The organism is Phenylobacterium sp. (genome assembly GCF_004799515.1).
Lineage (GTDB): Bacteria > Pseudomonadota > Alphaproteobacteria > Caulobacterales > Caulobacteraceae > Phenylobacterium.
On the sequence record NZ_SSMX01000037.1, the window covers coordinates 1 to 55,379 of the forward strand.

Consider the following 55,379-nt stretch of genomic DNA (forward strand, 5'->3'; position numbering starts at 1 on the left):
TGGAGATCACGTTGATCGCGCCGCCGATCGAGTTGCGGCCGTAGAGGGTGCCTTGCGGGCCGCGCAGCACTTCCACCCGGTCGGTGAAGATCGGCGTCTTGCCGGCCGGCACCGTCGAGGAGCTGTAGACGCCGTCATCGTAGAGGGCGACGGCGTTGGCGATCGGGTGGGAGTTGGTCAGGCGGCCGACGCCGCGGATCGAGTTGCGGTCATTGCTCGCCGAATAGTTCAGGCCGGGCGTGAAGTTGGTCATGTCCTGGATGGAGTTGATCCCCACCAGGTCGCGGTTCGCCGAGGTGAAGGCCGAGATGGCGACCGGCACGTCCTGCAGGCTCTGGGTCCGCTTCTCGGCGGTGACCACCAGCTCCTCGATGGTGGCGCCCGATTCGGCGGCGGCTGCGCCAGCCGCAGCGGTGGGCTTGGTCTGGGCGTGGGCGGACGTTCCCAGCGCGATGGCGAACAGCATGGCGCTAGACGCCAGTAGGCGGACCTTGTTGTGCAACTGAACCTCCCCAGTGGCCCCGAGGGGCGACGGATTTAAGTGAGAGACCGATTTTTTCTTCCCACTGGCTCAGCCGTACGGATGCGTCAATCTCCTTTGGCCATTTTTACAACCAATTTTCGAAAACGTGGTTTGGTGAAAACAGTAATCATTTCTGGGTTTTCAGCGTAAATTAAAATATCGGTATGATTTCAAAAACACGGTTTGGCGAGTACTTGCAACCCTAGGATGGGGGTCCCTAGAGGCTCTCCGTCACCAGGACAACCTTGCCGACGTGGTCGTTGGCCTCCAGGTGGGCGTGCGCCTTGGCCGCCTCAATTAGCGGGAAGGTGGAATCCACCAGGGGGCGCAGCTTGCCGGCCTCGATCCAGGGCCAAACCCGTTCCTCCACGGCGGCGGCCAGCCGGGCCTTCTCGTCGGGGTTCCGCGGCCGCAGCGTCGAGCCGGTGACCACGCCGCGCTTCTGCATCAGCCGGCCGATCGGCAATACAGCCTCGCCGCCGCCCAGGCTGGCGATGAACACAATCCGACCATCCATCTTCAGGGCGTCGAGATTGCGGCTGAAATAGTCCCCGCCGACCATGTCCAGCACCACGTCGACGCCGCCTTCGCGCTTGGCGACTTCGGCGAAATCCTCGGTCCTGGCGTCCACGGCGATGTCGGCGCCCAATTCGCGCGCGGCCTTGGCCTTGGCGGCGCCGCGGGCGGTGGCGATCACCTTGGCCCCGTAGGCCTTGGCCATCTGGATCGCCGTTGTGCCGATGCCTGAGGTCGCGCCGTGCAGCATAAGGGTCTCGCCCATCTTCAGCCCGCCGTGCTCGAAGACATTGGCGAACACCGTGAACACCGTCTCTGGCAGGGCCGCGGCCTGGACGAGGTCGAGGCCCTTGGGGATCGGCAGGGCGTGGCGGGCGTCGCAGACGGCGTATTCCGCGTAACCGCCGCCGCCCAGCAGGGCGCAAACGCGGTCGCCGGCCTTCCAGCGCCCGGCGCCTTCGACCACCTCGCCGGCCACCTCCAGGCCCAGCGTCTCCGGCGACCCCGGCGGCGGCGGATAGAAGCCCATGCGCTGCAGGAGGTCGGGCCGGTTGATCCCGGCGGCGTGGACCTTGATCAGGATTTGGCCGGCCTTGGGCGCCGGCCGCTCGATCTGCACAGGTTTCAGCGCCTCGGCAGGCCCCTTGCCGCCCTCGATGGCGATAGCGGTCATCATCTGCGGCATGGGCCGGCTCCGGTCTGGTTCGAGGCGCCTTGGGTGCGCAAACTTGCGCTTTGGCGGCGTGCGCGGTCAGATAGCGCCCGATCGGGGAGCCGGAAAGGGAGACCCCTCATGGAAGAACCTGCGGAAGTCCGGATCGGACGCGGCCAGCGCCTCGTTGAGGCCACCCGCGAGGATCTGGAACTCTATGGCGTCGCCGAGCTGGAAGAGCGCATCGAGACGCTGCAGGCGGAGATCGCCCGCGTCCAGGCCCAGCTCGACCGCAAACGGGCCGGGCGTGAGGCCGCGGACGCCCTGTTCGGGGTTCGTAACGCCTAGCGCGGGACGACCGTCGGCTTAAAATGGTCCAGATCGCGCGGCAAAGTTCACCGCCTGAGGGAATCTCGGGCGAATGGAGCGGGTTGGGACACTTCGAGCGCCGTTTTGGGCTGGCATGCGGGTTGCACTGACAGTTTTCCGCGACCGTGTGGCGGGTTTGAGTGTAGGTTGAGCACCGGATGAGCGATTTGAACGCCCCTTCGACGCCCTGGCGGGCCGAAGTTATCCAGGACTTCGCCCGCTCGGAGTTGTTCCAGCGGACCTTCCAGGAGGGCATGGACCTCGTGGAGGAAACCGCCGGCTACCTGGACGGGGCCGGACGCCAAGCTTCCAAGCTTCTGTCGCGCAATGCGGCCCTGGCCTATGCGGCCGAAAGCATGCGGCTGACCACGCGCCTTATGCAGGTGGCCTCGTGGCTCCTGGTGCAGCGGGCGGTGCGCGAGGGCGACATGCCGCCGCATGCGGCCTGCGAGGAGCGCTACCGCCTGGGCGGCGCCGAGGTCTCGCGCCATGCCGGCGACACCGAAGGCCTGCCCGCCGAGCTCAACACCCTGCTGGACCGTTCCGAGCGGCTCTACGAGCGCGTCCGCCACCTCGATCGGCGTATGTACATCGAAGGCGCCGCCGACGAGGGGCCGCATCCGGTGCTGTCGCAGCACGACCGGCTGAAGACCGCCTTCGGCGGCTGATCGCGGCGCTTGGCGCCGGGTTCGCCTGATCCCGACATGCAAAACGCCGCGGAGATCGCTCTCCGCGGCGTTTTGGTGGGTCGAGACCCAAGACCACCTATTTGCGGGTGAAACCCGCGAACTTGGCGTTGAAGCGCGAGACGCGGCCGCCGCGGTCCAGCATCTGGTGGCCGCCGCCGGTCCAGGCCGGGTGGGTCTTCGGATCGATGTCCAGGTTCAGGGTCGCGCCTTCCTTCCCGTAGGTGGAACGGGTCTGGTAGGTCGTGCCGTCCGTCATCACCACGGTGATGAAGTGATAGTCCGGATGGGTGTCTTGTTTCATCGGATGAGCGCCTGACGTAAAGGAGCGTCGAAAAGGTTTGAGGCCGCCTTGTGGGGCGGCCTTCAACGAAGCGCGGCGTATAGAGAAACGTCGCCCAGATTGCAAGGTGCGAGCGCGTATGAGCGAGCCTGGGGTGGACGCGCCGGCGGAGGGCCGGCCGAGCACGGGCCAGGCGCTTGCCCAGACCCTCTCCGAAGCGGCGGAGCGGCGGCCACGCAGCCGCAACGTCCAAGCGTTGGGCCGCCTGATCCCCTATGCCGCAGGCCACCGGCTCGACGCGGCCGCGGCGGGCCTGTTCCTGGTCACCGCCTCGGCCGCGAGCCTGGGCCTGACCGGCGCGGCGCGGCTGGTGGTGGATCACCTCACCGGGGCGGGCGCCCATCCGACGGCGCGCTCCATCGCGCCCTGGTTCTGGGTGCTGAGCGGCGTGGCGCTGGCCTTGGCGCTCTCCTCGGCGCTGCGCTACTTCTTCGTCACCAAGCTGGGCGAGCGGATCGTGGCCGACCTGCGCAAGGGGGCCTACGCCCACATCCTGACGCTGGACCCGTCCTTCTTCCTGAAGACCCGCACCGGCGAGGTGCTGTCGCGGCTGACCACCGACATCCAGATCGTCGAGAACCTGCTCACCACCTCGATCTCGGTCTCCCTACGCAATGTGCTGATGCTGATCGGCGGCCTCGGCTACATGGTGATCGTGAGCCCGCGCCTGACCGGCCTGGTGCTGATCACCTTCCCGGTGGTGATCGCGCCGCTCTTCCTGTTCGGCCGCCAGGTGCGCCGGCTGACCGCCTCCACCCAGGACCAGTTCGCCTCGGCCGTCGGCACAGCCGGCGAGACCCTCGACGCCCTGGAGATCGTCCAGGCTTTCGGGCGCGAGGCGGCCGGCGCGGCGCGGTTCGGCGACGCCGTGGAGGCCTCGTTCCGCACGTCCCTGCGGCGGATGAGCGCCCGGGCCCTGATGACCGGGGCGGCCATCGCCCTGGTGTTCGGCGGCGTGGTCTGGATCTTCTGGCTGGGGGTCAGCGCGGCGCTGGCCGGCCAGATGAGCTGGGGCACCCTGATCCAGTTCGTGCTGCTGGCCGTGCTGTCGGCAGGCTCGGTGGGGGCGCTGGGCGAGACCTGGGGCGACGTCCAGAAGGCGGCCGGGGCCATGGAGCGGGTCTCCGAGATCCTTTCCGCCAAGCCCGGCATCGCCGCGCCCTCGCATCCCATCGCCCTGCCGGCGCCGGCGCGCGGCGAGGTGGCGCTGCAGAACGTCACCTTCGCCTATCCGGGCCGGCCGGACCTGCCAGCGGTGCGCGGGCTGACGCTCAACGTCAGGTCCGGCGAGCGGGTGGCCCTGGTCGGTCCCTCCGGCGCGGGCAAGAGCACGGTCTTCCGCCTCCTGCTGCGCTTCTACGACCCGCAGGCCGGCCGCGTGCTGCTGGACGGGGTCGACATCCGCGACGCCGACCCGGTGGCGGTGCGCCAGCGCATGGCGCTCGTGGCCCAGGAGTCGCCGCTGTTCTCCGGCTCGGCCCTGGACAACGTCCGCTTCGGCCGCGAGGACGCCAGCCGCGAAGAGATCGAGGACGCTGTCCGCGCCGCCCAGGCCGAGGGCTTCCTGGCCGCCCTGCCGCAGGGGATCGACACGCCCGTGGGCGAACGCGCCCGCAGCCTCTCGGGCGGCCAGCGCCAGCGGCTGGCCATCGCGCGCGCCCTGGTGCGCCAGGCGCCGATCCTGCTGCTCGACGAGGCCACCAGCGCGCTCGACGCCGAGAACGAGCGGCTGGTGCAGCGCGCCCTCGACGAGGCCATGGTCGGCCGCACCACCCTGGTGATCGCCCACCGCCTGGCCACCGTGCTGAAGGCCGACCGCATCGTGGTCATGGACGAGGGCCGGGTGGTCGAGGAGGGCACGCACCACGACCTGGTGGCCAAGAACGGCCTCTACGCGCGGCTGGCGGCCCTGCAGTTCGGCGAGGCGGCCTAAGGGCGGAGTTACCGCGCCGCGACCCGCAGGCGCTCCAGCAGGAGCGGGTGGATGTCCTGGTTGCCGACGCAGACCGAGCCCTTGGCCAGAACCTCTTCGCCGCCCTCGGCGTCGGTGACCTTGCCGCCGGCCTCGGTGACCAGCAGCACGCCCGCCGCCAGGTCCCAGGGGTGCAGGTCGCGCTCCCAATAGCCGTCGAAGCGGCCGGCCGCGACCCAGGCCATGTCCAGCGCCGCCGCGCCGAACCGCCGCACGCCCGCCACCCGCTGGCTGATCTGGTGCAGCTCCTTCAGGAAGGTCGCGTGCTGGCCGTGGCCCATGAAGGGGATGCCGGTGGCCAGCACCGCCTCCTCCAGCCGGGTGCGCGCGGCGACCCGCAGGCGCTTGTCGTTGACGAAGGCGCCCTTGCCCTTCTCGGCCCAGAACAGCTCGTTGGTGACGGGGTTGAAGGTCACCGCGGCCACCACCGCCCCTTCGCGCTGCAGGGCGATGTTGATGGCGAAGTGCGGGATGGCGTGCAGGAAGTTGGTGGTGCCGTCCAGCGGATCGACGATCCAGGTGTGGGTCTTGTCCGTGCCCTCGATCATCCCGCGCTCCTCGCCCAGGAAGCCGTAGCCGGGGCGGGCCTTGGAGAGCATCTCGAAGAGGGTCTGCTCGGCCTTCAGGTCGGCGGCGGAGACGAAGTCGGCGGGCGCCTTCTTGGCGACCTGCAGCTCGGCCAGCTCGCCGAAGTCGCGGTTCAGGCCACGCGCCGCCTTGCGCGCGGCGTCGCTCATGACCTTCAGGAGGGCGGACTGGGTGCTCACGGTTTCGAAAGATCTCGGACGGGCTAGAGGGCGCGGAACCTAGAGGGCGCGCTCGCTGACGCCAAGCGCCATCTCGGCGTTAAAGGCCGCAACCGCCGCAGCTGGGCCTTCGGCATAGCTCCAGACGCCCGCGGAAACCGCCAGGAAGTCCGCGCCCGCGGCGGCGATCTGGCGGGCGGTGGCGACGGTGATCCCGCCGATGGCGACGCAGGGGACGACCATGTCCTGCTGCCAGCCGGTGAGCAGTTCGGGGTCGGCGCGGGTGGGTGCGTCCTTGGTCGCGGTGGGGAAGAAGGCGCCGAAGGCCACGTAGTCGGCCCCGCCCTCGGCGGCCTCCATGGCCAGGTGCAGGCTGTCGTGGCAGGTGACGCCGACCATGCCGTCCTTCCCCACGATCCGGCGGGCCTCGGCGAGGGGCGTGTCGTCTTGGCCCACATGGACCCCGTCGCAGCCCAGCCGCGCGGCCAGGTCCGGCCGGTCGTTGAGGATTACCGCCGCGCCGCGCGCCTGGGCGATGAGCATGAGCGCATCGACGGCGGCGGCCAAGATGTCGTCGCCCACGTCCTTCAGCCGCACCTGCAGGGCGGCCACGTCGCCGGCGTCGAGCGCGTGCGCCAGGGTGCGGCCGAAGCTCGCCAGGTCGTCGAGCCTGGGCGGGGTGATCAGATAGAGGCGGCAAAGCGGGTCGGCCATGCGCTGCTGTTAGGTCAGCGCAGCAGCGCCCTCAAGGCGTAAGCCACGATCGCCGTGGCCGCCGCGCCGCTCACCGCCAAGCCCGCGAACCAGGAAAGCCGCTTCCAGAGCGGGGCCAGCGGGGCGCCGGGCTCCGGCGGCGGCTCAATGATAGCCCGCATCGGGAGTGACCTTGCCGCGGAAGATCCAATAGACCCACAGGCTGTAGCCGATGATCGCCGGCAGCAGCACCGCGCCGCCGACCAGCAGCAGGCCCAGCGCATTGTCGGCGTTGGCGGCCTGGCGGAAGGTCAGGCTGTAGGGGACGATGTCGGGGAAGAAGCCGGCGGCCAGCCCCAGGTACCCCGACAGGAAGACCACCACCGCCCCGGCGAACGGCCAGCCGTGCGAGCCGCGCTTGAGGCCGAGCGCCGCCATGACGAGGCCCGCCGCGCCCAGGACCGGGATCGGCGACAGCCGCGCGAAGGTCGCGAACGCCAGCGCATGGCCGTCCCAGCCCCAGCGCGCGGCGATCTGCGGATGGACGAAGAGGGTGGCCGCGCTCACCGCCGCCAGCAGCAGGGCGACCATCGACAGCGCCCGCCGGGCCCAGCGCCGGGCGCGGCCATGCAGCTCGCTCTCTGTGCGCCACACCAGCCAGCTGGCGCCCAGCAGCGCGTAGCCCGCCACCAGGCCCGCCGCGACCAAGAGGCTGTAGGGCGTCAGCCAGTCGAAGGCGGCGCCGGCGAAATGCTGGTCACGCAGGGTCACGCCCTGGATGAAGCCGCCCAGCACCAGGCCTTGCGCCACTGTCGCGGTCAGCGAGCCGCCGGCGAAGGCCGCGGTCCAGAACCGCTTGCCCGCCGCGCGCGCCCGCAGGCGGAACTCGAAGGCCACGCCGCGCAGGATCAGCGCCAGCAGCATCAGGATGATCGGGATGTAGAGCGCCGGCAGGATGGCGGCGTAGGCGGCCGGGAAGGCGGCGAACAGGCCGCCGCCGCCCAGCACCAGCCAGGTCTCGTTGCCGTCCCAGACCGGCGCCACGGTGTTCATCATCACGTCGCGCTCGGCGGACGAGCCGGCGAACGGGAAGAGGATGCCTATCCCCAGGTCGAAGCCGTCCAGCATCACGTACATCAGGACCGCCAGCGCCAGGATCGCGGCCCAGATCAGCGGCAGGTCGAGGCTCATGGCGCGTCTCCCGAGGAGTCTCGCGAAGCAGGGCCGCGCGGTGGGGCGGCGGGCTCCTCCGGCGCGGCGGCCAGGGCGTAGCCCGGCGGGCGCATGGCGGTCGGCGGCGGAGCCGTGGCGGCCGGCCGCGGCCCCTCGTCGATCAGCCGCAGGATATAGAGCACGCCGACGCTGAAGATCAGGGCGTAGACGGCCATGAAGCAGATGAGCGAGACGGAGACCTCGCCCTGGCTCACCGGCGAGACAGCGTCGGCGGTGCGCAGGACGCCGTAGATCACATAGGGCTGGCGGCCGACCTCGGCGACGATCCAGCCCGACACCACCGCCACGAACCCCGCCGGGCCCATGGCGACGGCGGCGCGCAGGAACCAGCGGGCCTGCGGCAGGTTCCCGCGCCAGGCCAGGAAACCGCCCCAGAAGCCGAGGCCGATCATGGCCACGCCCAGGCCGACCATCACCCGGAAGGCCCAGAAGACCACGGCCACCGGCGGCCGGTCCTGCGGCGCGAAGGCCTTGAGGCCAGTGATAGTGGCGTTGGCGTCGCCGGCGGTGATCAGGCTGCCCAGCTTGGGGATCGACAGCTCCCACCGGTTGGCGGCGGCCGCCCGGTCCGGCCAGGCGGCGATGTGGAAGGCCTGGCCGGCCTTGGTGTCCCAGAAGGCCTCGATGGCGGCGAGCTTGGCGGGCTGGACTTGCAAGACTTGCTTGCCCGAGGCGTCGCCGGCCAGGAGCTGCAGGGGCGCCACGATGGCGAACATGCCGATGGCCATCTTCAGCGCCAGGCAGCTCTCCTCCTCATCGGGATCCTTCAGGAGCCGCCAGGCCGAGGCCGCACCCACCACCAGCGAGGTGGTGAGATAAGCCGCCAGCACCATGTGCGTCAGCCGCAGCGGGAAGGTCGGCGAGAAGATCACCTGGCCCCAGTCCGTGGCCCTGAGCGCGCCGCTGGCCAGCCGAACGTAGCCGGTCGGGTGCTGCATCCAGCTGTTGGCCGAGATGATCCAGAAGGCCGAGACCAAGGTGCCGAAGGCCACGAGCGCGCTGGCCGCGAAATGCAGCCGCGGCCCCACCTTGCGCCACCCGAACAGCATGACGCCCAGGAAGCTGGCCTCCAGGAAGAAGGCGGTCAGCACCTCGAAGGCCAGGAGCGGCCCGATCACCGGCGCGGCGGCGGCGGAATAGACGCTCCAGTTGGTGCCGATCTCGTAGGACATGACCACGCCAGTCACCACGCCCATGCCGAACGAGATGGCGAAGACCTTCACCCAGAAGAGGTAGAGCGTCTTGAAGGCCTCGTTCTTCGTGGCCAGCCACAGCCCCTCCAGCACCGCCAGGAAGCTGGCCAGCCCGATGGAGAAGCTCGGGAAGATGATGTGGAAGGCGATGGTGAAGGCGAACTGCAGCCGCGACAGCAGAAGCGCGTCGAAATGCATGGTCCGTCCCTCGGCCGCGCGCGCGGCGTCCCCGCCTACAACGCACAGCCCAGCTCTCCTGTCATGCGACAGTCCGTCGCGGAGCTTGTGAGCGGAACGCCCGCAAATATGCGAATGACTTGCAGAAGCGTTCGCGGTCGGCTACCTGGGAGCCACAAGTCGGAGACGCCGCGCGCGCCATGTACGTCTGCAACTGCAACGGCCTTCGGGAACGTGACGTGCGCGCCGCCATCGCCGCGGGCGCCGACCGTCCGGCCAAGATCTTCAAGGCCTGCGACAGCGCCGCCCAGTGCGCCCGCTGCGTCTGCGACATGCGCAAGATGCTCGACGAAGAGCGCGAGATGCTGCGCTACGCCGCCGAATAGAGGGTCCGGCGCAAGCGCCAATCACTTGCAAATATAGGCTTTGACTTCACGTCCGGCGAACCTGAGGTTCGCCGCATCGTGACCCCAGGAGACGCGGCATGCAGGGCGACAAGGCGATCATCCGTCTGTTGAACCAGGTGCTCACCAACGAGCTGACCGCGGTCAACCAGTACTTCCTGCACGCGCGGATGTACCAGAACTGGGGCCTGCACCGGCTCGGCAAGGTGACCTACGACGAGTCCATCGGCGAGATGAAACATGCCGACAAGCTCATCAAGCGCATCCTGTTCCTGGAAGGCCTGCCCAACCTGCAGGACCTGCACAAGCTGAAGATCGGCGAGAGCGTCGGCGAAGGCATGCAGGCCGATCTGGAGGTCGAGACCGGTGGACGCGTGACCCTGGTCGACGGGGTCAAGCAGTGCGAGCTCGCCCAGGACTACGTCAGCCGCGAACTGCTGGTCGACATCCTGGAGGACACCGAGGAGCACATCGATTTCCTCGAAACCCAGCTTGCCCTGCTGCGCAGCCTGGGCGAACAGAACTACCTGCAAAGCGCCATGGGCGAGCTTGGGGACGAGACCGGCCACTAGGCCGGAACCGGGCCCGCCCTTCGCGGATTTCGCTCTGACGGGGCGAGAAGAGGTGGGAGGCCGATCCATGCCGTTGCATCCGGTCCGCGGGGCTGTCGACAGCCTCGCCAACAGCCGTGGGCGCTCCGCCCAGCATATCGCCATCGGCGTCGGCCTGACGGTGGGCGCGGTGGCGATCGCCGCCCTGCTGGCCAAGCTGAGCGCGGCCGAGGAGGACGACGGCTACGAGGCCTATTCCGACTATGAAGCCCCGGCCTACGAACAGCCCAAGCCGCCGTCGAAGGTGTTCTCCAACATCTGGCCGCCGCTGTTCATGGCGCTGACCCTGTCGGGCCTGCGCATCTGGAACGCGCCCCGCAGCGCGGCGCGCACCCAGGCCCTGACCCTCTGGGCGGCGGTGCAGGGGCTGAACGCGGTCTGGATGGCGCTGGGGCCCAGGCGCCTGGGGGGCCAGCTCGCCACCGCGGTCGCCTCGCTCGGCACGGCGGCGGCCTACGTCTGGCGCGCGCGCCAGGTCGATGCGCCCGCCGCCAGCATGGTCGCCCCCTACGTCGGCTGGATCGGCTTCGCCAACCTGATGAGCGAGGGCCTGCAGAAGAAGAAGCCCGCGGACCCGGGGGCTTTTCACTAGAACCCGACGCCGCCGCCCTAGCCGTGCGCCTGGCTTCGCCATAGGCTCCCGTTCAACGAACAAGGGGTGGGAGCGAAGCGATGGTTGCGGCAGCTGCGGGCGCCGAGGCGCCGGTGCGTGGGTCGAATATCACGGTGATCGCCGGGGCGTCGGCCGGCACGGTCTTCGAGTGGTACGACTTCTTCCTCTACGGCTCGCTGGCCAGCGTCATCACCGAGCACTTCTTCTCGGGCGTGAACGCCACCACCGGCTACATCTTCGCCCTGCTGGCGTTTGCAGCCGGCTTCGCGGTCAGGCCCTTCGGGGCGATCGTCTTCGGCCGGCTGGGCGACCTCTGGGGCCGCAAGAACACCTTCCTCGTGACCATGGTCCTTATGGGCCTCTCCACCTTCTCGGTGGGCCTCTTGCCCAGCTACGCCGCCTGGGGGGTGATCTCGCCGATCGCCCTGATCAGCCTGCGCCTGATCCAGGGCCTGGCGCTGGGCGGGGAGTATGGCGGGGCGGCGACCTACGTCGCCGAGCACGCGCCCGAGGGCAAGCGCGGCCTCTACACCAGCTGGATCCAGATCACCGCCACCTTCGGCCTGATGCTGAGCCTGGTGGTGATCATCCTGGTCCGCACCCGGCTGGGCGAGGACGCCTTCAAGGCCTGGGCCTGGCGCATCCCGTTCCTGGTCTCGGCCCTGCTGCTGATCGTCTCGCTCTGGATCCGCCTCAAGCTCAACGAGAGCCCGGTGTTCCAGCAGATGGTCGCCGAGGGCAAGACCTCCAAGGCGCCGCTGACCGAGAGCTTCGGCCAGTGGCCGAACCTGAAGCTGGTGATCCTGGCGCTCCTGGGCATGACCGCGGGCCAGGCGGTGGTCTGGTACACCGGCCAGTTCTACGCGCTCACCTTCCTCGAGAAGTTCGTGAAGATCGAAGGGGTGCTGACCAACGAGCTGGTGGCCGTGGCCCTGTTGCTCGGGACGCCGTTCTTCCTGGTGTTCGGCTGGCTGTCCGACAAGATCGGCCGCAAGCCGATCATCCTGGCCGGCTGCCTGCTGGCCGCGCTGACTTACTTCCCGATCTTCAAGGCGATCGTCGCCTCGGCCAACCCGGCGCTCGCGGCGGCCTCGGCGTCTTCGCCGGTGACGGTGGTGGCCGATCCGGCCGATTGCTCGGTCCAGTTCGACCTGATCGGCAAGGCGACCTTCGCCTCGTCCTGCGACATCGCCAAGTCGACCCTGGCCAACGCCGGCGTCAGCTACAGGAACGAGGCCGCGCCGGCGGGAACGGTCGCGACGGTCAAGATCGGGGCAACGGCGGTCCCCAGCTTCAACGGCAAGGCGCTATCGGCGAAGGACCTGAAGACGCAGAAGGCCGCCTGGACCAGGACCTTGGCCGGCGACCTGAAGACTGCGGGCTATCCGGCCAAGGCCGATCCCGCGAAGATCAACTTCCCGCTGACGGTCTTCTGGCTCTGGCTGCTGGCGGTCTATGTCACCATGGTCTACGGCCCGATCGCCGCGGCCCTGGTGGAGATGTTCCCGGCGCGGATCCGCTACACCTCCATGTCGCTGCCGTACCATATCGGCAACGGCTGGTTTGGCGGCTTCCTGACGCCCACCGCCTTCGCCATGGTGGTGGCCAGCGGCAACATCTACTTCGGCCTCTGGTTCCCCGTGACGGTGGCGGCGGCGACCTTCGTGATCGGCCTGCTGTTCGTGAAGGAGATGCGCGGCGCGCCGATCGAGGCCTAGCGGCTCAGCCGCCGGTGTGGTCGGCGCGGTCTTCCTCGGTCTGGTCGTCGTAGCCGTGGTTGGCGGAATAGAAGGCCAGCCACATGAGGAGGCCGGCCAGGCCGCCGGTGGCCACCACGCCGCCGACCACGAAGGGCCAGATTGGCAGGAGGCTTTTCCAGCCGGTCCCCATCTTCGCCGTGGCGAAGAAGGCCCAGCCGGCGAAGGCCAATATGCCGGCGACCGCCAGGAAGGTCAGGACGAAGAGAAGCGCGTGCTTGCGCATGCTCGCCTGTTCTCCGCCGGATGGCGGCTATGAGCCCTATTCGGCGGCGTGCCGGGTCAGGCCGATCTTGGGGGCCAGCTCGCCGGACGCATAGCGCTTGGCCATGACGCTCATCGGCAGCGGGGTGATCTTGCCGGCCCAGCCGGCGGCGCCGAACTCCTCGAAGCGCTGCTGGCAGACCGCACGCATGGCGTCCATGGCGGGCTTCAGATACTTGCGCGGGTCGAACTCGCCCGGGTGCTCGGCGAACACCTTGCGGATCGCGCCGGTCATGGCCATCCGGTTGTCGGTGTCGATGTTGATCTTGCGCACGCCGTGCTTGATGCCGCGCTGGATCTCCTCGACCGGCACGCCCCAGGTCTGGGGCATCTCGCCGCCGTACTTATTGATGACGTCCTGCAGGTCCTGCGGCACCGAGGACGAGCCGTGCATCACCAGGTGGGTGTTGGGCAGGCGGTTGTGGATCTCCTCGATCACGTTCATCGCCAGGACCTCGCCGTCCGGCTTGCGCGTGAACTTGTAGGCGCCGTGGCTGGTGCCCATGGCGATGGCCAGCGCATCGACCTGGGTCGCCTTCACGAACTCCACGGCCTGGTCGGGATCGGTGAGCAGCTGGTCATGGCCGAGCTTGCCCTCGAAGCCGTGCCCGTCCTCCTTCTCGCCCATGCCGGTCTCCAGGCTGCCCAGCACGCCGAGCTCGCCCTCCACCGAGGCGCCGACCCAGTGGGCCATGTCGACCACGCTCTTGGTCACGTGGACGTTGTAGTCATAGTCGGCGGGGGTCTTGCCGTCGGCCTTCAGCGAGCCGTCCATCATCACACTGGTGAAGCCGAACTGGATCGCCGTGGCGCAGGTGGCCTCGCTGTTCCCGTGGTCCTGGTGCATGCAGATCGGGATCTGCGGATACATCTCGGCCAGGGCGTCGATCAGGTGCTTCAGCACGATGTCGTTGGCGTAGGCGCGCGCGCCGCGGCTGGCCTGGATGATCACCGGGGCGTCCACCGCCTGGGCCGCCTCCAGGATCGCCAGACCCTGCTCCATGTTGTTGATGTTGAAGGCGGGCAGGCCGTAGCCATGCTCGGCGGCGTGATCGAGCAGCTGTCGCAGGGTGATACGGGCCATGGTCCTCTTGTCGCTCTCTATTGGGACAGCGCTGCGACACCGGGCAGCGTCTTGCCCTCCATCCATTCAAGAAACGCGCCGCCCGCCGTGGAGACGAAGGTGAAGTCGCCCGTCACGCCGGCGGCGTTCAGGGCGGCCACGGTATCACCGCCGCCGGCTACGGCCACCAGCTTCCCCTCTTTTGCGAGCTTGGCGGCGCACCGGGCGGCTTCCATCGTCCCCTTGTCGAAGGGCGGTATCTCGAAAACGCCCAAGGGGCCGTTCCAGATCAATGTCTTGGAATTTCCCATGGCGCGGCACAGGCGCTCGACGGTTTCGGGGCCGGCGTCGAGGATGCGCTCCTCGTCGTCGATGGAGCCCACGTCGCGCACCCGGGCCGGCGCGCCGGGCGCCAGCTTCTCGGCCACCACGATGTCCAGCGGCAAGAAGAGCTTGCAGTTGTTCTGCCCGGCCAAGCGGATGATCTCGCGCGCGGTATCGGCCAGGTCCTTCTCGCAATAGGACGCACCCACGTCATGGCCCTGGGCGTAGAGGAAGGTGTTGGCCATGCCGCCGCCGATGGCCAGCTTGTCCAGCTTGGTCACCAGGTGCTTCAGGAGGTCGAGCTTGGTGGAGACCTTCGAGCCGCCGACCACGCCCAGCACCGGCCGCTCCGGATTGCCCAGGGCGCGGTCCAGCGCATCCAGCTCCAGCCGCATCTGCTCGCCGGCGTAGGCGGGCAGGCGGTGCGCCAGGGCCTCGGTGGAGGCATGCGCCCGGTGGGCGGCGGAGAAGGCGTCATTGACGTAGAGGTCGCCATTGGCCGCGAGCGCGTCGGCGAACTTGCGGTCGTTCTTCTCCTCGCCCTCGTGGAAGCGGACGTTCTCGAGCAACAGCACGTCGCCGGGCTGCATGGCGTTCACCGCCTCACGCGCCTTCGGGCCGATGCAGTCCGGCGCGAACGCGACAGGGACGCCCAGGACCTTGGACAGCGGCTCGACGATGGGCTTGAGGCTCATGGACGGCACGACCTTGCCCTTGGGCCGGTCGAAGTGGGCGAGCAGGATCACCTTGGCCCCGCCGGCCCGCAGCTTGTCGATGGTGGGCTTGGCCGCCCGCAGCCGGGTGTCGTCGGTGACCTTGCCGTCCTCCATGGGGACGTTGAAGTCCACCCGGACCAGGGCCCGCTTGCCCTGCAGGTCGGCGTCGTCGAGGGTCTTGAAGCCCATGGGTCCGGGGCTCAGAGGAACTTGGCCACGGCGAGGGCGACGTCCGCCATGCGCGTCGAGAAGCCCCATTCGTTGTCGTACCAGGAGAGCACCCGGCCGAGGCCGCCGTCGACCATCTGGGTTTGCGGCAGGGCCACGGTCGAGGAGGCGTCCACGTGGTTGAAGTCGTGCGACACCAGCGGCTCCTTGGTGATCGCCAGGACGCCCTTCAGCGGGCCGGAGGCGGCGGCCTGCTCCATGGCCGCGTTGATCTCCTCCACGGTCACCGCGCGGCCCGGGACGAACTTCAGGTCGACCACCGAGACGTTGGGCGTCGGCACCCGGATCGAGGAGCCGTCCAGCTTGCCCTTCAGCTCAGGGATCACCAGGCCCAGCGCCTTGGCCGCGCCGGTGGAGGTCGGGATCATCGACATGGCCGCGGCGCGGGCGCGGTAAAGGTCCTTGTGCAGGGTGTCCAGCGTCGGCTGGTCGCCGGTGTAGGAGTGGATCGTCGTCATATAGCCGCGCTCGATGCCGCAGAGCTGCTGCAGCACATGGGCCACCGGCGCCAGGCAGTTGGTGGTGCACGAGCCGTTGGAGATCACCAGGTCGTCGGCGGTGAGCGTCTGGTCGTTGACGCCCATGACGATGGTCTTGTCGGCGTTCTCGCCGGGCGCCGAGATGATCACCCGCTTGGCGCCGGCCTCCAGGTGGGCGGCGGCCTTGTCACGCGCGGTGAAGATGCCGGTGCATTCCAGCGCGATGTCGACGCCCAGGGCCTTGTGCGGCAGCTTGGCCGGGTCACGCTCGGCGGTCACCTTGATCGGCGCGCGGCCGGCGATGACGATGGTGTCGCCCTCGACCTTCACCTCGGCCGGGAAGCGGCCGTGCACGCTGTCGTAGCGCAGCAGGTGGGCGTTGGTCTCCACGGGGCCGAGGTCGTTGATCGCCACCACCTCGATGTCCGTGCGGCCATGCTCGACGATCGAACGCAGGACCAGCCTGCCGATGCGGCCGAAGCCATTGATGGCGACGCGGACGGTCATGTGGCGGTTCTCCTGGCGGACCTTTGAAGTGCGGGCGTTTTTTCGGGCGGGGGCCGGCAAGTCAACCCCTGGGCGGTCAAGTTACGCGTCAACCTGTAACGGGGTTCACCTTGCCGGCCGCCTCGACGGCGCGGGCCCGAGCCTCCTCGACGGTGGCGGCGCGGGCGAGGGCGACGCCCATGCGGCGGCGCGCGAAGCTTTCCGGTTTGCCGAACAGGCGCAGGTCGGCGCCGGGGACGGCGAGCGCCTCGGCGACGCCTTCGAAGGCGATCCCCTTGGCCTCCAGCCCGCCGTAGATCACCGCGCTGGCCCCGGGTTCGCGCAGGGAGACATCCACCGGCAGGCCCAGGATGGCGCGGGCGTGCAGGGCGAACTCGCTCTGCCACTGGGTGGCGAGCGTCACGAGGCCGGTGTCGTGCGGCCGGGGGCTCACCTCGGAGAACCAGACCTCGTCGCCCTTCACGAACAACTCGACGCCGAACAGGCCCTGGCCGCCCAAGGCGTCCGTGACCTTGGCGGCGATCTCGCGGGACCGCGCCAGGGCCACGGAGCTCATAGCCTGCGGCTGCCAGCTCTCCACATAGTCGCCCTTCACCTGGCGGTGGCCGATGGGCGCGCAGAAGCTGGTGACGATCCCGCCGGCCTGAAGACTGCGCACGGTGAGCTGGGTGATCTCGAAGTCGAAGTCCACGCGGCCCTCGACGATGACCCGGGCCTGCTCCACGCGCCCGGCCTCCAGGGCATAGCGCCAGGCCGCGGCGACGCCGTCGGGCCCCTCGACGTAGGACTGGCCCTTGCCGGATGAGCTCATCACCGGCTTGACGAAGCAGGGGAAGCCCACGGTCTCGGCGCCCGCCGCCAGCTCCGCCTCGCTGGAGGCGAAGGCATAGGCGCTGGTGGGGAGGGCCAACTCCTCGGCGGCCAGCCGCCGGATGCCTTCGCGGTTCATGGTCAGCTGGGCGGCCCGCGCGGTGGGGATCACGGTCGCCAGGCCCGCCGCCTCGATGGCCGCCAGCTCGTCGGTGGCGATGGCCTCGATCTCCGGCACGATCAAATGCGGCCGCTCGGCCTCCACCAGGGCGCGCAAGGCGTGCGCGTCGGTCATGGCGATGACGTGGCTGCGGTGCGCCACCTGCATGGCCGGGGCGTCCGGATAGCGGTCGACGGCGATCACCTCGCAGCCCAACCGTTGCAGCTCGATGGCCACCTCCTTGCCGAGCTCCCCAGAGCCCAGCAGCATGACCTTCACGGCGGTGGGGCTGAGCGGTGTTCCCAGTCGCATGGCGTTCCCCCTTTTTGATCGTCACCCCCGGCCTCGTGCCGGGGACCCATACGCACCGATCGCGCCAGATTCGCGCTGACGTCGGCGTTTATGGATGGCCCGGGACAAGCCCGGCCATGACGTCCTCAAACCAAAAGCTTCGCCTTGGCGGCCTCGGCCACCGCCTGTGCGGTGATACCGAAGTGCTGGTAGAGCACCTCGGCCGGCGCGCTGGCGCCGAAGCCGGTCATGCCGACGAAGGCCCCGGTCTCGCCGATGAAGCGGTCCCAGCCCTGGCGGATGCCGGCGTCGACGGCGATGCGCACGTCGGTCTCGCCGATGACCTGGGCCTGGTAGTCCTCGGCTTGCGCGTCGAACAGTTCCCAGCAGGGCGTCGAGACCACCCGCGCGCCGATCCCGTCGGCTTCCAGGAGGTCGCGGGCGGCCATGGCGATGGAGAGCTCCGAGCCGCAGGCGAAGAGGGTCACCTGGGCCGGCAGGTCGGCGCCCGCCAGTTGATAGGCCCCGCGCGCCGAGAGGTTCTCGCCGGCGACCGCGGTGCGGACCGCCGGGACCTTCTGGCGGGAAAGCGCCATGACCGACGGAGCCCGGGTCGATTCCAGCGCCAGCTTCCAGCACTCGGCGGCCTCGACCGCATCGGCCGGGCGGAAGACGTTGAGGTTGGGGATGGCCCGCAGGCTGGCCAGGTGCTCGACCGGCTGGTGGGTCGGGCCGTCCTCGCCCACGCCGATCGAGTCGTGGGTCATCACGTGGATCACCCGGATGCCCATCAGGGCCCCCAGGCGGATCGCCGGACGGCTGTAGTCGGAGAACACCAGGAAGGTCCCTGAATAGGGGATCACGCCGCCATGCAGGGCCATGCCGTTCATGGCCGCCGCCATGCCGAACTCGCGCACGCCATAGTGGACGTAGCGGCCGGCGTAGCCGGGCCGGTCGAAGTCGCCCATGCCCTTGACGATGGTGTTGTTGGAGCCGGTCAGGTCCGCGGAGCCGCCGACCATCTCAGGGATCGCCGGGACCAGTTCGGCCAGCGCCGCGCCGGAGTGCTGGCGGGTGGCGGCGGCGGGCTTCTCGGCCTCGGCCTTGGCGATGTGGGCGTCGACGCCGGCGAAGGCGCGGTCGGGGAACACCCCGGCCATGGCGCGGTCGAACTCGGCCTTCTGGGCGGAGGCGGCGAGCCTGGCCTCCCAGGCCTTGCGGAACTTGGCGCCCTTGCGGCCGGCGGCGCGCCAGGGCTTCAGCACCTCGTCCGGCACGGTGAAGGGCCCGGCGGTCCAGCCCATGGCGGCGCGGGCCGCGGCGATCTCCGAATCGAACAGGGTGTAGCCGTGGCTGTGGGGGTCGCCCTCCTTGGGCCCCGCGCCCTTGGAGATCTTGGTCTTGCAGGCGATCAGGGTCGGGCGGTCCTGGCGGGTCGCCCAGCGCATGGCCGCGGCGATCTTCGCGAAGTCGTGACCGTCGACCGCCTTCACCGCCCAGCCGGCCGCCTTGAAGCGCATCAGCTGGTCGCCGGTCTCGGAGATGGTCGCCTCGCCGTCGATGGTGGTGTTGTTGTCGTCGAACAGCACCGTCAACTTGGCCAGCTTGAAGCGGCCGGCCAGGCTGATCGCCTCGTGGCTGACGCCCTCCATCAGGCAGCCGTCGCCGGCGATCACCCAGGTGCGGTGGTCGACCAGCTCGTCGCCGAAGCGGGCGGCCACGTGCCGTTCCGCCATGGCCATGCCGACGGCGGTGGCCAGGCCCTGGCCCAGCGGCCCGGTGGTGGTCTCGACGCCGGGCGTGTGGCCGTACTCCGGGTGTCCGGGCGTGTTGGAGCCGAGCTGCCGGAAGTTCTTGATCTGCTCCATGGTCACGGCCTTCACGCCGGTCAGGTGCAGCAGGGAATAGAGCAGCATCGAGCCGTGGCCGGCCGAGAGCACGAAGCGGTCGCGGTCATGCCAGTCTGGGCGCGCGGCGTCGTACTTCAGGAACTTGGTGAACAGCACCGTGGCGACGTCGGCCATGCCCATCGGCATGCCCTGGTGGCCGGACTTGGCCCGATGGACGGCGTCCATGGACAGCGCGCGAATGGCGTTGGCCATCATCTGGAGAGGCGCGGGCATCGGGCTCCTGAGTCGTCTGTTGGAAAGCGGCGTTAAGAATTGGCGGCGGGGTCGCACGCGCGCGCCTAGGGGTCAAGAATGCCAATGGGGGTCAAGAAAAGGGCATGCTTTCGAAGCACGCCGACGCAGGTCTATAGATAGGACGGCAGGAGGATCGCGATGAGCGGCGGCGACAGCGCCCTGGACTTGGCGGCGCGCAGGCTGGAACAGGCGGTGCATGTGCTCGAACAGCGGCTCGCCCACAGGCTGAAGACGGCCGGTGACGCGGCGGGCGGCCTGTTCGACCAGGACCGCGCCCAGCTGGCGGCCCAGCTCGACGAGGCCCGGGCCCGCGAGAAGGAGTTGGAGGCCGCCGGCGCCGAGGCCTCGGCCGCGCTCGGCCGGGCGATCCAGGAAATCCGCGAGGCCCTGAACGGGTCAGCCCCCTCTTCCGCGATCTCCCCCTCCGCCGCGGAGCACTGACCCCATGGCGCAGATCACCATCGAAGTGAACGGCCGGCCCTACGCGGTCGGTTGCGAGGACGGCCAGGAGGCCCACCTCATCGAACTGGCCAAGATGTTCGACCACCAGGTGCGCCAGGTGGGACAGGACATGGGCCAGCTCGGCGACACCCGCCTGTTCCTGATGGGCGCCCTGCTGCTCGCCGACGAACTGGCCGACGCCCGCGCGCGCCTGGCCGCCAATCAGGCCGAGCTCGCGCGCCTGCAGTCCGAACGCGGCCGCGTCGAGATCCGCGCCGTCCAGGCCCTGGACACCGCCGCCAAGCGCATCGAGAAACTGGCCAGCGAAGAGGCTTAGCTCCAACGCCCTGTCATCCCGGTTTCGCGAAGCGAAGACCGGGACCCATACGTCCTCTCCTGCGCGGAAGAGCGCCAGCGCCGAACGCCGCACGCATATCACCAGATCAAGTGCGTATGGGTCCCGGACAAGCGCTGCGCGCTTTCCGGGATGACGCGGATGGGTGGTGAAAGCCGGCATTCCTTGGAATGCTGGATAGCCCTGTAGCCCACGGTTGATTGCGAGCTTCCGGCTCCCGGCAAGTCACGAGCGGCCCGTGGCCGACCGCTTCGCGGCGCGCCCTTGAGTTGCCCGGAGCCGGAAGCAATTCTGGCCGCCATTTACCTGAGGCGCAGTCTGCGCGACGCCGATCCGGCGCGGAATCTCCACCTAGATGTTCTTCTTTTGTTCTTGACTTAACAGGCCGTTTCTGGCAGGATCGCGCTATGCAACGGGTGGGGTCGCGCGCTGGTCTCGCAAGCCACCTTCTCAAAGGATTGGGGGTGGTATGGGCGGAGGCTGGATCACACAGCGACGTGTTGCTGATCTGGATGATCTCGACGCGTGGATGGCGCAGCGAAACGCGGATATAGCAGCGCGGCCGGACGCCGACGCGGCGGCGCGGGATCTCTGGAACCAAGCCACAATCAACGGGGATGATCTTGCGGCGCCTAAGCCGAGCGATCTGACGACGATCGGGTTGGCGGCTTTAGGTGGCAACGCCGCAGACCCAGACAATTCGGGATCGGATGATGCGACAGCCGGCGATCCGCCGAACCCGCCGGCGGCACAAGCTCTGGTCGTGGGCGCGTCGCAAGACCAAGCCGACGATCACGATCCCAATACGCAGACGCCGCCCTATCGGATCGTCACCGCGGCGCCTGGGGACAGCATTTCGCGGCTCTTAGGCACCAGCCGGCCGGATGCCATCGGACGGTTCGCCAGCCTGAACGGTCTCGATGGTTCGACCTTGAGGGTGGGGCAGGACTACCTTGTTCCAAGCACTTACGGCGACGCGACGCCCGACGAGGTCGCGACGGGAAACCGGTTCCTTCAATCGGATAACGCAAGGCTTGCGACGGCGCAGGCGCAAGCGGCCAACGATGACACCTTTGCGCGGCGCTTAGCTTCAGGCCTGAACGTCTGGAGCGGCGAGGTGCCAGAAGCGGCTCCTGGCGGTTCTGCGTTCGAAGCAGCGCAAACGCCGCCATGGTGGGATCGAAACGATTTACTGAAGGGCATAGGCGGGACCGGGGCGTTCATCTTGGGTTTGCCGGTCGGCGGTCGTGATGCCGCGATCGGGCTGGGTGCTGATATCGGGAATACTTTAGATTTTGGCGCCAGGTTTTTAGATCCTCATGACGCCGAAAACCACGTTCCTGGGGAATCCGCACCGGAGGAATTGGCGAGCATGGGACGGTCGGTTCTCAATGCTGTGCAACAGCGCCTCGCCGATCCTGACATGCTTGTCGCCGATGCCGGCGGCATCCTCCACAACGCGAGAGTCCAACTCGATCCGCTGCCGATATCGGCGACCTTGTCAGATCAAATCGCGCGCAACTATCACGTCGGCGAAAACGCCGGTGCGCTAGCGTTCAACCTGGCTGGGCTTTCAAAGGTAGGCGAACTCGCCAAGGGCGTTCTGGAGGCCCAGGGCGTGGCCGACGCGGCTGATGCAGCCGACTATCTCCGACCGGGCGCCTCTTCAGAACTCGCCGCATATCTTGCGGAAGATTACGACGGTATGGGCATGCACTTCATACCTCGCCGCGCGAAGTTTCCCGAAACCGTTATGGGAATTCCGCTTCCGGATAGTCTAGTCGGCAAACCGATTCTACCCAAGGCCTACATGGACGGGCCATTCAACGTTCAGCGGGGCGAGGGAATGAGCCGTGGCCAGGTTTATGCAAAGCATTTCCGTACTGACGATAATTTCTACGGCGCACGGCTGCCGACAAATCTCGACGGCGGGCGTGGCTGGAGCGGGCGCCGGCTCGGGCTCGAGCGTTACAGTCTCCCTGGGCGGCTTTGGCATGGCGCGCCGTTGCCCTTGAAGGCGGCAGTCGGAGGCGGATCGGCGGGCGCGGCGCTCGGCGTCTACGACAACCAAAATCCCGGCATCCCCCAATGACCATCAAGCCCTGGGCCGGCTTCATCGCGGATTTCCCTGATGATCAGGTCGGGACTGCGAAGGCCATCCACGTCTTCGGTGGGCGCAATGTCGCCGTGGCCACCGGTGAAATCCTTACCGCCTTGGGGTGCAAGGTCTCCGCGCCCTCCTATGCGGGTGAAAAGGGCTGGGCGTTCGACGTTCAGGACAAGGATCGTCATCGGTTCTCGTGCCAGGTCACCTCGTTCCATCCTGCGTTCTGGCTGCTGTTCGACGCACCGGCGGCGCGCGGGCCTAGGGCGAAAGGCGCCGCCGCCGGGATCGAGATCTGGCGGCGGCTGGCGACGGCGCTGGAGGACGATCCCCGATTTCATGATGTCGTCTGGCGTTCCCGCGAGGAGGGACCTCCCGAGCCGGAGACCTTTGGCGCGCCCGAGGTGCGCCGGCGCGTCGCCGGCCTTCCCGCTGAACCGATCGGGAAGGCGTTCTGGCCCGGTTCGCGCGATGGGCGCAGGCCGAACGGGCGTAGGCCAGGCTGGTTGTCCTACGGGATGGCGATCTGGTTCATCGTGTCGGGGATAGCGGTCCTGATCTTCGAACTACTGGCCGATTCGAGGCTCAGCGAGCCCGATGCTCATGACATGATGGGCGGAGGCATCACGACCGCCATTGTGGGCCTAGTCTGGCTCGCCCATCTCTTGAGCCGGCGCTACATCGAAAAGATCGATGCGGGCCGGTACGAGCACGACGATCACCGGCCCGCTTGAGAACCGACCTCGTCCGCACTACCTTCAAAGACGGCGGGTCTGCTGCGGCCCACGTCGAAGGCGACATATTCCAGCGACCTTAATTCACTCATAGGGAGCTGTCCCTGTTCGTGGCCGTGGCTGCGAACACACGGCGCCCACCTGGTCTGCCAGGTCGAGGGAATGAAACAGTCCTTCACGGTTCTCGCGGCGCCGCCACCCTTCCTCCACCGCCATTCTTTTCCGGCGCGCGCGCTTTCGGCGTAGGATCGAGCGGTGATCCGACCGCTCGACAAGAAGGCGCTGCGCCAGGAGATGCGCGTCCTGCGCCGCCGTCTGCTGGACGAAGCGCCGGATGCCGCCCGCCGCGCGGCGCTGAAGCTGCCGGTCTCCCGCTTCGGGCGGTTCAGCATCGTCGGCGCCTATTGCGCCCAGGGGACCGAGCTCGATCCGGGCCCGATCCTGCAGGCGATCCTGGACCTGAACGCCGGCCGGATCCGCGCGGCCCTTCCCGTGGCCGCCGCGAAGGACACGCCGCTGACCTTCCGCGCCTGGGCCCCCGGCGACCCGCTGAAGCCCGACGCCTACGGTATCCCCTCGCCGCTGCCTGCGGCGGCGGAAGTCCTGCCGAACCTGCTGCTGACCCCAGTGCTGGCGTTCGACCGCGCTGGCGGCCGCCTGGGCCAGGGCGGCGGCCACTATGACCGCACGCTTCAGAACCTTCGGCGACAGCGGCCGGTTTTCGTGCTGGGCGTGGCCTTCGCGGGGCAGGAGGTCGAGGCCGTGCCCATGGGAGCCCACGACCAGCGGCTCGACGCCATCGTGACGGAGACGGAATTCATAGAAGTGTCTAGAGAGGGCCGATGAGGCATCGACAATGAGACTGGCCTTCTTTGGCGACGTGGTGGGCCGCGCCGGCCGCGACGGCCTGGCCGAGCACCTGCCGGGCCTGCGCCGCCGCCTGGGCCTGGAGTTCGTGATCGTCAACGCCGAGAACGCCGCGGCGGGCTTCGGCATCACCGAGTCCACGGCCAAGGAGCTATTCGAGGCCGGCGCCGACGCGCTCACGCTGGGTAATCACTCTTGGGACCAGAAGGAGGCGCTGACCTACATCGTGCGCGAGCCGCGCCTGATCCGGCCCCTGAACTACTCAGCCTTCTCCGACGCGCCAGGTCGGGGCGCCCAGCTCTTTGAGACGCCGGGCGGCAAGCAGATCCTGGTGATCAACCTGCTCGGTCGGGTGCATATGGACTCGCTCGACGACCCCTTCGCGGCGGTCGACAAGGAGCTGGAGGCCTGCCCGCTGGGCGCGGTCGCCGACGCCATCGTGGTGGACATCCACGCCGAGGCCACCTCGGAGAAGATGGCCATGGGCCACTTCTGCGACGGGCGCGCCAGCCTGGTGGTCGGCACCCACACCCATGTGCCCACAGCCGACTGCCAAATCCTCACCGGCGGCACCGCCTACCAGACCGACGCCGGGGCCTGCGCCGACTACGACAGCGTGATCGGCAACCAGAAGGAGGAGCCGCTGCGCCGCTTCACCACCCGCATCTCCGGCGGCCGCTACAAGCCCGCGGAGGGCCCGGCCACGGTCTGCGGAGTCTATGTGGAGACCGACAACTCAACCGGCCTGGCCCGCCGCGTCGAGCCCATCCGCCTCGGCGGGCGCCTGAGCGAGACCGTGCCAGCGGTCGAGGCTGTCGCGGTTCGCTAGGGCGTTTTCGGCGGCGGGGCCTTCTGGTCCTTGGGCTGGATCTGCACCAGGCTCTGGCGGGTCAATTGACCGGTCTTCAGGTGGTCCAGCTTGGCGAAGCGGCGGTCCGTCTGGGCCATCCATTCGGCGAGCGTCACCTTGCCGTCGAGGTCGGCGTCGGCCGCGGCGATCGGCTCCGGCTCGTTCAGCAGGGAGTAGCGCGCCGCGCCGTCGCGCCCTGCGCCCTTCGGGGGCTTGGTCGCCTGGTCGGCCAGCATCTGGGCCGGATCGTCGTGGGCGGCGCCCAGGCCGCCGCCGCCCATGCCGCCGCCGCCGCTGTTCCGCCGCCGGCGGGCGGCGGGCTGGTTGGGCGAGTTGGGGCCTTCGTCGAAGGTCATGACGCCGATCTCGGGGACGATGTTGCGCTCGTAGGCCTGCAGCTCGAAGGCGTCGATGACCCCGTCGCCGTTGGCGTCGAGCACCTTGAACGAGCGCAGGGCGTCGGCGCGGAACTCGGCCAGGCTCACCGAGCCGTCGTGGTCGGTGTCGGCCCGGGCCAGCCAGTCGCCGAGGCCGTCGGGCCCGCGGAACGGTTCGCCCGAGGGGCTGATGAACAGGCGCACGCGCGGCCGGTGAGCGGCCGGGCCGGCGTCGGCGTCGTCCGCCATCCCGCCGTGGCCATGGCGCGGCTCCGACGACGCGCAGGCGCAGAGCAGCGCCAACAGCGCTGGCGCAAGAAGGCGTCGGAACATGGAATGGCCCCTCAGTGTCGTCCCTTCGCCAGCTAGAGCCGCGGCTGCGGCCAAAATGCGCCGCGCCGGTTTCGGGCGCGTAACCCTTTCCTATGGTGCGCGGAACGGCTCTACTCGCCAAGCTTCGCCGTTCAGAAGGAGGACGCATGCTCGCCAGATTGATCGTCCGGATGATCTTCGGGGCGCTGGGCCTATGGATCGCCGCCAAGCTGGTGCCGGGCATCCACGTGTCCAGCATGACGGCGCTGATCCTGGCCGCCGCCCTGTTGGGTATCGTCAACGCCCTGGTGCGGCCCATCGTCTTCATCCTGACCCTGCCACTGACCATCATCACGCTCGGCCTGTTCCTGCTGGTGGTGAACGCCGCGATGATCGGTCTGGTCTCCCTGTTCGTGCCGGGCTTTGCGGTGCACGGCCTGATCCCGGGGATCATGGCGGCCATCGTCACCGGGGTTGTGAGCTGGATCGGCGGCATGATCCTGCGCGACGACCGGCGCGAGTACCGCCGCTAGGCTCGCAGTTCAGACGCCGCGCCCGAGGCGATCAGGGCCTCGATCTCGGCCGCGCCATAGCCGGCCTCGGCCAGCACCTGCCGGGTGTGCTCGCCCAGCTTGGGGGCGGGTCCGGCGGGGCCGGTCTCGGTCCCGGGGAAGCGCGCAGGCGCGGCCGGCGCCTTGAAGCTGCCGCCCCAGCCATCGGGGGTGTCGACGAAGCAGCCGGCCTCGTGCGCCTGCGGGTCGTTGACGAAGTCGTCCAGGGTGGTCATCGGCGCGAAGATGATGTCGGTCCTGCGCATCATGGCGACCGCCTCATCCAGGGTCAGGGCCTCGAACACCTCGTCCAGGAGGCCGCGGATCTCGTGGACCACGGCCATGTCGAGGATCGGAAGGGCGCAGCGGGGTTGGTCGATCAAGTCGGCGCGGCCGATGACCCGCATCATCTGCGGGAAGTCATTGGACCCGCGCTGCGCCACATAGATCCACCGGTCGTCCTTGGTGCGGAAGTAGCCGGCGATGGCGCCGGGGCGGCTGTGGCGCGGCTGGGCGGTCAGGGCCTCGCCGTTGCGCAGCTTGATCGACATGTCCCAGCCGAGCGCATAGCAGCCGACCCGCATCAGCGCGGTCTCCACCTGCCGCCCCCGGCCGGTGCGCGCGCGCTCATGCACCGCGGCCAGCACCCCGGACAGGGTCGCCAGCGCCGTCACATGGTCGCCCATGCCCGGGCGCGAGCCGATCGGCTCGCGGTCCGGCGGGTTGATCGCATGCGCCACGCCGCTGCGGTTCCAGAAGCCGGTCAGGTCGAAGGCCGGGATGTCGGCGTCCGGGCCGGTCAGGCCATAGCCGGTGACGTTGGCGTAGATCAGCGCCGGCAGCTCGTCCTTCAGGCTTTCGTAGTCGAGCCGCGCCCGCTTCAGCGCGCCCGGCCGCACATTGGTGATGAAAACGTCGGCGTCCTTCAGGATGGCCAGCAGCGCGGCGCGGCCCGCGGGCTTGCCCACGTCCAGCACCACGCCGCGCTTGCCGCGGTTCTCGTTGGAGAAGATCGGGTTGCCGGGGCTCTCGGCGGTGTCAGGCCAATAGGTCCGCGTGGCGTCGCCGGTCGCGCTCTCGATCTTGATGACCTTAGCGCCCCAGTCGGCCATCACCGCCGCGCAGCCGGGCCCGGCGACCCAGGTGGACCATTCCACGACCTTGAGGTCGGACAGCAGCATCGGACATCTCCCGGGCTCTCATGGCGCGTGGCCCGATATTGGGACCGGCACGGACGCCAGGGAAGCGCGCCGATCAGCTGAAGGCGTTCTTGACGATGAACGCCTCGACCTTTCCCCAGGCCGGCTGGCCGGGCGCCACCAGATCGAAGTGGCCGGTCTTCGGCAGCACCAGCACCGTCACGCGGTCGCCAGAGGCCCGGGCGGCGGCGGCGTAGGCGCTCGCCGCCTCCGGCGACAGCAGGGCGGCGCTGACCAAGAGCTGGCGCGTGTGCAGCGGCAGGCGCTCGCCCGGGTTCCCTTCGTTGTAGCGCCCAGGCTGGGCGGCCGCGTCGCCGCCCATCAGCTGCGCGATCACCGGCGCCTCGCAGGCCTCGCGCAGCGCACCGACGGACAGGCGCAGGTCCGCCGGCCCGTCGATGTCCACGGCGGTCGCAACACGCAGTGGATCCGCGCCGCGGATCGGCGAGCCCTTCGGCAGACCGGGCCGCGCGGCCAGCCACGGCGCGGCCAAGCCGCCGGCGGAGTGACCCAGGACCACGACGCGGCCGAGGTCCAGCGGCTGGGTCCTGGCCAGCACACGCAGGTGGTCGAGGGCCGCGCCCCAGTCCTGGAAGGTGCCCGGCCAGCCGCCGCCGGTGTCACCGAGCTGGCGGTATTCGATGTTCCAGGTCGCGAAGCCCTTGGCGGTGAGCGCAGTCGCCATGGGCGAGGTCATCGCCAGGCTGGCGAAGCCCGAGGTCCAGCAACCGCCGTGCACGATCACCGCCACAGGGAACGGTCCCTTGCCCGGCGGCACGCGCAGCTCGCCCACCTGCAGCTTCCCGGGGCCGTAAGCCGCGCGCAGGGTCGGCGGGCTGGAGGGCAGGGCGGTCACCTGACCGGGGTCCAGCCCCTGGGCGGCGGCCATGGCCGGCGCGCCAGCGATCGCGAGGGCCAGGAATAAGGCGCGCATGGTGATCTCCCTTTCGGGGAAGGCTGGATCAGCGCGGGTCGGCTGACAATGTAAAACAAGATTCGAAATGCGCGGGAATTCCGCGTTTTCTGAGCACCGCGGACGAGCGGATGAGGGGTTGAGCACAGAAAAAGGGCGGGACCTTTCGATCCCGCCCTCGTTCAGTCTCAGCGTCTGGGTCCCGGCTCGGCCTTCGGGCTTCACCCTCCGTTGGCCGGGATGACAGGTCTTAGAAGTCCATGTCGCCCATGCCGCCCATGCCGCCGCCGGGCATGCCGCCCGCGCCGCCGCCGCCCTTCTTGGGGGCTTCGACGATGGCCGCTTCGGTGGTGATCATCAGGCCGGCGACCGAGGCCGCGTCCTGCAGAGCGGTGCGGACCACCTTGGCCGGGTCGATGACGCCGGCCTTGACCATGTCCACGTACTCTTCGGTCTGGGCGTTGAAGCCAAAGGTGGGGGAGGCGTTCTCCATCACCTTGCCGACCACGATCGAGCCTTCGACGCCGGCGTTTTCGGCGATCTGGCGGATCGGGGCCTGCAGGGCGCGGCGCACGATGGCCACGCCGGCTTCCTGGTCGTCATTGTCGCCCTTGAAGCCGTCCAGGACCTTGGAGGCCTTCAAGAGGGCGACGCCGCCGCCGGGGACGATGCCTTCTTCCACGGCCGCGCGGGTCGCGTTGAGGGCGTCGTCGACGCGGTCCTTCTTTTCCTTCACTTCCACTTCGGTCGAGCCGCCGACGCGGACCACCGCAACGCCGCCGGCCAGCTTGGCCAGACGCTCTTGCAGCTTTTCCTTGTCGTAGTCCGAGGTGGTGTCCTCGATCTGCTTCTTGATCTGGGCGATGCGGCCTTCGATGCCGCTCTTCTCGCCCGAGCCGTCCACGATCGTGGTGTCGTCCTTGGTGATGGTGACCTTCTTGGCCTTGCCGAGCATGTCGAGGGTGACGTTCTCGAGCTTGATGCCCAGGTCTTCGCTGATCAGCTGGCCGCCGGTCAGGATGGCGATGTCTTCCAGCATCGCCTTGCGGCGATCGCCGAAGCCCGGCGCCTTGACCGCCGCGACCCGCAGGCCGCCGCGCAGCTTGTTGACCACCAGGGTGGCCAGGGCTTCGCCTTCGACGTCCTCGGCGATGATCAGCAGCGGACGGCCCGACTGGACCACCGCTTCCAGCACCGGCAGCAGGGGCTGCAGCGAGGCCAGCTTCTTTTCGAAGAGCAGGATCAGCGGCTCTTCGAGGTCGGCCTCCATCTTCTCGGCGTTGGTGATGAAGTAGGGCGACAGGTAGCCGCGGTCGAACTGCATGCCTTCGACCACGTCGAGTTCGGTCTCGGCGGTCTTGGCTTCTTCAACCGTGATGACGCCTTCGTTGCCGACCTTTTCCATGGCCTTGGCGATCATGTCGCCGACCTCGGTGTCGCCGTTGGCGGAGATGGTGCCGACCTGGGCGATCTCGGCGTTGGTGGTGACCTTGCGCGAGGAAGCCTTGATCTCCTCGACGACCTTGGCGACCGCTTTGTCGACGCCGCGCTTCAGGTCCATCGGGTTCATGCCGGCGGCCACGGACTTCAGGCCTTCGGTGACGATGGCTTGAGCCAGGACGGTGGCGGTGGTGGTGCCGTCGCCAGCCTTGTCGTTGGTCTTGGAGGCGACTTCACGGATCAGCTGGGCGCCCAGGTTTTCGAACTTGTCGGCCAGTTCGATTTCCTTGGCCACCGAGACGCCGTCCTTGGTGGAGCGCGGGGCGCCGAAGGACTTCTCGATGATCACGTTGCGGCCCTTGGGGCCGAGGGTCACCTTGACCGCATTGGCAAGGGTGTTGACGCCGCGCAGCATCCGGTCGCGCGCGTCGGAAGCGAAATAGACGTCTTTCGCAGCCATGGTTGGAACTCTCTTTTCTGAATGATTTTAAGGGGCGGAGACGTGCGGGCGGTTTAAGCCTCGAGCACGCCCAGGATGTCGCTTTCCTTCATGATCAGCAGGTCTTTGCCATCGAGCTTGACCTCGGTGCCGGACCACTTGCCGAACAGGATGCGGTCACCCTTCTTGACGTCGAGGGGCTGGATCTTACCGCTGTCGTCGCGGGCGCCGGGGCCGACGGAGACGACTTCGCCTTCCTGCGGCTTTTCCTTCGCGGTGTCGGGGATGATGATCCCGCCCTTGGTCTTCTCTTCTTCCTCGACGCGCTTGACGAGGACGCGGTCTCCCAGGGGACGAAACGCCATGATGCTCTTTCTCCGTATCGGTACGGCGGTTGGTTTTGGTGGCGTCAGCGCCCGGATCGGCCCGCGTGTTAGCAGTCGCCGGCCCTGAGTGCTAACGGCGGCTTGCAGGTAGGTGGACGGCTAGCGGGAGTCAAGTCGGCGGCGCGATGAGACAAAGCTTGCGGGAACCGCAGCTTCGCCGTTTCGTTCCGCATACGGTGTTCGAAAGTCGGGTGCGGCCATGGCGCTTCAAGACTTCCTCCAACGGGTCATCCGTGACGGTGACCTGAGCGTGAAACTCCCTTCCGGCGAGGTGCTGAAGCTCGGCGACGGGACAGGTCCTCGGATTGCCGTGCGCATCGCCGACCGCCGCTGGATGACCTGGCTGGCGATCTACCCCTCCATGGCGCTGGGCGAGGCCTATATGGACGGCGGCCTCGTGATGGAAGAGGGCGCGATCTGGGACCTGGTGGACCTGATCGGCCGCAACGCCCGGTACCGGCCGCTGAAGCGGGTGGGCGCCTTGTCGCGCTGGTGGCTGGACCGGCGGCTGCAGGCCAACGCCCGCCTGGCCGCCCGGCGCAACGTCGCCCACCACTACGACCTGTCGGTGGACTTCTACCGGCGCTTCCTGGACCCGGACCTGCAGTACAGCTGCGCCTATTTCGCCCGGCCCGACATGACGCTGGAAGAGGCCCAAGCCGCCAAGAAGCAGCACATCGCCGCTAAGCTCCTGCTGCAGCCCGGACAGACGGTGCTGGACATCGGCTGCGGCTGGGGCGGGTTGGGCCTGAGCCTCGCCCAGGCCGCCGATGTGCAGGTGGACGGCATCACGCTCTCGACCGAACAACTAGGGACGGCGCGCTGGCGGGCGGAAAGCTCTGGCCTGGCGGAGCGGGCGCGGTTTTCGCTCACCGACTACCGCGACGTTCAGGGCCCCTACGACCGGGTCGTCTCGGTGGGGATGTTCGAGCATGTCGGGCGGCCGAACTACCAGACCTACTTCGACCAGATCGCGCGCCTCCTGAAGGACGACGGCGTGGCCCTGGTCCATGCGATCGGCCGCTCGGAAGGCCCGGCGCTCAACCAGCCCTGGATCGAGAAATACATCTTCCCCGGCGGCTACATCCCGGCGCTGTCGGAGGTGATCCCCTGCGTGGAGCGGGCCGGCCTGATCGTCGCCGACATGGAGATCCTGCGTCTCCACTACGCCGAGACCCTGCGCTGCTGGCGCGAGCGGTTCACCGCCCAGCGCGCCGAGGTGGCGCGGATGTACGATGAGCGCTTCTGCCGGATGTGGGAGTTCTACCTCTCGATCAGCGAGCTCGCGTTCCGCCACCGCGGCCACATGGTCTTCCAGCTGCAGCTCACCAAGCGCATCGACGCCGCCCCGATCACCCGCGACTACATGGCCCGTAACGATCCCCGGATCGCCGAGCCGGTTCGCCAGGTGGCCTGAACCGCAAATGGCCTGAGCGACGCACCAAGATTTCTGCTGGAGGCGTCGCAACCTCGTCGCTAGGGTCTCTCCCCGACAACGCAAAAACCAGTCGGGAGATTATCTATGCGCCGCGCCCTCGCGCTTGCCGCCCTCATCGCCGCCTCGGCCGCCGTCGCCGGCGCCGCCAACGCCGAGCATTGGACCAAGTTCGCCGACGGCGAGAACGGCACCGAATGGTCCTATGACGGCGACTACAGCTACAAGGACCAGGCCACCGGCCGCGTGGTGGTCATGCAGGCCATCTCCAAGCCGTCGGCCGGCTTCATGCCCGCGGGCCCGGACAAGGGCGTCGGCTACATCTACGCCCTGGACTGCACCAAGAAGAACCTGATCCTGATCACCGCCTACAAGCCTTCCCAGCCGTTCCAGATGCCGACCACCTGGCGTTCCGACACGCCCAAGCAGGTCGGCGGCGCCGAGGACCAGGCGCTGTTCGCCGCGGTCTGCCCGAAGGCCGATAAGCTGCCGACGAAGTAGGCCGCTTCCGGCCTCAGACCTCCATCGAGATTCGAAGCCGCGACGGCGGCGGGCGATATGCCCGCCGCTGAACTCGTGCGCGGCCGGCGTTTAAACACTTGTTTGAACACCCCGGATGGGCCAAAGATTAGGGCCAGAAGAGCCCCTGGGAGCGACCCCGATGACCATGACCGCCGACCGTCCGCAGTCCAGCTTCGCGCTGAACCCGCAGGATGAGCTCAACGACCTGCGGATGAGCGAAAAGGCCCTGCCGCTGTTGAACCACGTCAAGCGGTTCGTGCAGGAAGTCGTCGAGCCGATGAGCGAGAAGTTCCACGCCCTTGACGAGGGTAAGACGGACATCTGGTCCTACGCCCCCGGCCAGCTCGAACTCCTGGAAGCAGCCAAGGACCAGGCCAAGAAGGAGGGCCTCTGGAACTTCTTCCTGCCCAACGCCGAGACCGGCGAGGGCCTGTCGAACCTCGACTACGCCTACATCGCCGTCGAGCTGGGCAAGAACCGCATGGCGTCGGAGACCATGAACTGCGCCGCGCCCGACACCGGCAACATGGAGGTGCTGGAGCGCGTCGGCACGCCTGCCCAGAAGAAGCAGTGGCTGGAGCCGCTGCTGCGCGGCGAGATCCGCTCGGCCTTCGCCATGACCGAGGTCAACGCCGCCTCGTCAGACGCCAAGAACATCAACACCCGCGCCACCCTGGTCGGCGACGAGTACGTGATCAACGGCGAGAAACACTACATCTCCGGCGCCGGCGACCCGCGCTGCAAGATCATGATCACCATGGTGCAGACCAGCCCCGACGGCCCGCCGAACCTTCGCCAGTCGCAGATCCTGGTGCCCACCGACGCGCCCGGGGTGAAGATCGTCGGGCCCATGTGCGTGTTCGGCGATCCCGACGCCCCGCACGGCCACATGCACATCATCTTCGACAACGTCCGCGTGCCGAAGGAGAACATGCTGCTGGGCGAAGGCCGCGGCTTCGAGATCAGCCAGCTGCGCCTGGGCCCCGGCCGCATCCACCACTGCATGCGCGCCATCGGCTCGGCGGAGAAGGCGCTCGACCTGATGGTCACCCGCGGCCTGACCCGCGAGGCGTTCGGCAAGCAGCTCGTCTACCTGGGCGGCAACCTGGAGATCATCTCCCGCGCCCGCATCGACATCGAGGCCATGCGCCTGATGGTGCTGAAGGCCGCCAAGGCCATGGACGTCCTGGGCAACCAGGAAGCCCGCGTATGGATCCACATGGTCAAGGCCATGGTGCCCGAGCGGGTCTGCCAGATCATCGACCAGGCGATCCAGATGCACGGCGCGACCGGGGTCAGCCAGAAGACCCCGTTGGCGCGGATGTACACCTCGACGCGGACCCTGCGCATCGCCGACGGCCCGGACGAGGTCCACCACATGGTGGTCGGCCGCAACGAGCTGCGCCAGTACCGCGAGATGCCGCAGGACGCCTCCACCGCGGCGGTGTTCCGCAACTGATCCTGGCGATCGGTTCCTGACGATCAGCGCGGGACGCCGCCCGGCCGGGCGGCGAGGTCCGCCGGAGGCGCCGGCGGGATCGGCCGCAACCCCATGGGCGGCTTGATGAGTTCGAGCACGAGCAGGCCCTGGCTGACCCAATAGCGGTGGCCGGCCGCCACCTGGCAGGCGACCAGCTGGTGGGCGGGGTTGCGCCGGCTCTGCGCCGTGAAGCAGGCGGTGCTCGGAACGCCGGCCAGGTTCGAGACCGTATAGACGCCTGGCGGATTCGGCGCCCAAGCCACGCCGGCGTATTCAAGAAAGCGCGGCGCGAGCAGGCCGGTCAGCCGTGCATGCAGCTCCGCCGCCGTCAGCCAGCGATGCTGCATCGGAAGATAGGTCTGGCCCGGCGCCGGTTCGACGCCGTCGATCGTCGCCACGCCCGCGACGGCATGGGTATAGTAGCCCGAGGCGACGCCGCAGACGACGGTCGCCTGGGCGCCCCGAGCCGCGATGATGGCGTTCACCGTGCCGTCGGCGGCGGGATAGACGCCGGTGACCTCTCGCGGCCCCCAGCGCGGATCGAGGTGCTCATCGGCGTCCGCCGCACAGTCATGGACCATCTGCCGCGCCTTTTCCTGGGGCGTCATCTGGTGGCAGGCCGCAAGGGCCAGGGCCAAGCCTAGTACGGCGCCGATCGCCAGCGCCGCCGTGACCGGGTTTGGCGGTCCATGGTTCACGCCTTCGATCCTCCCTCCGCCTTCGTAAGCTGCGCGGGATAAGGGTCCGATGCCAGGGTCATGGCGCCGAAGGCCCTGGAGAAGGGTCCTGGCGCGCTCCATGCAGTTCTGCCTAAAGTACCGAAAACGCGTACCTGGGGAGGCTGCTGAAATGAAACCCGTGACTTTGGGGCTGTCGGTGTTCGCGTTGTCGCTGGCGGGCTTCGCCGCGCATGCCGAGACCGCCTGCGCCGACCTGATGAAGACGCCGCTGCCGCACGCCCAGGTGACCAAGGCGGTCTCCGAGGCGGTGGGCGACAAGCAGGTCTGCAAGGTCGACGTGACCAGCAAGCCTACCGCCGACAGCGACATCCGCCTGTCGCTGTGGATCCCCGAAGGCGCGGCCTGGAACGGCAAGTTCGTCCAGCTCGGCAACGGCGGCTTCGCGGGCCAGATCCCCGTGGCCCAGTTCGGCCGCGTGGTGCGCGCCGGCTACGCGGTCAGCGGCACCGACGACGGCCACCAGTCCAAGGTGATCACCGCCGCCGACTGGGCGCTGGGGCACCCCGAGAAGATCACCGACTTCGGCTGGCGGGCGGTCAAGGAGACCACCGACATCTCCAAGGCCCTGATCAAGGCTCAAAAGGGTGGCGGCCCGCAGAAGTCCTATTTCAACGGCTGCTCGGACGGCGGACGCGAGGCGCTGATGTCGGCCCAGCGCTTCCCCAACGACTTCGACGGCATCGTGGCCGGCGCGCCGGCCGCCTACATGAGCCAGCTGTTCGGCATCTCCGCCGTACAGCAGCAGGCCATGACCAAGCCGGGCGGCTATCTGGGCGCGCCGCAGCGCGACCTCCTGCAAAAGGCCTCGATAGCCCAGTGCTCCCCGGGAGAGCCCTTCATCCGCGATCCCGCCGCCTGCCACTTCGATCCGGGCAAGCTGGCCTGCAAGCCCGGCCAGACTGACGAGTGCCTGACACCGGCCCAGGTGGTCTCGGCCAAGGCCATGTACACCGGCCGCACCGACGCCAAGGGCAATGTGCTGTTCCCGGGCTTCAGCCCGGGCGCCGAGGGCCTGAATGGCGGCTGGAACGCCTGGCTGACCGGCCCCACCGACGACCTGCGGCCCCACGCCATGGGTTTCGCCTTCTCGTCGGACGCCTTCAAGTACTTCGCCTTCCAGGACCCGAACTTCGACTTCCTTAAGATGGACATGGGCGCGCAGTACGCGACGGCGCAGAAGAAGATGGCCGAGGAAGTGGACGCGCCGAACCCGAACCTCACGGCGTTCGAGAAGCGCGGCGGCAAGCTGATCCAGTACCACGGGTGGAATGACCCGGCGATCCCGCCGCGCTCCTCGATCCGCTACTACGAGGACGTGCGCAAGACGATGGGGAACACCGACAGCTTCTACCGGATGTACCTGATCCCCGGCATGTTGCACTGCGCCGGCGGCGTCGGCCCAAGCAACGTCGACTGGCTGGCCGAGCTGGACAGCTGGGTCACCGCCGGCAAGGCGCCGGGCGAAGTTGTCGCCCAAGGCGGCGCCGGCCAGTCGCCGGGCGGCCCGCCCAGCCAGGTGCTGTGTCCCTATCCGGCGGTGGCCCGCAAGGCCGGCGAGGCCTACGCCTGCGCCGCCCCGAAGAAGGGCTGAGTCCCATGCGCCTGATCCTGCTCGCGTCCGCCGGCCTCGCGCTGGCGGCGCCCGCCGCCGCGCGCGCGGAAACCGCCTGCGCCGACATGGCCCACGCCGCCCTGCCGCACGCCGAGATCACCAACGCCAAACCGATGGCGATCAAGGGCGGCCAGGGCTGCCAGATCGAACTCGACAGCCACCCGACCGCGGACTCCGACATCAAGATCGAGGTGCTGATCCCGATCGGCCAGGCCTGGAACGGCAAGTTCGTGCAAGTCGGCAACGGCGGGCTGGCGGGCTCGATCCCCTGGGCCCAGGTCAAGCTGCGCGCCGACGAGGGCTACGCCGCCGCGGGCACCGACGACGGCCACGGCGGCAACGGCCGCACCGCGATCTGGGCGCTGGGCCATCCGCAAAAGATCGCCGACTTCGGCTGGCGTTCGCTGAAGGAGACCACGGACGCCGCCAAGCTCCTGATCAAGGCCCAGAAGGACGAGGCGCCCAAGCGCGCCTACTTCGTGGGCTGCTCGGCCGGCGGCCGCGAGGCCCTGATGGAGGCCCAGCGCTTCCCCGGAGACTTCGACGGCATCGTCGCCGGCGCCACGGCCAACTACAACACCCTGGGCTACGCCGGGCGCGCCTACATGCAGCAGGTGTTGGCCCGGCCCGGCGGCTATCTGGCCCTGCCGCAACTGCAACTGCTGCAGGACGCCGCGCTCAAGCAATGCGCGAACGGCGAGCCCTTCATCCGCGATCAGCTCGCCTGCCATTTCGACCCGGCGGTGCTGAAGTGCAGGCCGGGCCAGACCGAAGGCTGCCTGACCGCGCCCCAGATCGCCTCGGCCAAGGCGATCTATGGCGGCCGGATCGTGAACGGCAAGGTGGCCTATCCAGGCTACGAGCCGGGCGCGGAGGCCTTGCGCGGCGGCTGGCAGGCCTGGAACACCGGCGTCTCCCAGGACCGCTGGACGGAGTCCTCCGGCCACGCCATGGGCTCGCAGTTCATGAAGTACTTCCTCTACGACGATCCGTCGTTCGACTTCCTGAAAATGGATACGGGCGCGAAGCTCGACCGTGACCGGCAAAAGCTCGCCAAGGACCTGGACGCCACCGACGCCAATCTGACGCCCTTCGCCAGCCATGGCGGCAAGCTGATCCAGTACCATGGGTGGAATGACCCGGCGATCGCGCCGCGGGGCTCGATCCGCTACCACGACGCCGTGCTGGCGGAGACCAAGGACGCCGCCAGCTTCTACCGGCTCTACATGATCCCCGGCATGCTGCACTGCCAGGGCGGCAATGGACCGGGGACCGTGGACTGGCTCTCGATCCTCGACCGCTGGGTGGAGGCCAAGCAGGCGCCGCACGAGGTGACGGCCACCGGCCAGGGCGGCGCGAGCCAGCTGCTCTGTCCCTATCCGGGCGTGGCGCGCAAGGCGGGTGAGGCCTGGGCCTGCTCGGCGGCGAAGAAGGGCTGAGACCCAAGGCGGCAAGCGTGGCTTTAGGACTGGAAGCTCGGTCTGCGCGGGGGTAATCCGACACCGTTCAGATGACGGAAGCCTTCCTCATACGCAGCCTGTCGCCGGACGAGGCGCAAGGCGTGGTCCCCGCGCTTGCCGCGGTGTTGCTGGACTGCGTCAAGGGCGGCGCCTCGGTCAGCTTCATGGCGGACATGACCCTGGACGAGGCCGAGGCGTTCTGGCGCGAAGAGACCGCCACGGACGACGGCCGATCGATCCTGGTGGCGGAGGACGACGACGGCGTCTTCGGCGTGGTGCAGGTCATTCCGGTCGCGATCCCCAATCAGCCACACCGGGTCGACATCTCGAAGTTGCTGGTCCATCGCCGTGGCCGCCGGCGCGGCGCGGCCGAGGCTCTGATGACCGCCGCGGAGGACGCCACCCGGCAAAAGGGGCGCTGGCTGATGGTGCTCGACACCGTCACCGGAAGCCCCGCTGACCTGCTCTACGAGAAACGCGGCTGGAGCCGCGCGGGCGTGATCCCCGATTACGCGCTCTACCCCGACGGCGCGCTGTGCGACGCCACCTTCTTCTACAAAGCGCTCCGTCCATGAGGACGTTGAGCCCCAGCCGGACGGCCGGCCCCTTCTGGCGCACGTCGCGTCGCAGATCCGCGGACGGAGGGGCCTGTGTCCCCTTCGCGAGGCGGGTCGCAACTCCGAAGGATACTTCCCATGACCCTGCTAACGGGCGGCTTCATCGTCGCCATGTCGTTCGTGACGGCGGCGATCTCCGGCGTGTTCGGCATGGCGGGCGGGCTGATGCTCAAGGGCGCCCTGGCCCTCGTCCTGCCAGTCTCCGCCACCTTCGTCGTCCACGGCCTCTTACAGCTGGTCGCTAACGGCTGGCGGGCGATCCTCCACCGCCAGTTCGTGAGCTGGCGGATCGTGGCGATCTATGCGCTGGGCGCCTTCACCGCCGCCGCCCTGATCGGCCTCATTGTCTATGAGCCGACCCGGGCGACGCTCTACCTCCTGATGGGCCTGGTCCCCGGCCTCGTCTGGCTGCCGCAGGGCTGGGTGAAGGTCGACGCGTCGCGGCCGGTCCAGGCCTACGTCTGCGGGCTCGGCGTCACGGGTATGAACCTGACGGCGGGCGTCGCCGGGCCGCTGCTCGACGTCTTCTTCGTGCGCACCGCGCTGACCCGCCACCAGATCGTCGCCACCAAGGCCGCGACCCAGGTGTTCAGCCACCTGATGAAGGTGGTGGTCTATGGCGCGCCGCTGGTCGCCGCCGGCGGCAAGGGCATCCCGCCCTGGTGGGTGTTCGCGCTGGCCGTGCCCCTCTCCATGTTGGGCACGGCGGCCGGCGGCATCCTGCTCAACCGGTTGAGCGACGTGGACTTCAAGCGCTACCTGCGGCTGATCCTGACGGTGATCGGGGCGGTCTACCTCGTGCAGGCCGCGCGGCTCTACCTGGGCTGATGGCCAAAAAAGAGCCGGGCCTTTTGGGCCCGGCTTTTGAAGTCTAGGGAGGAAACGCCCAGGAATGGGCAGGGCTGAGATAGGTTCGTAACGGCGGCGCACAAGGCCAAGCCGGAACTTTTTTTGGAGGCGGGCGCCTAAAAATGCGGATCGAGCCGAAGGTCCTGGAAGACCGCCACGTCCGCCTGGAGCCGATGACCCCGGCGCACCGCGAAGGCCTGCACGCCGCCTGCGACGCCGACCGCGAGGTCTGGACGGCGCTCTATCCCTATTCCCTGGACGCGGCGCACTTCGACGCCGGCTGGAGCCGCTTCTACGCCGAGCCCGGCCCCGACCGGATCAACTTCGCGGTGATGGCGGGCGGCCAGGTAATGGGCGTCTCCAGCTACCTGGGCGTCGATCCCGTCAACCAGACGCTGGAGATCGGGGGCACCTACTATCACCCCGACGTCCGCGGCGGGGCGGTCAACCCGGCGAGCAAGCGGCTGATGCTGGCGCACGCGTTCGACAGCGGCGCGCGGCGGGTGCAGTTCAAGGTCGACGCCCTCAACGCCCGCAGCCGCGCGGCGGTGCTGAAGCTGGGCGCAAGCCTGGACGGCGTCCTGCGCCAGGACCGCGTCACCTGGACCGGCCGCATCCGCGACACCTGCGTCTTCTCGATCCTGGCCGACGAATGGCCGGCGGTGCGCGCGGGACTGGACGCGCGGCTGGCGCGGTTCGGGTGAGGGCGGCGCGCCGCCGCCGATGGGGCCTACGCCCAAAGGCCTACGCCTTCCGCTCGATACCCAGCCCCTGAGCGACGGCGTAGCTTGCGCCCTGGAACAACGTCCAATCGGGTGGGGCTGAACATGGCGATCAAACATCGCATCCTGGCGGTGGCGACACTCGGTGGCGCCATGGCCTCGGCCTCGGCCTCGATGGCCACCATCGGCGCGGTGGTCTTCGACATCTCGCTGAACACCGAGATCCAGGAGGTCAACGGCGTCCAGGTCTCCTCGACCCCGGTGGACATTAACTACATCGACAAGGTCGCGGTCGCCCTGCCGGCGGCCACGACCAGCCTTCTGTCCGTGTACAACACCCCCTACTACCACATCGCCGAGAACGACCTGTACACGCCGGTGCTCGGGTCTTCGTCGTCGCTGGATGCGCAGCTCTTCGCCGCCGCGGGCATCGTCGGCCAGCCGAACACCGGCGGCAATCTCGACGTCCAGCAGTATCGGATCTTCGACGGGCCGTCGTCCCACCAGGACTATGCGCAGGTCTCGGAATACCAGGGCCAGAACGACAATTCGTTCGACGGCTATAACTACACCTTCATATCCGACACCGTGTCGACGACCATCGGCTACAGCCACAACTACAACGACCCGCACTACATCGGCGATCCGCCGCCGCTGCTGGTCAGCCAGATCGGCGCCTACATGGCGCCGTTCACCTACGGCGTGGATATCGACGCGAACTACAGCTTCGAGCAGGGCAACATCGACGTCGGCGACACCTCCGACTACAGCACCGACGAGATATTCTATGGCACCGCCACCCTGGACCTCGCCGCCAGCGACTTCGTCCCCGAACCCGCCAGCTGGGCGTTGATGATCCTGGGCTTCGGCTTTGCCGGCGCAGGCCTGAGGCGGTGCGGGGCGGTGGGTGAGGAGCGGCTGGCCTAGTTCGGTGGGCGGGATCGTCCGCGCCGTTCCGCATGGCGTCTTTTGAGATGTCACCGCGCCTTTGATCTTATGGTTGATGCGAGCCTTGGGGCCTCGGCTTGTCAAGGACGCGCCAAAGGCGCGCCGCGGGGCGGCCGGGCAAAGCCCGGTCCTTGAGAAGCCGAGGCCCCAAGGCAGAATGCTGGCCATGAGATCTAAGCCGCAGAGCGCGCGGCCCGCTCGTCCCCGCGAAGGCGGGGATCCAAGCTGAGTTCGGTGAGGCGATGGGGTGCCTGAATTTTAAGGTCGCATGGGTCCCCGCCTTCGCGGGGACGAGCGGGGACTGGGTTAGCCGGTGTCCGGCGGGCCGGCGTCGTAGGCGAGATCGGCGCTGCGGTCAGCGAACGCTGCCGGCGCCTCGCAGGCGGTGAGGCGCAGCTCTCCGACGAGCCCCATGTCGGACTTGATCTGGCGGATCAGGGTCTCGATGGGCAGGTCGAGGAAGTCGGCGCGGCGGGCAGCCTCGCCCAGGCGGGTCTCCAGGTCGTAGTCGAGGACCTCGAACTCCTCCTCGTCGCCCTCGGCCTCGTCCCAGATCAGCCGGTGGAGCGCCCCGCGCACCCGGCGCTTGCGGTCCTGGGTGCAGGCCCGCGCCTCGGCCAGGGCCGGATCGACCTCTTCCCTGGGCTCAGGTTCGGCGGCCTCGGCGGCCCGCGCGTCCTCGCGTTCGATCTCGCGGCGGGCGCGTTCGATCTTCAGCTCCAGGGCGAAGGTCTGGCGCACGCCGCGCGACACCCGCTGGAAGGCGAGCGCCAGCTTGTCGGCCTCGACCGTCGTCTCCGCCGCCAGCGCCCGGCCGTGCAGCTCCCGCGCAAGCGTCAGCCCGAGCTCAGAAAGCTCCGCCAACACGGCCTCCTGCCGCTCACGTCTCGCCATCGTATCGGCCATGAACAAAAGGGGAACATAGAGTCAGTCCCAAGTCAACTTTTTATGAGAAAACTCGATTCCTTAGTCCCAGATTGTCGCACCAGCGGTCGCAGGCGAATTCGCCTATGTTAGGACAAGAGTGAAATGGCGGCGGGCAATGGGGCGGGTTGTTGCGCTGGAAACTTCCATCAGCCGACGTTTGGAACGCCCTAGCTACAATGGTGGCAACACCGTAGATTGAGTACTCGCTTCGCGCGACGAACTTCAGCGCCCTCAGGCCGCGACCTTCGCCCCAGCCTTCACCGGGTTCGAAAACTCCAGCACGCCGTCCTCCAGCTTCGCATACCGCAGGCTCATCAGGTCGAGCGCGTAGTTCTGGTGCAGCTTCCAGGGGGCCTTGGAGCCCTGCTTGGGGAAGCTGGCCATGGCGCGCTGGACGTAACCGGAGGAGAAGTCGAGCCACGGCTGATGCTCGATGTCCGGGTCGCTGTTGCGCGGGGTGACCTGGCGCAGGCCCCGTCGGGCCATCACGTTCAAAAGACGGCAAACGTACTCGCAGGTCAGGTCGGCCTTCAGGGTCCAGGAGGCGTTGGTGTAGCCGAACACGGTGGCGAGGTTCGGGATGCCCTCGTACATCATGCCCTTGTAGGCCAGCGTCTGGCTGGGATCGATCGCGCGGCCGTCGACGCTGAGGGCTATGCCGTTCAGCACCTGCAATTTCAGGCCCGTGGCGCTGACGACGATGTCGGCGTCCAGGGTCTTGCCGGAGGCCAGCTTGAGGCCCGTCTCGGTGAAGGTCTCGATGTGGTCGGTGACCACCTCGGCCTGGCCTTGCTTGATCGCCGCGAACAGGTCGGCGTCGGGCACCAGGCACAGGCGCTGGTCCCAGGGGTTGTAGCTGGGCGTGAAGTGGGTCTCGACGTCGTAGTCGGGGCCGAGCTGGGCGCGGACCATGTCGATGATGTTCTTCTTCACCGCCGCCGGCTTGTTGCGCGCCAGGCGGAAGAACCACATGCCGAACAGCACATTGCGCCAGCGGACGATGTTGTAGGCCAGCATGGCCGGCAGCCACTTGCGCAGGTTGTTGGCCATGGCGTCCTCGGCGGGCCGGGAGACCACATAGGTCGGCGAGCGCTGCAGCATGGTGACGTGGCCGGCGGTCTTGGCCATCTCCGGCACCAGGGTGACCGCGGTGGCGCCGGAGCCGATCACCACCACGCGCTTGCCGGCGTAGTCGAGGGCCTTCGGCCAGTGCTGCGGGTGGATCAGCTGGCCCTTGAAGCGCTCGGCGCCCGGGAACTCCGGCGTATAGCCGCCCTCGTAGGAATAGTAGCCGCCGCAGAGCAGCAGGAAGCCGCAGGTGAGCTGCACCGTGCGCCCGTCGGTGGTGCGGGCCTCCACCGTCCAGGCGGCGTCTTCGCTGGACCAGGCGGCGGCGGTCACCTGATGGCCGAAGCGGATGTGGCGGTCGATGCCGTGCTCGGCGGCGGTCTCGCGGACGTAGTTGAGGATCGAGGGGCCGTCGGCGATGGCCTTGGCCTCGGTCCACGGCTTGAAGGCGTAGCCCAGGGTGTACATGTCGCTGTCGGAGCGGATGCCCGGATAACGGAACAGGTCCCAGGTGCCGCCGATGGCCTGACGGCCCTCAAGGATCGCGTAGCTGCGGGAGGGTTTGGCCTCGTGCTGCAGATGCCAGGCCGCGCCGATCCCCGACAGCCCCGCGCCGACGATCAGCACGTCGAGGTGCTCGGTGGCCGCCTTGCCTGTTGTCCCGTCCGCCATGGTCTTCGAAGTCCCGCGCCGCGCTTGAGTGAACATTGATCACATGGATGTGGGTCTGGCGCCAGCGCGGCGGAGCGTCGCTTTGGGCGACTGGTCCGCGAGACGCCGATCGGACGGCGCAGCGCGTATGGGTCCCGGACAAGCGCTGCGCGCTTTCCAGGATGACACGTTGAGGAGGCCCGCCACTGCGGCGTTAATTCCTTCGACTTCCAGGGGGAGCGTGCCGGATACTTCGACGATGTGATTCGGATGGCCAGGACCATGCGTCGGCTCACCCTTGGGCTCCTCTGCGCGACCTATATCTGCCTGTCGCTGATCGTGGCGCTGAGCCTTTGGCGCAACGGCGGCGGCTGGGGCGCGGGCGTGGCCGCCCTGGTGGGGGGGCTCGGCCTCTGCTTCGCCTTCCACGGCCTGATCGAACGCGCGCTCGAGACCGCCGAGATCAAGGGCGACGTGGACAACATCCGCGAGGCGCACGAGATCCTGATCTCCCAGGTGGAAGCCCTGGACGCCCGGGTCAGCGAGATCTTCGACGCCGTCGCCGAGGACGCCCAGCGCGCCGAGGCCCTGGTGGACGAGGTCCACATGCTGGAGGGCCTGGTGCAGACCCTGCAGGGGCGGCTGGAAGAGGGCGCCGCGGAAGCCGCCGCCCCGGCCTTCGCCGCGCGGCTGGGGGGCGATATGGCCCAAGTCCCGGCGCTGCTCGACACCGTGCGCGAGGCCCTGGCCGAGAACCGCGTCGACCTCTACCTGCAGCCCATCGTCGCCCTGCCGCAGCGCAAGACCCAGTTCTACGAAAGCTTCACCCGCCTGCGCGACGAGACCGGCCGGGTGATGATGCCGGCGGAATACCTGAGCGTCGCCGAGCCCGGCGGCCTGGTCACCGCCATCGACAACCTCCTGCTGTTCCGCTGCGTGCAGATCGTGCGGCGCCTGGCCAAGCAGGACCGCAAGATCGGCATCTTCTGCAACGTCTCCATGGCCAGCCTCGCCGACGAGGTGTTCTTCCCGCAGTTCCTCGATCTCTTGACCAGCAACCGCGACCTGGCGGGCTCGCTGATCTTCGAGCTGGGCCAGGCCGCCTTCGACGCCCGCGGCTCCATCGAGGCGCGCAACATGGGCAAGCTGGCCGACCTCGGCTTCCGGTTCAGCCTGGACAAGGTGGTGGACCTCGACCTCGACCTGCAGGACCTGTCGCGCGCCGACGTGCGGTTCCTGAAGGTCGCCGCGCCGAAGCTCCTGGAGGAGCTGACCGAGGTGGATGGCCGCTTGGTGCTGCAGTCGCTGCCGGACCTGGCCGCCGAGGATTTCACGGCGCTCGCCCTGCGCTACGGCGTCGAGGTGATCGCCGAGAAGGTGGAGAGCGAGCGGCAGATCGTCGACCTCCTGGACCTCAACCTCGCCTTCGGCCAGGGCCACCTGTTCGGCCAACCCCGCGCGATCAAGGAAGCCGTGCTGGCCGAGGCGCCCGCGCCGGCGCCGAACCTGGTGCGGCCGGATTGGCCGCGCCGGGCGGCGGTGGGATAGGGCCATCCGAGCCCTTAAACGGTCATCCTCCGGTCAGCCGCGAGGCTGATCCGGGGGACCCAAGCTGAATTGCGGGCCAGGCCACACCGCTTGGGTCCCCCGGATCGCCTCTTCGGGCGACCGGAGGATGACGGGTTTTTGCGGTTCGGGCGGCTGCCAATCCCAGGCGATCCATGCTCAACAGGACAACGCCTGGGTCCGCGCTTTCGCGGGGATGACCGGATGTGGGCGGACTAAAGGGGGATCCACACTTGCTCGACCGCCGTCAGTTGCTTTCCACGGGCGCCGCAGCGGCCGCTCTGTCGTCCGCGTCCCTCGCCCGCGCCGCGGCCCCGTCGCCTGAGTCCGCCAGGCTCACCGCCCTGCTCGACGCCTTCTTCCAGGAGGACCTGGAGCGGCAGCCGGAGACCGCCACCCAGCTCGCCCTCGACAAGGGCAGGAACGCCGGGCTGAAGTTCAAGCTGGAGGATGTCTCCACCGCCGGCATGGCCGCCGAGAGCGCGGCGAACCGCGGCCAGATGCGCCGGCTGAAGGCCATCGACCGGAAGAAGCTCACCGGCATGGACGCGGTGAACTACGACACCGTGCTCTATGTGGGCGAGACCACCCAGCCGATCCTCGACCTGGACATCGGCGGGCGCGACGGGTTCTCGCCCTCCTGCTACGTGCTGTCGCCGATCACCGGCGCCTATCAGCGGATGCCGGACTTCCTGGACGACAATCACACCATCGAGACGGCGACCGACGCCGAGGCCTATCTGGCGCGGCTGGACGGGTTCGCGACCGCGCTGGACGCCAACACCGACCGCTTCCGCCACGACGTGGGCAAGGGCGTGCTGCCGCCGGACTTCCTGCTGGACATCACCATCGCCCAGGTGGGCGCGCTCAGGACCACCGGCGACAAGTCGGATCTGGTGAAATCCCTCGACCGCCGGGCCCGCGCCAAGGGGCTGGGCGAGTCCTACGGCGCGATGGCGGCGGCGGTCTACGACGCCAAGGTCGGCCCGGCGCTCGACCGCCAGATCGCGGCGTTAAAGCAGGCCCGGCCCGGCGCCGTGCATGACGCCGGGATCTGGCGCTTCAAGGAGGGGCCGGCCTTCTATGCGGCCAATCTGAAGTACACGACCACCACCGGCATGACGCCGGCCGAGGTGCACCAGCTGGGCCTCGACCAGGCCAAGGAATATGGCGCGCGGCTCGACGTCCTGCTGAGCAAGCAGGGCCTGACCCAGGGCACGGTCGGCGAGCGGATCAAGGCGCTCTACAAGGACCCCAGCTACTACTTCCCCAACACCGATCCGGGCCGGGCCCAGCTGCTGGCCTACCTTTCGGAGCGGTTGAGCGCGGTGAAGGCGCGCCTGCCGCGCATGTTCAACCGCATCCCCAACCAGGCCATCGAGGCGCGCCGCGTGCCGCCGGCCATCGAGGCGGGCTCGCCGCTGGCCTATTCCGAGGGCGCGCCCATGGACCGCTCGCGGCCGGGGGTGATCTTCTTCAACCTGGCCGACACCCATGAGTGGCCGAAGTGGAACCTGCCCTCGACGCTCTACCACGAGGGCCTGCCGGGTCATCAGCTGCAGGGCGGCCTGGCGCAGGAGAGCGCCGGCATCCCGATCCTGCGCAAGAACATGTACTTCTCGGCCTATGGCGAGGGCTGGGCGCTCTATGCCGAACAGCTGGCGCAAGAGCTCGGCATGTACGAGGACGACCCGCTGGGCGAAATCGGCTGGCGCAAGGCGCAGATCTTCCGCGCCGGACGCTGCGTGGTCGACACCGGCATGCACGCCATGCGCTGGAGCCGCGAGCAGGCGATCGAATACATGATGGGCCTGGACGGCGACGCCGAGGGCTCCACGACGCGGGAGGTGCAGCGCTACTGCGCCATCCCCGCCCAGGCCTGCAGCTACAAGATCGGCCACACCTTCTGGCTGCAGCAGAGGGAACGGGCCAAGGCGGCGCTGGGGCCCCGGTTCGACATCAAGGCCTTCCACGACGCTGGCCTGTTGTCGGGAGCCATGCCGCTGGACGTGATGGCGGTGGCGATCGGCGGCTACATCGCGGGCGCGAAGGCCTGAAACGCCCCGGCTGCTTGCCGGCATTGACCGCGCGGGGCCGGGCCGCTACCGCCCGGCGATGACCGAGCCCAAGTCCCTCGCCGGCCTCTCCGAGGTCGCGCCCGCCTACGACGCCCTGCTGTGCGACGTCTGGGGCGTGATCCACAACGGCCGCGAGAGCTTCCCCGCCGCCTGCGCCGCCCTGGCCCGTTTCCGCGCCGAACGCGGGCCGGTGGTGCTGATCTCCAACGCCGCGCGGCCGCACGCGCCGGTGGTGGAGCAGCTCGATGCGCTGGGCGTGCCGCGCGAGGCCTGGAGCCACATCGTCACCTCCGGCGACGCCACCCGCGTCCTCTTGGCCGAGCGGGCGCCCGGCCCCGCCTGGCTGGTCGGCGTCAGCAGCGACGCGCCGCTCTACGAGGGCCTGGGCCTCGACGGCGCGGACCTGGCGCACGCGAAGTTCATCTCGGTCACCGGCCCCTTCGACGACGAGACCGAAGAGCCCGCCGACTACCGCGACCGCTTCGTCGAGGCGGCGGCGCGGGATCTCGAGATGGTCTGCGCGAACCCGGACATTGTGGTCCAGCGCGGGGACAAGCTGATCTACTGCGGCGGGGCCTTGGCGCAGCTCTACGCGAGCCTGGGCGGACGCGTGGCCATGGCCGGCAAGCCGTGGCCGGCGATCTACGCCCTGTCGCTGGCCAAGGCGGCGGAGAGCCTGGGCCGGCCCCTGGACCCCGCCCGCGTGCTCTGCATCGGCGACGGCCTGCCCACCGACGTGCGCGGCGCCAACGCCCAGGGCCTGGACGTGCTGTTCGTCGCCAGCGGCATCCATGGCGCGGAGACCATCTCGCCGGACGGCGCCCTGAACGCCCCCGCCGTCGCCGACCTGCTGCATCAGGCGGGGCTCAGCGCCGCCTACGCCATCGCCAACCTGGTCTGGTGAGGGCGCGCATTCATCGCTAAGTGGACGGGGGACGCAGCCTTCAGGAGCGAGCGTGCAGGGGCTTTATTTCGACGAACTGAGCGTGGGCCAGAGCGCGGAGACCACGCACGTGGTCGGCGCGGCCGACATCGAGGCCTTCGCGGCGGTCTCCGGCGACGTCAATCCGGTGCATATGGACGAGGCCTACGCCAAGACCACCACCTTCGGCGGGCGCATCGCCCACGGCATGCTGTCGGCGGCCTATATCTCGGCGGTGCTCGGCAACGACCTGCCGGGGCCGGGCGCGATCTACCTGTCGCAGTCCCTGCGCTTCCGCCGGCCGGTGAAGATCGGCGACCCGGTGGTGGCCAAGGTGACGGTGAAGAGCCTGGACGCCGACAAGGGCCACGCGGTCTTCGAGACCGTCTGCCTGGTCAACGGCAAGACCGTCATCGACGGCGAGGCCCTGATCATGGTGCCGCGCAGAACATGATCCGTCTTCGCCAAGGCTTCGGAGGATGAGGCGGCTCAGACTCATCAAGGGCTGGAAGGACCTCGCGCCAGGCGACCGAGGCGCGGCGGTGGCCATGGGCAATTTCGACGGCGTCCACCGCGGCCACCAGAAGGTGATCGCGCTCGCCGCCAAGGCGGCGAGCGAGCTGGGCGCGCCCCTGGGCGTCATCACCCTCGACCCGCATCCGCGCGTCTACCACCGCCCCGACGAGCCGACCTTCCGGCTGATGAAGCCCGATCAGCAGGCCCGCGCCCTGGAGGCGCTGGGCGTCGAGGTGCTCTACGTCCTGCCCTACGACCGCGACTTCGCCGAGCTCACCGACCGGGCGTTCGCGGAGCGCGTGCTGCACGAGGGACTGGGCGTCCGCCACGTCGCCATCGGCTTCGACAACTCCTTCGGCAAGGACCGCACCGGCAGCCCCGGGACGATGAAGGCCTATGGGGCGGAGTTGGGCTTCGGCGTCTCGGTGGCCGAGCCTGTCGAGGATCTCGACGGCGAGAAGTTCTCCTCCACCGGGGTGCGCGAGGCCCTGCGCGACGGGCGCCCGGAAGAGGCGCGCCGCATCCTGGGCCGCCCCTTCGCCATCGAGGGCGCCGTGCAGCGCGGCCGCCAGCTCGGGCGCAAGCTGGGCTTCCCCACCGCCAATGTGGCGCTGGCCGACTATGTGGTCCCGCGGTTCGGCGTCTACGCTACCCGCACCCGCCTGCCCGACGGCCGCGAAATCCCCGGCGTCGCCAACCTGGGCATCAACCCGACCATCGAGGGCGTGCGCGCGCCCCTGCTCGAGGTCTGGCTCTTCGACTTCGACGAGGACATCTACGACCAGGTCATCGAGACCGACCTCATCGCCTTCCTGCGCCCGGAAGAGAAGTTCGACGGCCTGGAGGCCATGACCGAGCAGGTGATGCGCGACGCCCGCGCCGCGCGGGACCTGCTGATGCCGGGGTTGGAGTAGGGCGCACCCTAACGCGCGTTGTGGCCGGGCTCGTCCCGGCCACAACGGATTTAAGGGTGAGTGATTAATGGCGGCGAGCAACTCCCGCCTCAAATCCCGAGGCGGCCACACCGCGATGTCGGCCTAGCCGCCCACGGGCCGCTCAGGTCCGACCTGGGACTTGCCCGCATCGCCGAGGACTCGCCGGCCAGCACAATCGTGGTCCCTTTTGCCGTCGAATGACGCTTGAGATTCAGGTGTCGGATTCGATGGTGGCTCGCCGCTTCGCGCCGGGCTGCGATCACTCGATCAAGCTAACGGGGCGGATTCCATTTTCGGGGAAGGGCTCATGCCGACGACCCTCAAGAGTCGCGAACAGGTCAACGGGTCTGGCGCAAAGCCGCTGAGCATGGGTTTGGTCGCGGGAGCGTGCGAAGCCGATGCGACCCGAGCGCATCCGACTGGCGACCGCCGCGCTTCACGCCCGCGTCTCCACCCCGCCTTCCGTGGGCGGCGCCGAAGTCGGCGCGGAGCCGATGGCCTGGGCCTTGAGCGGCGTGGGTATCGGTCCGTGTTGCCCCCGCTTGAGCAGCCGCACGCGTGTCGGCTTCGTCTTACGCCGCCCGTGGCTGAACCTCAGGTTCGGAAAGGGTCCCACGAACTTCAAGGCCGGCGATACTTCTCGAAAACGAGCGAGATGCAGTTATTCGCCAAGCCGTCGAAGCCGCCTCCACGACGTCGATGGTCAGTTGGGCTGAAGTTGCGCCATCAGCCAGGCCCGGGCCGCGCGCCATTGCCGCTTCACGGTGCTGCGCGAGACCCCGAGCACGTCGGCGATTTCTTCCATGGTCAGCCCCGCATAGAACCGATGTTCCACGATCCGGCCCATTTCGGCATCCACGACCGAAAGCCGTTCGAGCGCCTCATCGAAGGCCTCAATGTCGAAGACCCGCGGGCGGCTCTGGTCGAGCGCGTCGCCCCAATAGGTGTCCACCGATGGGGTTTGACGCTTGCACGCCCGAAAACGACGGACTTCGTCGAGCAGAATCTGGCGCATGATGCGGCTGGCCAGGGCGAGGAAATGGGTCCTGTCGTTGATGTCCATCCGCTCGATGCGCAGCAGTCGGATCGCGGCCTCGTGCGCCAGTTCGGTCGGTTGAATTTGAAGCTTTCCGGCGTCAGACGACAACACCGAGCGCGCCAACCGCCGGAACTCGGCGTAGTGCGCCGCCAACAGCCGGTCGCGCACCGCGGCGTTGTCGCGGAACTCGCCCCATTCGACGCCGGGCTCGGTTGTGACCGCATGGAACGTCATCGCAATCCTCCCCAAACTCGGATTGTCGCCGCGACAGGAGGTCAGCATGCCCGTCGGGGCGGCCTTCGCGCCAGGGAATTCACCCGTCGGGCGAGTGCGATTCGCCGCAGGGCGTCTTGTGTCGAAGACCGGGTATGGTCGGATTTCGATGTGAAAGCCGGGCTCTTGGGGCGCACACGTTGATCTGGAAAACGCTCTGGAGCCCGCGCTCCAAGATCCCGCCGTCCCGCCTGGGCCGTGGCGCGGAAACCCACAACGCCCCCGCGCCCCGGGTCGAACTTCACCGTCGGGCGATCGAGGCGTTCTACAGATTGTCGGAAGCCGGGGAGGTGGAACGGCGCGCCTGGCTACAGGCGACGGCCCTCGCTGACCCCGCCTTGGCGACCGAAGTCGCCGCGATGCTTATCGCCGACGGCCAGAGGTCTGGGGACCTGCCCACGGCGCCTGGCTTGCCGGCGAACGATGAAGACGAAGCTTTTCCGCTCCACGTCGGCCCCTATCGGCTTGTCCGGCGGTTGGGCGGCGGCATGGGGGATGTCTTCCTGGCGGAGCGCAACGACGGTCTATTCGAGCACACCGTCGCGATAAAGCTGATCCGAAGCGGGCGCTCTATGCAGCGCCTGAGCGCGCATCTCCTGGAAGAGCGCCGGATCCTCGCGAGCTTGCAGCATCCCAACATCGCCCAACTGTTTGGCGGCGGCGCCACCCCCGACGGCTTACCGTTCATCGTGATGGAATATCTGGCCGGCGTCCCCATCACGGAATACGCCGACGCCAACAACCTGCCGCTCCCCAAGCTCTTGCGCATGTTTCAGACCGTCTGCGAGGCGGTCCAGTTCGCTCACCAGACCCTCGTGGTCCATGCGGACATCAAGCCTTCGAATATCATGGTGACCGTAACCGGCCAGGTGAAGCTGCTGGACTTCGGGATCGCGCAATGGAGCGACCGGCGACAATCCGGCCGCACGCCATTGGAGGGCGGGCCCCCCATGACACAGGCCTATGCCGCTCCGGAACGCTTGGCCGGCGGCGAGCCGACCGTCGCGGCGGACGTCTATGCCCTGGGCGTCCTGCTGCATGAGCTGCTGACCGGCCGGCTTCCAAAGCCGGCTGACGCCGCGCTGAAGACCCGGGGCCCGACCGTCTTGCCGAGCGCCATCCTCGAATCCGATCCATCGGCGTTCCGGGTGCGGGCGCGCGATCTGAGAGGCGAGCTCGACGCCGTCGTGGAAAAGGCGATGGCGGGCGATCCGGCGCATCGTTACGCCAGCGTCCTGGAGCTCAGTCAGGATCTCGATCGCTATGCCCAGGGCCTGCCGGTGCGGGCGATTCCAGACAGTTGGCCATATCGTGCAAGGCGGTTTCTCGGCCGGCATCGGCTGGGGCTAAGCCTGACGGCTGGGGCGCTCGTAACAGCGAGTTCGATCGCGGTGGCGACAAGCCTGCTTTACCTGCAAAGCGAGCACAACCGAGCCCTCGCGGACCTTCGCTTCGGCGAGACCCGTCGCATGGCGGACCACATCATCAGCGATGTAGACCTGCAGCTCGCGGACGTGCCCGGAACGCTGGCGCTGCGTCGCCGATTGGTCGCCGAAAGCCGTAGTTATCTGGAAACCCTCGAGAAGGATCACGAGGCCTCGCCGGAACTTCGGCTGGACATCGCCAAGGGCTATCTGCGACTGGCGCGGATCTATGGCCTCGATGTCACCGGCGGCCTCGGCGATCTTCCTGCGGCCCGCCAAAGCCTGAGCCACGCGAGGAGCCTGCTGCAATCGATCGGCGCCGTTGAGCCCGCCAACCCGCAACTGACCGCTCTGCGGGCGGAGGCGGCCCTGGACGCCGGGACGGAGATCTTCGTGGCGCCCGATTCCGCGACCCTGGACCACGCCCTGGGCGAGCTCGAATCCGCTCAGGCGCTCTATGGCAGCTACTTGCGCGAACGGCCGTCCGACATCGACGCCCAACTCGGGCTTTGGCGGGCGCAGGTGATGACGGCGCGGGCCTATGCCTATCGCCAAGACATGGCCAAGGCGCTGGCCGTCGTCACATCGAACCTCGGAAAGGCGAGTCTGCCTGTCCGCACCCGCGAGCAGGCCAAGAACCGCGACTTCATCCTCAACGGCTCGTATCTGATGTTGGCGGAAGGCTATGCCGATACGGCCCCGTCAACGGCCTACGGCTACTATCAGAAGCTGAACGCCAATCTCGAGGCGATCCGCCGGCGGGGCGATCGCACCGCCCAGGAAGCCTTCCTGCAAAGCACCGCGCTGGCCGGAATGGCCGAAACCAGCGAGGCGATGGGCAACCTACGGCGCGCGGCGCCGCTCTATTCAGCCTCGATCTCGGGTATGCGTCAACTGCTCGGATTTGGGCCGAATAGCGAGGTCAGTCGCAACTTGCTTTACGTCGAAAGCCGTCTGGCCGGGCTCTATTCGAAGATGGATCGAGTGGCGGACGCTCTGCGGATGTCACAGGCCGTCGTCGCGGGCGCTTCGGAGCAAGCCCGCGGTCGGCTCGCCACACCCGCGAACCGACGGATGCGGGCCGTCGCTCTGCAGGAGCGCGGATTGATCGAGCACCGCGCCGGCGACGTCAGGGCCGCCTGCGCCACGGAACGTGAGGCGCTTGCGGAGTGGACCGTCACCCGTCCTGCGTCGGTGGCGCTGGCCATTGACCTTGCGCCGGACGGCCCGCTGGCTCACTTGCGCGGTAGAATTTTGGCGGACTGCGCGCGCTGATCGTGATGGTGCAGCCCCGTCGCGGATATGGCTGGGTCGCCGGCCGGCGCCTCGCCGGCCGATACGCACACGCGCCGCAGGGGTGACGCAGGCCGCGGTCAGGCGCCTTTCGGGGAGCCCAGACCCATAAGACGGTCTGGCTCACAATCCCCGCTTACCGTGCGCTTTGGTCGTAACCCACGGCGTTCATTTCAACGGCGTAAGCGTCGACATCGGGCCCGCTCGCTCTGGTCGACGGGCGAAGGCGAAGAGATCTGGCCCTCCGCGGCCCTTTTTCCGGCGGGCCTACGCTTGGTGAGTCAGGCGTCGATGTCGATGCTCGCTTGCCGCTTCGGGGCAAGCCGAGATCATGGAGGGTTGACCAATGAACAGAGCGCATTTGCTTGGGGCGCTGATAGCGCTCACGGCGGGACTGGGCGGGAGCGCCCAAGCGGCGGAACTCCTGACCAATGGCGGTTTCGAGGATGGGTACACGGCCGTCGGGCCCAGCACCGTGCCCAACGGGTGGACGCCCAACGCCGCCTACGTCGGCGACGGCTACGCCCAGGTGGACACCACCTATCCGCGTTCGGGCAGCTATGACCTTAAGATCGGAAACTATGACGCCTCACCGGTCGACATGCTGAGTCAGACGTTCACGGATGTGGTTGGCGGTCTATACACGGTCAGTTTCTATTCGCTCGCCAGCAAAACCAACGACCCGAACGCCTTTTTGACCGTCTCAGCTGGTGGTCAATCATTTACGTTCGATGACGTTGCGGACTACGGCAACTATGAGCTGGGAACCTTCACGTTCACGGGCAGCGGCTCCGATACGCTGACGATTGCGGCTGCGACCGACCCCGGTGACTGGTACGTCGACGACGTATCCGTGAACGGGGCAGCCGTTACACCGCCCGCGGGCGGCGTGCCGGAACCAGCCTGCTGGGCTCTGATGATCGTGGGCTTCGGCATGTCGGGCGGCCTTCTGCGCCACCGTCGTCGGGGCGGCCTCCGCCTCGCCTAGCCGGCCGCCTGACGCGGCGCCGGCGCTGTGCGGCGGCGCTCGCAGGGCTTCATGAAGGACGTCGCAGACTGACACGGTCGGCGGCGCTCTTCGCGAACTACGGCTCCGAAGCGCCCGCGCCAATGGACACGATGCGGGCGGAGCTTGCTGCAACCAAGTCAGGCCTTCTGAGCAACCTCCGCCTGCCCCGAAGCGGACCTTCGGAAGGTCCGCTGTCGGCGGCATGGCGCCTCCGCCTAGGCGCTGGAGCCGCGTCTCCTACCGCTTCGCCGTCCCGGTCAGCGTGGTCAGGTTGAACCCGTCCCCCGCGCCCAGCAGGTAGTAGTGGCCGCCGTTCGGCTGCTCCTGGCCGTCGTGGATGAACACGTGGCCGACGCCCAGGACTTTGAAGCTGTCGCGCTTGACCTCGATGGCGGTGGACTGGTCGATGCCGATGCCCAGCAGGTCGGGGTGCTTGGTCACCAGGGCGTCGAGGTCGCCTTCGCGGTGGCGGGCGGTGACGTGCTGGTCGACGCCGGCGCCGGTGATCAGGCCGAAGCCCTGCTCGTAGCCCGGGGCCATCAGCACCTCGTTCCCCGCCTTGGCCCCGCGGACCATGTAGGAGGCCTGGATCGAGGCGCCGGCCGAGGTGCCGCCGGCCACGCCGCCGCGCGCCAAGAGGTTGTGGATCTCGGTCTCGGTCCGCGTGCCGAGGTAGCTGTCGACCAGGTGCCATTGCCGGCCGCCGACGAACCAGACCGCCTTGGCCCGCTTCAGCGGCGCGACGAAGGCCTCGCTGTCGGCCTCCTGGCGGTCGGTGGTGTGCAGGATGGTCAGGTGGGTCGCGCCCAGCTTCCTGAAGATCCCCAGGCAGTCGCAGTCGGGGCCGTACT

General features: G+C 68.5%; 54 protein-coding genes and 1 other RNA gene (1 of these 55 running past the window's edge). 31 read left to right on the forward strand and 24 right to left on the reverse strand.

From position 1 onward, the window contains the following. Both E8A49_RS16085 and E8A49_RS16090 read right to left on the reverse strand, forming a co-directional pair. Positions 1-502, reverse strand: a 502-nt coding sequence (locus E8A49_RS16085; protein WP_293383572.1) for a TonB-dependent receptor plug domain-containing protein, incomplete at its 3' end; no start/stop codon positions are given. A 238-nt stretch (positions 503-740) separates the two neighbouring features. Beyond that, positions 741-1,724 carry an NAD(P)H-quinone oxidoreductase gene (locus E8A49_RS16090; protein WP_293383575.1) on the reverse strand — a complete coding sequence of 328 codons (984 nt, stop codon included), beginning with the start codon at positions 1,722-1,724 and terminating at the stop codon, positions 741-743. A gap of 108 nt (positions 1,725-1,832) precedes the next feature. Between E8A49_RS16090 and E8A49_RS16095 the strand changes: the two genes are divergently transcribed. Next, positions 1,833-2,039 (forward strand): DUF1192 domain-containing protein, encoded by a 207-nt coding sequence (locus E8A49_RS16095; RefSeq protein ID WP_293383578.1) that lies wholly within the window; start codon positions 1,833-1,835, stop codon positions 2,037-2,039. A gap of 179 nt (positions 2,040-2,218) precedes the next feature. Further along, positions 2,219-2,728 carry a DUF1465 family protein gene (locus E8A49_RS16100; protein WP_293383582.1) on the forward strand — a complete coding sequence of 170 codons (510 nt, stop codon included), beginning with the start codon at positions 2,219-2,221 and terminating at the stop codon, positions 2,726-2,728. A gap of 97 nt (positions 2,729-2,825) precedes the next feature. Here E8A49_RS16100 and rpmE read toward each other — a convergent pair whose 3' ends face one another. Then, on the reverse strand, positions 2,826-3,050 hold the full coding sequence (rpmE, locus tag E8A49_RS16105; RefSeq protein ID WP_293383585.1) for a 50S ribosomal protein L31: 225 nt from the start codon (positions 3,048-3,050) through the stop codon (positions 2,826-2,828). A 118-nt stretch (positions 3,051-3,168) separates the two neighbouring features. Between rpmE and E8A49_RS16110 the strand changes: the two genes are divergently transcribed. Continuing rightward, the gene (locus tag E8A49_RS16110) at positions 3,169-5,022 is read left to right on the forward strand and encodes an ABC transporter transmembrane domain-containing protein (RefSeq protein ID WP_293383588.1); all 1,854 of its coding nucleotides are present in this window, start codon (positions 3,169-3,171) and stop codon (positions 5,020-5,022) included. 8 nt (positions 5,023-5,030) lie between these two features. Here E8A49_RS16110 and E8A49_RS16115 read toward each other — a convergent pair whose 3' ends face one another. From E8A49_RS16115 to E8A49_RS16135, 5 genes are read right to left on the reverse strand one after another with little or no spacing between them, the layout of a single operon-like run. Beyond that, positions 5,031-5,828, reverse strand: a complete 798-nt coding sequence (locus tag E8A49_RS16115; protein ID WP_293383591.1) for an inositol monophosphatase family protein — start codon at positions 5,826-5,828, stop codon at positions 5,031-5,033. A 39-nt stretch (positions 5,829-5,867) separates the two neighbouring features. Next, entirely contained in the window at positions 5,868-6,521 is a 654-nt protein-coding gene (gene thiE / locus E8A49_RS16120; protein ID WP_293383594.1) for a thiamine phosphate synthase, read from the reverse strand. A gap of 14 nt (positions 6,522-6,535) precedes the next feature. Continuing rightward, entirely contained in the window at positions 6,536-6,682 is a 147-nt protein-coding gene (locus E8A49_RS16125; RefSeq protein WP_293383597.1) for a DUF2474 domain-containing protein, read from the reverse strand. Beyond that, the gene (gene cydB, locus E8A49_RS16130) at positions 6,666-7,691 is read right to left on the reverse strand and encodes a cytochrome d ubiquinol oxidase subunit II (protein WP_293383599.1); all 1,026 of its coding nucleotides are present in this window, start codon (positions 7,689-7,691) and stop codon (positions 6,666-6,668) included. The genes E8A49_RS16125 and cydB overlap by 17 nt, the downstream gene beginning before the upstream one ends. Continuing rightward, positions 7,688-9,124, reverse strand: a complete 1,437-nt coding sequence (locus E8A49_RS16135; protein WP_293383602.1) for a cytochrome ubiquinol oxidase subunit I — start codon at positions 9,122-9,124, stop codon at positions 7,688-7,690. Before E8A49_RS16135 ends, cydB begins: the two co-directional genes overlap by 4 nt. Before the next feature lie 179 nt (positions 9,125-9,303). On the opposite strand from E8A49_RS16135, the gene E8A49_RS16140 reads away from it, so the two are divergent. The 4 genes from E8A49_RS16140 to E8A49_RS16155 all read left to right on the forward strand — a co-directional run bounded on the left by E8A49_RS16140 (position 9,304) and on the right by E8A49_RS16155 (position 12,449). Next, positions 9,304-9,489 carry a (2Fe-2S)-binding protein gene (locus tag E8A49_RS16140; protein WP_293383605.1) on the forward strand — a complete coding sequence of 62 codons (186 nt, stop codon included), beginning with the start codon at positions 9,304-9,306 and terminating at the stop codon, positions 9,487-9,489. Between the two features lie 98 nt (positions 9,490-9,587). Beyond that, on the forward strand, positions 9,588-10,079 hold the full coding sequence (bfr, locus tag E8A49_RS16145; RefSeq protein WP_293383608.1) for a bacterioferritin: 492 nt from the start codon (positions 9,588-9,590) through the stop codon (positions 10,077-10,079). Between the two features lie 67 nt (positions 10,080-10,146). Then, positions 10,147-10,710 (forward strand): TspO/MBR family protein, encoded by a 564-nt coding sequence (locus tag E8A49_RS16150; RefSeq protein ID WP_293383611.1) that lies wholly within the window; start codon positions 10,147-10,149, stop codon positions 10,708-10,710. Positions 10,711-10,790: 80 nt separating this feature from the next. Continuing rightward, on the forward strand, positions 10,791-12,449 hold the full coding sequence (locus E8A49_RS16155; RefSeq protein ID WP_293383614.1) for an MFS transporter: 1,659 nt from the start codon (positions 10,791-10,793) through the stop codon (positions 12,447-12,449). A gap of 4 nt (positions 12,450-12,453) precedes the next feature. Here E8A49_RS16155 and E8A49_RS16160 read toward each other — a convergent pair whose 3' ends face one another. From E8A49_RS16160 to tkt, 6 genes are all read right to left on the reverse strand, one after another. Continuing rightward, positions 12,454-12,714, reverse strand: coding sequence for a hypothetical protein (locus E8A49_RS16160; RefSeq protein ID WP_293383617.1), 261 nt, complete (start codon positions 12,712-12,714; stop codon positions 12,454-12,456). A gap of 36 nt (positions 12,715-12,750) precedes the next feature. Further along, complete coding sequence (gene fba / locus E8A49_RS16165) at positions 12,751-13,836, reverse strand: class II fructose-bisphosphate aldolase (protein ID WP_293383620.1); 1,086 nt, start codon at positions 13,834-13,836, stop codon at positions 12,751-12,753. Between the two features lie 17 nt (positions 13,837-13,853). Continuing rightward, positions 13,854-15,044, reverse strand: a complete 1,191-nt coding sequence (locus E8A49_RS16170) for a phosphoglycerate kinase (RefSeq protein ID WP_293383623.1) — start codon at positions 15,042-15,044, stop codon at positions 13,854-13,856. Positions 15,045-15,055: 11 nt separating this feature from the next. Beyond that, positions 15,056-16,069 carry a type I glyceraldehyde-3-phosphate dehydrogenase gene (gene gap, locus E8A49_RS16175; protein WP_293383626.1) on the reverse strand — a complete coding sequence of 338 codons (1,014 nt, stop codon included), beginning with the start codon at positions 16,067-16,069 and terminating at the stop codon, positions 15,056-15,058. 88 nt (positions 16,070-16,157) lie between these two features. Beyond that, positions 16,158-17,351: a formate-dependent phosphoribosylglycinamide formyltransferase gene (gene purT / locus E8A49_RS16180; RefSeq protein WP_293383629.1), complete on the reverse strand. Its 1,194-nt coding sequence runs from the start codon at positions 17,349-17,351 to the stop codon at positions 16,158-16,160. A 125-nt stretch (positions 17,352-17,476) separates the two neighbouring features. Continuing rightward, complete coding sequence (gene tkt, locus E8A49_RS16185) at positions 17,477-19,510, reverse strand: transketolase (RefSeq protein WP_293383632.1); 2,034 nt, start codon at positions 19,508-19,510, stop codon at positions 17,477-17,479. Between the two features lie 102 nt (positions 19,511-19,612). Between tkt and E8A49_RS16190 the strand changes: the two genes are divergently transcribed. The 7 genes from E8A49_RS16190 to E8A49_RS16220 all read left to right on the forward strand — a co-directional run bounded on the left by E8A49_RS16190 (position 19,613) and on the right by E8A49_RS16220 (position 24,804). After that, positions 19,613-19,915, forward strand: a complete 303-nt coding sequence (locus tag E8A49_RS16190) for a DUF4164 family protein (RefSeq protein ID WP_293383635.1) — start codon at positions 19,613-19,615, stop codon at positions 19,913-19,915. 4 nt (positions 19,916-19,919) lie between these two features. Further along, positions 19,920-20,252 (forward strand): cell division protein ZapA, encoded by a 333-nt coding sequence (zapA, locus tag E8A49_RS16195; protein ID WP_293383638.1) that lies wholly within the window; start codon positions 19,920-19,922, stop codon positions 20,250-20,252. Between the two features lie 487 nt (positions 20,253-20,739). Further along, complete coding sequence (locus E8A49_RS16200) at positions 20,740-22,362, forward strand: hypothetical protein (RefSeq protein ID WP_293383641.1); 1,623 nt, start codon at positions 20,740-20,742, stop codon at positions 22,360-22,362. Continuing rightward, entirely contained in the window at positions 22,359-23,108 is a 750-nt protein-coding gene (locus E8A49_RS16205) for a hypothetical protein (protein ID WP_293383644.1), read from the forward strand. Before E8A49_RS16200 ends, E8A49_RS16205 begins: the two co-directional genes overlap by 4 nt. Before the next feature lie 36 nt (positions 23,109-23,144). Then, positions 23,145-23,304: non-coding RNA, 6S RNA (gene ssrS / locus E8A49_RS16210), on the forward strand. Positions 23,305-23,363: 59 nt separating this feature from the next. Continuing rightward, positions 23,364-23,954, forward strand: coding sequence for a 5-formyltetrahydrofolate cyclo-ligase (locus tag E8A49_RS16215; protein ID WP_293383647.1), 591 nt, complete (start codon positions 23,364-23,366; stop codon positions 23,952-23,954). 10 nt (positions 23,955-23,964) lie between these two features. Further along, positions 23,965-24,804, forward strand: coding sequence for a TIGR00282 family metallophosphoesterase (locus tag E8A49_RS16220; protein WP_293383650.1), 840 nt, complete (start codon positions 23,965-23,967; stop codon positions 24,802-24,804). On the opposite strand, the gene E8A49_RS16225 is transcribed toward E8A49_RS16220, so the two are convergent. After that, positions 24,801-25,535 carry a hypothetical protein gene (locus tag E8A49_RS16225; protein WP_293383653.1) on the reverse strand — a complete coding sequence of 245 codons (735 nt, stop codon included), beginning with the start codon at positions 25,533-25,535 and terminating at the stop codon, positions 24,801-24,803. The genes E8A49_RS16220 and E8A49_RS16225 overlap by 4 nt on opposite strands. Before the next feature lie 146 nt (positions 25,536-25,681). On the opposite strand from E8A49_RS16225, the gene E8A49_RS16230 reads away from it, so the two are divergent. Next, entirely contained in the window at positions 25,682-26,047 is a 366-nt protein-coding gene (locus E8A49_RS16230) for a phage holin family protein (RefSeq protein ID WP_293383656.1), read from the forward strand. On the opposite strand, the gene E8A49_RS16235 is transcribed toward E8A49_RS16230, so the two are convergent. From E8A49_RS16235 to groES, 4 genes are all read right to left on the reverse strand, one after another. Beyond that, entirely contained in the window at positions 26,044-27,246 is a 1,203-nt protein-coding gene (locus tag E8A49_RS16235) for a CoA transferase (protein WP_293383659.1), read from the reverse strand. The two genes, E8A49_RS16230 and E8A49_RS16235, sit on opposite strands and share 4 nt — an antisense overlap. A 73-nt stretch (positions 27,247-27,319) precedes the next feature. Further along, positions 27,320-28,198, reverse strand: coding sequence for an alpha/beta hydrolase (locus tag E8A49_RS16240; RefSeq protein WP_293383662.1), 879 nt, complete (start codon positions 28,196-28,198; stop codon positions 27,320-27,322). 229 nt (positions 28,199-28,427) lie between these two features. Beyond that, positions 28,428-30,077, reverse strand: coding sequence for a chaperonin GroEL (gene groL / locus E8A49_RS16245; RefSeq protein WP_293383664.1), 1,650 nt, complete (start codon positions 30,075-30,077; stop codon positions 28,428-28,430). A 53-nt stretch (positions 30,078-30,130) separates the two neighbouring features. Next, positions 30,131-30,421 carry a co-chaperone GroES gene (groES, locus tag E8A49_RS16250; protein WP_293383667.1) on the reverse strand — a complete coding sequence of 97 codons (291 nt, stop codon included), beginning with the start codon at positions 30,419-30,421 and terminating at the stop codon, positions 30,131-30,133. A gap of 220 nt (positions 30,422-30,641) precedes the next feature. Between groES and E8A49_RS16255 the strand changes: the two genes are divergently transcribed. From E8A49_RS16255 to E8A49_RS16265, 3 genes are all read left to right on the forward strand, one after another. After that, a complete protein-coding gene (locus tag E8A49_RS16255) occupies positions 30,642-31,859 on the forward strand; it encodes a cyclopropane-fatty-acyl-phospholipid synthase family protein (RefSeq protein WP_293383670.1) in 1,218 nt (405 codons plus the stop codon). Between the two features lie 105 nt (positions 31,860-31,964). Further along, positions 31,965-32,378 (forward strand): hypothetical protein, encoded by a 414-nt coding sequence (locus E8A49_RS16260; protein WP_293383673.1) that lies wholly within the window; start codon positions 31,965-31,967, stop codon positions 32,376-32,378. 160 nt (positions 32,379-32,538) lie between these two features. After that, positions 32,539-33,858 carry an acyl-CoA dehydrogenase family protein gene (locus tag E8A49_RS16265; RefSeq protein ID WP_293383676.1) on the forward strand — a complete coding sequence of 440 codons (1,320 nt, stop codon included), beginning with the start codon at positions 32,539-32,541 and terminating at the stop codon, positions 33,856-33,858. A gap of 23 nt (positions 33,859-33,881) precedes the next feature. Here E8A49_RS16265 and E8A49_RS16270 read toward each other — a convergent pair whose 3' ends face one another. Beyond that, positions 33,882-34,577, reverse strand: coding sequence for a hypothetical protein (locus E8A49_RS16270; RefSeq protein ID WP_293383679.1), 696 nt, complete (start codon positions 34,575-34,577; stop codon positions 33,882-33,884). Between the two features lie 151 nt (positions 34,578-34,728). Between E8A49_RS16270 and E8A49_RS16275 the strand changes: the two genes are divergently transcribed. The 6 genes from E8A49_RS16275 (at position 34,729) to E8A49_RS16300 (ending at position 40,806) form a co-directional block, all read left to right on the forward strand. Further along, complete coding sequence (locus E8A49_RS16275) at positions 34,729-36,210, forward strand: tannase/feruloyl esterase family alpha/beta hydrolase (protein ID WP_293383682.1); 1,482 nt, start codon at positions 34,729-34,731, stop codon at positions 36,208-36,210. A 5-nt stretch (positions 36,211-36,215) separates the two neighbouring features. Continuing rightward, positions 36,216-37,670: a tannase/feruloyl esterase family alpha/beta hydrolase gene (locus E8A49_RS16280; protein ID WP_293383685.1), complete on the forward strand. Its 1,455-nt coding sequence runs from the start codon at positions 36,216-36,218 to the stop codon at positions 37,668-37,670. A 71-nt stretch (positions 37,671-37,741) separates the two neighbouring features. Beyond that, entirely contained in the window at positions 37,742-38,266 is a 525-nt protein-coding gene (locus E8A49_RS16285) for a GNAT family N-acetyltransferase (protein ID WP_293383688.1), read from the forward strand. A gap of 120 nt (positions 38,267-38,386) precedes the next feature. After that, positions 38,387-39,136: a TSUP family transporter gene (locus E8A49_RS16290; RefSeq protein ID WP_293383691.1), complete on the forward strand. Its 750-nt coding sequence runs from the start codon at positions 38,387-38,389 to the stop codon at positions 39,134-39,136. Between the two features lie 143 nt (positions 39,137-39,279). Continuing rightward, positions 39,280-39,861, forward strand: coding sequence for a GNAT family protein (locus tag E8A49_RS16295; RefSeq protein WP_293383694.1), 582 nt, complete (start codon positions 39,280-39,282; stop codon positions 39,859-39,861). Positions 39,862-39,984: 123 nt separating this feature from the next. After that, positions 39,985-40,806, forward strand: a complete 822-nt coding sequence (locus E8A49_RS16300) for a PEPxxWA-CTERM sorting domain-containing protein (protein WP_293383697.1) — start codon at positions 39,985-39,987, stop codon at positions 40,804-40,806. A gap of 327 nt (positions 40,807-41,133) precedes the next feature. Here the strand turns inward: E8A49_RS16300 and E8A49_RS16305 are convergent, their stop codons facing one another. Both E8A49_RS16305 and E8A49_RS16310 read right to left on the reverse strand, forming a co-directional pair. After that, entirely contained in the window at positions 41,134-41,691 is a 558-nt protein-coding gene (locus tag E8A49_RS16305; RefSeq protein WP_293383700.1) for a hypothetical protein, read from the reverse strand. 294 nt (positions 41,692-41,985) lie between these two features. Then, positions 41,986-43,494, reverse strand: a complete 1,509-nt coding sequence (locus E8A49_RS16310; RefSeq protein ID WP_293383703.1) for an NAD(P)/FAD-dependent oxidoreductase — start codon at positions 43,492-43,494, stop codon at positions 41,986-41,988. 261 nt (positions 43,495-43,755) lie between these two features. On the opposite strand from E8A49_RS16310, the gene E8A49_RS16315 reads away from it, so the two are divergent. From E8A49_RS16315 to E8A49_RS16335, 5 genes are all read left to right on the forward strand, one after another. Next, entirely contained in the window at positions 43,756-45,021 is a 1,266-nt protein-coding gene (locus E8A49_RS16315) for an EAL domain-containing protein (protein ID WP_293383706.1), read from the forward strand. Positions 45,022-45,272: 251 nt separating this feature from the next. After that, a complete protein-coding gene (locus E8A49_RS16320; protein WP_293383709.1) occupies positions 45,273-47,096 on the forward strand; it encodes a DUF885 family protein in 1,824 nt (607 codons plus the stop codon). 58 nt (positions 47,097-47,154) lie between these two features. After that, complete coding sequence (locus E8A49_RS16325; protein ID WP_293383712.1) at positions 47,155-48,021, forward strand: TIGR01459 family HAD-type hydrolase; 867 nt, start codon at positions 47,155-47,157, stop codon at positions 48,019-48,021. A gap of 52 nt (positions 48,022-48,073) precedes the next feature. Beyond that, a complete protein-coding gene (locus E8A49_RS16330) occupies positions 48,074-48,493 on the forward strand; it encodes a MaoC family dehydratase (RefSeq protein WP_293383715.1) in 420 nt (139 codons plus the stop codon). A gap of 25 nt (positions 48,494-48,518) precedes the next feature. Beyond that, the gene (locus tag E8A49_RS16335; RefSeq protein ID WP_293383718.1) at positions 48,519-49,469 is read left to right on the forward strand and encodes a bifunctional riboflavin kinase/FAD synthetase; all 951 of its coding nucleotides are present in this window, start codon (positions 48,519-48,521) and stop codon (positions 49,467-49,469) included. Between the two features lie 724 nt (positions 49,470-50,193). Here the strand turns inward: E8A49_RS16335 and E8A49_RS16340 are convergent. Further along, positions 50,194-50,763, reverse strand: a complete 570-nt coding sequence (locus E8A49_RS16340) for an ECF-type sigma factor (RefSeq protein ID WP_293383721.1) — start codon at positions 50,761-50,763, stop codon at positions 50,194-50,196. 179 nt (positions 50,764-50,942) lie between these two features. Here E8A49_RS16340 and E8A49_RS16345 point away from each other — a divergent pair, with 179 nt between their 5' ends. Further along, the gene (locus E8A49_RS16345) at positions 50,943-53,501 is read left to right on the forward strand and encodes a serine/threonine-protein kinase (protein WP_293383724.1); all 2,559 of its coding nucleotides are present in this window, start codon (positions 50,943-50,945) and stop codon (positions 53,499-53,501) included. A gap of 364 nt (positions 53,502-53,865) precedes the next feature. Continuing rightward, positions 53,866-54,507, forward strand: a complete 642-nt coding sequence (locus E8A49_RS16350) for a PEPxxWA-CTERM sorting domain-containing protein (RefSeq protein ID WP_293383727.1) — start codon at positions 53,866-53,868, stop codon at positions 54,505-54,507. A 258-nt stretch (positions 54,508-54,765) separates the two neighbouring features. Here the strand turns inward: E8A49_RS16350 and E8A49_RS16355 are convergent, their stop codons facing one another. Further along, positions 54,766-55,379, reverse strand: partial view of a cyanophycinase gene (locus E8A49_RS16355; protein ID WP_293383730.1) — the 3' portion only. It continues 259 nt past the right edge of the window; the window shows 614 of its 873 coding nt (coding positions 260-873); its start codon lies off the right edge, out of view — the gene reads right to left on this strand; the stop codon is at positions 54,766-54,768.

Excerpts from the sequence above, each read along its gene's own strand:
- E8A49_RS16090 (WP_293383575.1), bottom strand. The coding sequence starts at position 1,724 with ATGCCGCAGATGATGACCGCTATCGCCATCGAGGGCGGCAAGGGGCCT.
- E8A49_RS16095 (WP_293383578.1), top strand. The coding sequence starts at position 1,833 with ATGGAAGAACCTGCGGAAGTCCGGATCGGACGCGGCCAGCGCCTCGTT.
- E8A49_RS16100 (WP_293383582.1), top strand. The coding sequence starts at position 2,219 with ATGAGCGATTTGAACGCCCCTTCGACGCCCTGGCGGGCCGAAGTTATC.
- rpmE (WP_293383585.1), bottom strand. The coding sequence starts at position 3,050 with ATGAAACAAGACACCCATCCGGACTATCACTTCATCACCGTGGTGATG.
- E8A49_RS16110 (WP_293383588.1), top strand. The coding sequence starts at position 3,169 with ATGAGCGAGCCTGGGGTGGACGCGCCGGCGGAGGGCCGGCCGAGCACG.
- thiE (WP_293383594.1), bottom strand. The coding sequence starts at position 6,521 with ATGGCCGACCCGCTTTGCCGCCTCTATCTGATCACCCCGCCCAGGCTC.
- E8A49_RS16125 (WP_293383597.1), bottom strand. The coding sequence starts at position 6,682 with ATGCGGGCTATCATTGAGCCGCCGCCGGAGCCCGGCGCCCCGCTGGCC.
- cydB (WP_293383599.1), bottom strand. The coding sequence starts at position 7,691 with ATGAGCCTCGACCTGCCGCTGATCTGGGCCGCGATCCTGGCGCTGGCG.
- E8A49_RS16135 (WP_293383602.1), bottom strand. The coding sequence starts at position 9,124 with ATGCATTTCGACGCGCTTCTGCTGTCGCGGCTGCAGTTCGCCTTCACC.
- E8A49_RS16140 (WP_293383605.1), top strand. The coding sequence starts at position 9,304 with ATGTACGTCTGCAACTGCAACGGCCTTCGGGAACGTGACGTGCGCGCC.
- bfr (WP_293383608.1), top strand. The coding sequence starts at position 9,588 with ATGCAGGGCGACAAGGCGATCATCCGTCTGTTGAACCAGGTGCTCACC.
- E8A49_RS16150 (WP_293383611.1), top strand. The coding sequence starts at position 10,147 with ATGCCGTTGCATCCGGTCCGCGGGGCTGTCGACAGCCTCGCCAACAGC.
- E8A49_RS16155 (WP_293383614.1), top strand. The coding sequence starts at position 10,791 with ATGGTTGCGGCAGCTGCGGGCGCCGAGGCGCCGGTGCGTGGGTCGAAT.
- E8A49_RS16160 (WP_293383617.1), bottom strand. The coding sequence starts at position 12,714 with ATGCGCAAGCACGCGCTTCTCTTCGTCCTGACCTTCCTGGCGGTCGCC.
- fba (WP_293383620.1), bottom strand. The coding sequence starts at position 13,836 with ATGGCCCGTATCACCCTGCGACAGCTGCTCGATCACGCCGCCGAGCAT.
- E8A49_RS16170 (WP_293383623.1), bottom strand. The coding sequence starts at position 15,044 with ATGGGCTTCAAGACCCTCGACGACGCCGACCTGCAGGGCAAGCGGGCC.
- gap (WP_293383626.1), bottom strand. The coding sequence starts at position 16,069 with ATGACCGTCCGCGTCGCCATCAATGGCTTCGGCCGCATCGGCAGGCTG.
- purT (WP_293383629.1), bottom strand. The coding sequence starts at position 17,351 with ATGCGACTGGGAACACCGCTCAGCCCCACCGCCGTGAAGGTCATGCTG.
- E8A49_RS16190 (WP_293383635.1), top strand. The coding sequence starts at position 19,613 with ATGAGCGGCGGCGACAGCGCCCTGGACTTGGCGGCGCGCAGGCTGGAA.
- zapA (WP_293383638.1), top strand. The coding sequence starts at position 19,920 with ATGGCGCAGATCACCATCGAAGTGAACGGCCGGCCCTACGCGGTCGGT.
- E8A49_RS16200 (WP_293383641.1), top strand. The coding sequence starts at position 20,740 with ATGGGCGGAGGCTGGATCACACAGCGACGTGTTGCTGATCTGGATGAT.
- E8A49_RS16205 (WP_293383644.1), top strand. The coding sequence starts at position 22,359 with ATGACCATCAAGCCCTGGGCCGGCTTCATCGCGGATTTCCCTGATGAT.
- E8A49_RS16220 (WP_293383650.1), top strand. The coding sequence starts at position 23,965 with ATGAGACTGGCCTTCTTTGGCGACGTGGTGGGCCGCGCCGGCCGCGAC.
- E8A49_RS16225 (WP_293383653.1), bottom strand. The coding sequence starts at position 25,535 with ATGTTCCGACGCCTTCTTGCGCCAGCGCTGTTGGCGCTGCTCTGCGCC.
- E8A49_RS16230 (WP_293383656.1), top strand. The coding sequence starts at position 25,682 with ATGCTCGCCAGATTGATCGTCCGGATGATCTTCGGGGCGCTGGGCCTA.
- E8A49_RS16235 (WP_293383659.1), bottom strand. The coding sequence starts at position 27,246 with ATGCTGCTGTCCGACCTCAAGGTCGTGGAATGGTCCACCTGGGTCGCC.
- E8A49_RS16240 (WP_293383662.1), bottom strand. The coding sequence starts at position 28,198 with ATGCGCGCCTTATTCCTGGCCCTCGCGATCGCTGGCGCGCCGGCCATG.
- groL (WP_293383664.1), bottom strand. The coding sequence starts at position 30,077 with ATGGCTGCGAAAGACGTCTATTTCGCTTCCGACGCGCGCGACCGGATG.
- groES (WP_293383667.1), bottom strand. The coding sequence starts at position 30,421 with ATGGCGTTTCGTCCCCTGGGAGACCGCGTCCTCGTCAAGCGCGTCGAG.
- E8A49_RS16255 (WP_293383670.1), top strand. The coding sequence starts at position 30,642 with ATGGCGCTTCAAGACTTCCTCCAACGGGTCATCCGTGACGGTGACCTG.
- E8A49_RS16260 (WP_293383673.1), top strand. The coding sequence starts at position 31,965 with ATGCGCCGCGCCCTCGCGCTTGCCGCCCTCATCGCCGCCTCGGCCGCC.
- E8A49_RS16265 (WP_293383676.1), top strand. The coding sequence starts at position 32,539 with ATGACCATGACCGCCGACCGTCCGCAGTCCAGCTTCGCGCTGAACCCG.
- E8A49_RS16275 (WP_293383682.1), top strand. The coding sequence starts at position 34,729 with ATGAAACCCGTGACTTTGGGGCTGTCGGTGTTCGCGTTGTCGCTGGCG.
- E8A49_RS16280 (WP_293383685.1), top strand. The coding sequence starts at position 36,216 with ATGCGCCTGATCCTGCTCGCGTCCGCCGGCCTCGCGCTGGCGGCGCCC.
- E8A49_RS16285 (WP_293383688.1), top strand. The coding sequence starts at position 37,742 with ATGACGGAAGCCTTCCTCATACGCAGCCTGTCGCCGGACGAGGCGCAA.
- E8A49_RS16290 (WP_293383691.1), top strand. The coding sequence starts at position 38,387 with ATGACCCTGCTAACGGGCGGCTTCATCGTCGCCATGTCGTTCGTGACG.
- E8A49_RS16295 (WP_293383694.1), top strand. The coding sequence starts at position 39,280 with ATGCGGATCGAGCCGAAGGTCCTGGAAGACCGCCACGTCCGCCTGGAG.
- E8A49_RS16300 (WP_293383697.1), top strand. The coding sequence starts at position 39,985 with ATGGCGATCAAACATCGCATCCTGGCGGTGGCGACACTCGGTGGCGCC.
- E8A49_RS16310 (WP_293383703.1), bottom strand. The coding sequence starts at position 43,494 with ATGGCGGACGGGACAACAGGCAAGGCGGCCACCGAGCACCTCGACGTG.
- E8A49_RS16315 (WP_293383706.1), top strand. The coding sequence starts at position 43,756 with ATGCGTCGGCTCACCCTTGGGCTCCTCTGCGCGACCTATATCTGCCTG.
- E8A49_RS16325 (WP_293383712.1), top strand. The coding sequence starts at position 47,155 with ATGACCGAGCCCAAGTCCCTCGCCGGCCTCTCCGAGGTCGCGCCCGCC.
- E8A49_RS16335 (WP_293383718.1), top strand. The coding sequence starts at position 48,519 with ATGAGGCGGCTCAGACTCATCAAGGGCTGGAAGGACCTCGCGCCAGGC.
- E8A49_RS16340 (WP_293383721.1), bottom strand. The coding sequence starts at position 50,763 with ATGACGTTCCATGCGGTCACAACCGAGCCCGGCGTCGAATGGGGCGAG.
- E8A49_RS16350 (WP_293383727.1), top strand. The coding sequence starts at position 53,866 with ATGAACAGAGCGCATTTGCTTGGGGCGCTGATAGCGCTCACGGCGGGA.